The following is a 57,671-nucleotide window of genomic DNA, read 5'->3' on the forward strand; positions in this document are numbered from 1 at the left end:
GTTTCGGTGCCAGCGGAGCTGTACGTGGCCCGTTGCTCGCCGCCCGGCTCAAACGTGGGGGTTCCGTGCGCGTCGCCTCGGCCCCGGGGCGTGAAGATGTGCATCATTCGGCCCCCGGATGAACACGCAGCACACCCTGCATGAAGCGTTGCGCTCGGTGGGGAATGGTGAAAACAAAGACTATGTCTGCGTTAAGTGTTGCTAGAGGATTTGAGTCCAGCTGATTGCCGAGTTTTGCTGGTGCTTCTGGTTTCGCCCACCCGGGCGAGTCTCTTTTGGCAGTCGCCCCAAAAGAAACCAAAAGGGCTTGCCCCTCCATACGGGTCTGGCTGAAGCCAGACTTCCCTCGCTCCATCGTCGTTCCAGGGGCACGCCGCGAAGGGCCATCCCTGGCCCATCGCAGCTCTCGCGACATCCATGTCGCTCAACCCCTTACACGACGATTCGCTCGGCCTCCTGGGAATGGGCGTTTGGCGGCTGCTCCAACTTTCTTCGCTCGAATCCTCAACTTGATGTGCGCACCAACCCAGCACGTGGCGACGGCTTTCGTAGGATGGCGTAGAGCGAAGCGAAACCCATCGGCGGTGGTGCAGGGAATCCATAGGCATCCGGAAAGCACCGTGAAACCACAACAGCTAACGCAGACATAGCCAAAACAAAAGCCCCGGCACTCTGGCCGGGGCTTCTTTGGCGTTCTCGCCCTACCTCAGCGGGCCAGAACCGCCAGCACGATGACCAGCAATACGATGCCGCCGGCAATCACCAGGGCCTGGATGCCCGAGCGTTCCTTGCGGGCGCCCCGGGTCTTCTTCGGGTGATGGGTGCCCATGCCCGGCTTGAAGCCGGCGGCCCTGGGCCCTTTCAGTTTGTGCGATGCCATGACTCACTCCTTGTTGAAAGCCGACATGCCGAGAACCTAACACCCGCCCGCCGCCCACTCCAAGCCCCCGTTTGCCGCCATCGCGCCAGCCTGCATAATCCCGCCTCATGCCCCCAGCCAGGGAACCGCCCCGGATGCCCACCAAAGCCCCGATCACCCGTGCCTACTGCGTCCAGCTGGACGAGGTGCTGTCCATCGCCGAAGCGCGCCGGGCGTTCTTCTCCCTGCCCGAGCCGCGCAGCCGTTTCGACTTCCTCTGCTCCAGCGAGGCCTGCCGCACGTTGGGCACCAAGGTCACCGCGGCGAACTACGACAAGCAGCCGAACGAGACCTACAAGGCCGCGCACTTCCGCGAGAACCCGCACTCCAGCCACGCGCCCGACTGCGAATGGATGGCCGACGAGGAGGACGAGGAGGACGAGGACGCCGAAGGCAAGCTGCCCGGCGAGAGCGAGGCCGAAGCCCGGCAGCGCCACGCCCGGCGCAAGCTGCATGACTACATCGACGTGTTCGAGCCCCCGGTCGAACGGGCCAGGCCCAACGCCGACAAGCCCGACACGCCAGCCGCCCCCGCGCGCAAGCCCGCCGGCGCCCCCGAGGAAGCCTCCGCCCCGCGCAACGAGAAGAAATCGGTCAACCAGCGCACCAGCAGCCTGGAGCGCCTGGTGGAGTGCTACCGGCAAGCGCGGCTGGAGCTGGGCGACGACGAGTTCAAGGCCATGCGCCTGCGCGTGGTGGGCGAAGGCGAGATGCCCCTGGGTGCGTACTTCAAGGCGATCAAGTACGCCAAGCTGGGCACTGCCAACCGGGTGCTGCAGGGCGGCGCGCTGCTGGTGGACCGTTACGGCAGCGGCTTCAAGCTGAAGTTCTACGACCGCATCGATAACAAGCCGGTGTTTCTCTACATCTCCAAGGAGCAGATGGACGCCTACCGCTTCAAGGGCTACCTGGATGGCTTGCTGAGGGAAGAGGTCGACTACTTCCGGGTCTTCGCCATGGGTGAGCTGGCGCTGTCCCCCAGTGGCAAGAGCCTGGACCTCAAGGTCGCCGACCTGCGCCAGCTGGTGCTGATCCCGGGCATCAAGAAGGCCCCCGCGACGGAGGCCTGAAGCCACTCAGAATCCAGCCAGCACCCGGCCCAATGCCGGCAGCGCATTCAGCAGGTGGGCCTGCTGCGCATCGTCGAGGCGGATGTAGCGACGGAACGCCGGCATGCGGTTGACCACCTCGCTGGCGCCCATGTGTTCCAGCAGCACCCGCCAGTGGCCCTCTTCACGCTCGATGCGCAGGCGCTTGAAGTCCAGGGGCATCAGCGCGCCCCGCAAGGCCGGGTCACTCTCCAGCGCGGCGATCACGCCAGCCAGTTCGGCCGCCTCCCCGGCGCGTCGGGTGCACGCCAACCCCTGGCGGCGGATGGCACCGGTGTGGCGCAGCTCCAGCTTCGCCACGCCCTGCCCGCAGGACGGCACCTGCAGGCTGAACTCGGTGAGCACCAGGTGCATCAGCAGTTCCGACTGGGTGCGCTCGCGGGCCTCCACCTGCAGGCCGTCGTCCAGGGTAAAGCGCCCCTGGCCTGGCTCCAGCGCCTCGAAACCGAGGCCGCCGAGGTTGCGCCGCACCAGGGCCAGGGTCGCCCCCGGCCGGTAGCCGGAGGGCGTGCGGGTGTTGCCGAAGAACTCACGCAGTGCGGGAAGCATGGCCATAACTCTCGCTGGGGTGGATGCCCGGCTCATTGGCGAATTCCTTTTCCAGTACCTCTTCCACCGGCACCGGGCGGAACGGGTTGACCTTCTGCACCACCACCGTCCAGAACAGCGCGTAGGCGGCGGTCAGGCCGAGCATCACGGCGAAGGGGCCGTAGATGTCCTTGGGGTTCATGCCCGGCGGGGTGATGAACCACATGCCCAGCAGGATGCCGACGCTGGAGATGATCTGCGGCAGCGGGAAGAACGGCGACTTGTAGGCACGCGGCAGGTCCGGGCGGCGGATGCGCAGGATCACCACCGAGAGGGTCACCAGCAGGTAGGCGGTGCTCCAGGCGCAGACAGCGGCCAGCACCAGGTGGAAGATGTTGTCGGTGTTGCCACCCAGCCAGGCGGCGTGCAGGCAGGGGATCAGCACGGCCACGGCGATGCACAGCAGCGGCGTCTTGTAGCGCGGGTGGAGGTAGGCGAAGACCTTCGGCAGCGCGCCGTCCACGGCCATGCCGTACATGATGCGCGGCACGCCGGCCATCAGGGTGTTGATGGTGGCGGCGCCGGCGAAGAGGAAGCCGATGCCGAGCCAGATCGGGCCGATATCGCCCATCACCTGCTGGGCGAACTGCGGGATGGCCATGGGCGTATCCAGCAGGTGCACGCCGGTGGCCTCGTCGAGCAGCACGTTCTCCACCTGGCGCTTCATCGCCGCGCCGTAGATGAACATGCAGGAGGCCACGCCGAACAGCCCGAGCGCCATGGCGCGGGGCATGGTGCGCGCGGAGTTGCGCAGGTCCGGCGCCAGGGGCGTGACGAACTCGCAACCGACGAACATGAACATCGCCATGCCCACCAGGGAGAGGATGGTCACCAGGTCGGTGCCCACCATCGAAGTGCCGAACCAGCCGTCCAGCTGCACGGCGGGCGCGGCGATCAGGCCGGCCACGCCGAACACCATCAGCGTCGTCCACATGCCGAAGGTGAGGATCACCTCGGCCTTGCCGAACACGCTGACGCCGAAGCCGTTGAGGATGCCGAAGACGATGACGAAGCCCACCCCCAGCAGCCAGGAACCGCCGGCCGATTCGGCCAGGGTGTTGAGGTGCTCGAAGTTAACCAGGGCCATGACCCCGGCCAGGATGGTTTCCGCCGTGCCGGCGAACACATGCACGATCAGGTAGGCGGCGATGGTGCCGGTGATGGCGAAGAAGCGCCCCATGCCACAGGCGATGTAGTCGTAGACCGAGCCCGTGGTGGGCAGGATCGAGGCCGCCTCGGCGAAGGTGGTGGACTGCGCCAGCATCATCACCATGGCGATCAGCATGGCCACGGCGAAGGCGCTGCCGCCGATGCCGAAGCCCATGGTGGCGGTAAGGATCACCGGGCTGGCCATGATCAGGCCGATGGTGCTGGCCAGCGCGGTGGGGAACCCCACCGAGCCTCGATTCAGGTGTGCGGTGAGCTTGGCGTTGATCGACATCGTCAGGGCCCTCGAATGCATTGTTCTTGTTTATCGTTATCCGGCCGGGGTGGCCGGTGCGGTCGTAGCCGCAGGTTCCCCACCACTGTGCGCCCGCCCTCCCCGGGCGTCTTGCCCCTGCCTGCCGCTGCTCTTGTTGCAGCCTGACATCCCCGCGCCGCGCCGCTTCCAGCCTGGCCGCCGCGTGCAAACCGGCTGGCAGCCTCGAACAAGACTCGCCCCCACCACGCCCTCGTTAATAGCCGTCGCCGCGCCGGGCGCCTCCGCGCTCCCCCGGGCGGCATGCCAACTCACGGGGCCCAGCCCCGGACGTACAACACAGAAGAATACGAGGGAGAGAACCATGAGGAAAACGCTCCGCTTGCAGCCGCTGGCCAGTGCCGTCGCCCTGGGCACCGCGCTGCTGGCCGCCACCCCGACCGCCGGCGCCTACGAGCTCTACGCCGATGACGACAGCCACCTGAACGCAGACTTCCTCGCCGTCTACGGCTGGATGAACAGCCGCAAGAACTACGACGGCACCCCCGGCGGCTCCACCTGGACCGAAGGCTTCGTCAAATACGGCCTCAGCGGCGACCAGGGCCTGGCCGGCAACGGCACCGCCTACGGCGCGCTGAACTGGGTCAGCTCCGCCACCTGGCGCGATGGCGACCCGGGCGGCAACACCCTGGGCAACGAGCGCACCACCAAGATCGAAGAGGCCTACCTGGGCTGGCGCTCCGCCAACCTGTTCCCGGCCCTGGGCGAGGACGGTGTCGATGTCTCCTTCGGCCGCCAGGTGCTGAAGATCGGCACCGGTTTCCTCATCAACGACGACGGCCCCAACCTCGGCAACGGCCCGGCGGACGGCCACCTCAACCGTGGCGGTGCCTACTACAACGCCGCCCGCCACGCCTTCGACCGCACCGCCGTGCTGCGCCTGGGCGGCAAGGATGGCCTGCACGGCAGCGCCTTCTGGCTGAAGTCCGACAACCGCGCCCAGGCCGAAACCGAGCTGGCCGCCGGCACCCTGGAATACACCGCAGCCCCCGGCACCCTGGGGCTGACCTGGATCCACGGCCTCGACGTCACCGATGAATGGGCCAGCGACTTCCAGCAGCAGCGCGACGGCATGGACATCTACAGCCTGCGCGGCGAAGGCGATGCCGGCATCGAGAACGCCAGCTTCGGCTTCGAATACGCAGTGCAGGACAAGTACGCCGGCAACGAGCGCGCCTGGTACCTGGAAAGCGGCTACACCTTCGCCGACATCGCCTGGGCACCCAAGCTGACCTACCGCTACAGCCGCTATTCCGAAGGCTGGGACAGCCTCTTCAACGGCTTCGCCAGCGGCTACGGCACCTGGTTCCAGGGCGAGGTGGCCTCCAACTACGCCGGCCCCTTCAACAGCAACACCGGCATCCACCATGTCGGCCTCAAGGCCAAGCCGCTGGAGAACCTCACCCTCGGCGTCCTCTACTTCGACTTCAACACCCTGCAGCGCCGCGACGCCCTCAACCTCGACGCCCGCGAGCTGGACATCTACCTGGAATGGGCGGTGACCGAGCACCTGCTGGTCAGCCCGCTGGTGGGCCTCTACCAGCCCGACCGCGACGCCAGCAACGGCGGCAACCAGGTGGGCGGCGACGGTACCAACGTCTACAGCCAGGTGACCATGGCCCTGGCCTTCTGACCCACCCGCTTTGAAGGGCCGGCCCCGGCACGGATCGCCAGGCCGCCCTTCCTTTTCCACCCCCACACCCGCACACCACGCTCCCGCAGACCCGTAGGATGGCGTAGAGCGAAGCGAAACCCATCGACCCGAGGCCCCATCACACACCGTGATTATTGGCCGCCCCGGCAGCATGGGTTTCGCACAGCTCTACCCATCCTACGAACTGACCCACCCGCTTTGAAGGGCCGAACCGGGCACGGATCGCCAGGCCGCCCTTCCTTTTCCACCCCCACACCCCACGCTCTCGCACACCCGTGGGATGGCGTAGAGCGAAGCGAAACCCATCGATCCGAGGCCCCATCACACACCGTGATTATTGGCCGCCCCGGCAGCATGGGTTTCGCACAGCTCTACCCACCCTACCCAAGCCTTCCCACCAAATCGCAGGCAAAAAAAACCGCCGATGACCAGAACGGCGGTAAAGCGTGTAGCACGGAGCAATCAATAACCGACGCCCAGCAAAGACGACGGGATGACTATCCGCCCTTCCCCTTCTCACGGCTTGTCCGCTGCTGCCAGATCGTTGCGCCTGCGTGACAGGCCGCCTCACTGCACGCTGGGTCATGTTCGCGTGGCAGGCAGAGTCAAGCCCTGGCCAGGGCCCGACCCTAAGCTGGGGCACGCCCTACGCGGGCGAACCCTCCCGCTGCCCGAACCAGGAGCCGATCGTGTCCAATGCCCTGATCAACACCCTTCCCAGCGTCGACGCCTTCGTCGACCGCACCCACGCCTCGTTCATCGACGGCCAACAACACCAGCCCGCCCAGGGCACCCAGCGCGAGGTGCACAACCCCGCCAGCGGCGCGGCGCTCTCGCGCATCCTGCAGGCCGACGCGCCGCAGGTGGATGCCGTGGTCGCCTCCGCCCACCGCACCTTCCGCTCGGGCGTCTGGAGCGGCCTGGCCCCCGCCGAGCGCGAGCGTGTGCTGCTGCGCTTCGCCGACCTGGTGGAAGCCCACGGCGAGGAACTGGCGCAGCTGGAAACCCTCAACCAGGGCAAGTCCATCCACCTCGCCCGCGCGGTGGAGGTCGGCGCCTCGGTCAACTACATGCGCTACATGGCCGGCTGGGCCACCAAGATCGAAGGACAGACGCTGGACGTGTCCATCCCCGTACCGGCCCAGGCGCGCTTCAACGCCTATACCCGCCGCGAGCCGGCCGGGGTGATCGCCGGCATCGTGCCGTGGAACTTCCCGATGATGATCGCCCTGTGGAAGGTGATGCCGGCCCTGGCCTGCGGCTGCACCATCATCATCAAGCCGGCGGACGAAACCCCGCTCACCGCCCTGCGCCTGGCCGAGCTGGCGATCCAGGCCGGCATCCCGGCGGGCGCCTTCAACGTGCTGGTCGGCGGTGCCGATGCCGGTGCCGCGCTGGTGGCCCACCCGCAGGTGAACAAGGTGTCCTTCACCGGCTCCACCGCCGTGGGCAAGCAGGTGGGCCGTGCGGCGCTGGACAACATGACCCGCTTCACCCTGGAGCTGGGTGGCAAGAACCCCATGCTGGTGCTCGCCGATGCCGATATCGAGCAGGCCGTGGCCGGCGCCATCGGCGGTGGTCTGCTCAATCAGGGCCAGGTCTGCGCCGCTGCCTCGCGCCTCTACGTGCACGCCAGCCGCTACCAGGACTTCGTCGAAGCCCTGACCGCCCAGGTGGCACAACTGAAGGTCGGTGCCGGCATGGACCCGGACGCCCAGGTCAACGCCCTGGTCTCTCGCCGCCAGCAGGCCAGCGTACTGCGCTACCTGGCCATCGCTCGCGAGGAAGGCGCGCAGTTCTGCACCGGTGGCGGCCAGCCCGACCTGCCCGGCTACTTCGTGCAGCCCACGGTGCTGGGCAAGGTCACCCAGGGGATGACCTCGGTGCGCGAGGAAATCTTCGGCCCGGTGCTCTCGGTGTTGCCCTTCAACGATGTCGACCAGGCCGTGGACATGCTCAACGACAGCCGCTACGGGCTCACCGCGAGCATCTGGAGCAACGACCTGGGCCGGGTCATGGACCTGATCCCGCGCATCGAAGCCGGCACCGTCTGGGTCAACAACCACGTCCCGGTGGACCCCAACCTGCCCTTCGGCGGCTACAAGCAGTCCGGCATGGGCCGCGAGTTCGGCAAGGCCGCCATCGAAGGCTTCACCGAGCTGAAGTCGGTGTGCATCACCTACTGATGCACCGCGCCATCGCCCGGCCCGCCATGGGCGGGGCGATGCACCTCGCCTATCCCCGCAGCAACCAGAACAGCGCGAACACCCAGCGCTGCCAGCCAGCGTCGGCCGACTTCAGCACCCCCGTGGCAACGCCGTAACGCCAGGCCCAGTGCAGCGCGCGCTTGAGGTCGCGCAACGGGCTTTGCCGGTTGCGGTAGACGTCGATCGCCAGCAGCCCCATGGCATCGACGTTCCCCGCCTCGGCCGCGCGCACCAGGTGCAGCTCCGCCGCCTCCCAGTCGATGGGGTCGGTGCGCAGCGCCAGCTCGCCGCAGAAACCGTGCATGAACGCCAACACCCGCGGGTCGCCCTCCTCGGCGAAGCATTCCAGGTAGACCTCGGCGTGGTTCAACGCCTCCAGCCACAAGCGCTCCGCCGTTTCGGCATCCTCCTCGGCGTCGGCCTGCGCGGCCAGCAGCTCCACCAGCGCCTGAGTCGCCGGGCCATGGCCATCCGATGCCGCGGAGCGCCACGACACCCGCGCCGCCTCCGGGTCCGCCGGGCAGCCCAACCCATCGCGGCGGCAAATGCCCAGCAGGTGCAGCCCCTCGGTATGCACCGCCTGGTTGCGCCCGCTCAGGAGCAGCAGCCGCTCCAGCGCGGCGAAAGCCCGTGCACCGTCCACCGGCCCGGCGTCGGCATCCAGCCACAGGCGCGCCTGCAGCAACAGCAGCGCATAGACCTCGTCCAGCTGATGATCCAGCGCCTGCGCCCGCCCCACCCAGCCACGCGCCTGCAGCAGCTCGTCCGTGCTGCCGGCCCTCTCGAAAGCCAGCTGCGCCAGCTGCAACCAGGCCGCCGCCGTGGGCTCGGCGGCCCCCTCCAGGCCACAGGCGCGCCGCGCCCAGTCCATGGCCTGGGCCGGGTCATCGGCCAGACGGGACAACGCAAGCGCCGCCTCGGGGTCGCCCGCCTGGTAACGGCGCGCCCATTCCCCAGGGGAAACGGGCGGCGGCGCCGGCTCGTCCAGTTCCAGTTCGTGTTCCGGCTCGTGTTCAGGGCCGGGGTCGAGCGCGACGTCCTGCTCATCGAGCCCGACCGGCAGCGGCTCGGCTTCGGCAGGCGCCTCCAGTTCGGCAAAGGGCACCTGCAAGCCGGCGAAATCCTCGAGATGGGCCAGTGCCCGGAACCAGGGGTGGTCCAGCGTATCCAGGCCAAAGGCCCGCACCCACTCGTCGAGGTTCTCGTAATCCAGCACCAGGGTGACGTCATGCAGGTCGACCGTGCCCGCCTGCAACGCCTGCAGGCGCGTGTCGGCGTTCCACTTCCAGAAGCCGATGCGCGAGTCGGTGTTGGCGTCGAAGGGGCCGGAAACCGCATCCAGGTCGCCCTGCAGCCACAGCGTCTGCAAAGGCCCCTCGCTGGCTTCAGCGGCACGCTGCAGGAAGGCCGCCACCGCATCCAGGCAAAGCCCGATGGCGGGCACGCGATGGTGCTGGGGGTGACGGCGGATATAGGCGTCGAACTGCGCCCAGTTGTCCTGCGCCGTTTCCAGCGACAGGCGCAGGCCATTGCCGGGCGTCTGCACCTCCACCTGCGCCGGCGTGATCGCCGGCACCACCTCGGCACCCGCCAGCAGCAGGCACCAGAGCGGCGACACGTACGCATCCGTCGCCAGGCAACGGGGCTCGATGCCCTCGCCACCCAGGTAGAGCCAGGCGGAGGAAGGCCGTTCCGATTCCATGTGCATCGCACGTTCCCGGTACAGCGGGCCCGGCCGATCCATGGCCCGCACAAAGGGGCCAATCATGGCGTGAAGCACGGGTGCTCACCAGCCGTGGCACAGAAGAAATCGCCACGATGCGAAAGCGTCGAGCGTTCGCCTGCAGACGGCGATTCATTTTTCCCGCCACCTGCAATATCCTCCACGCCGTGGCTATGGGCGTCCTTCCTTCTACCTCTGAAACTAGGGTGCCCGCTTCCCACCCGCCCACCTCACGGTGGGCTTTTCATTTCAGGAGCAGATGTGAACGGAATCTTCCTGCGCCGCTGCCGCAAGTTCGCGGTCAGCCCCGGTGAAGGCGGCGCCAGCCTGGCCCAGGTGGCCATGGTGCAAAAGGAAACCGAGCAGCTCGGTTTCGTGCTCTCCGAGGCCCTCGCCGAGCGCCTGCTGACCCTCTCGCCGGAGCAGCTCGCCCGGGTGCTGCGCGACCTGCGCCGCCACCTGGCCCCGATGACCGGCGCACACCGTGAACACCGCCCGCTGTTCCCCGATTTCCCGGCCGGTAGCCTGGCCCCGGACGAGGCGCAGCTGTACCAGCGCGCCGTCTATCACTACCTCACCCTGCAACGCCTGCGCCTGCAGGACCCGAGCCTGCCGGCGCCCCTGCTGCACCACCGCCAGCCGCTGGAGATCGACCTCGGCACCCAGGAAGAATTCGAGCGCCTCTGCACCCGTCTGGCCGCCTCGCGCACCTCGCTGTCGGCGGACGACAAGGCCGACCTGCAGTGGTTCGTGCGCCAGTACCGCGACAAGGTGCTGGACCTGCTGCCGGAAGAAATCCCCTTCAAGGAAAACCTCGCGCTGATCGCCGCCTGGCTGCTGCGCTTCGTCCCCGGCGAGCGCGCCGAGCGCTTCGTCGACCAACGCATCGGCACCGCCACCGATGTGTTGCGCCTGGCCGTGGCGCTCTGCGATGGCGATGTCTCCCTGGCCGAGTCCTGCCGCTTCAAGGGCTTCAAGCGTCGCGAACGGCGCCGGCTGCTGGCGCTGCTGGAAGCCTGCGGCGACCCCACCGAAGACATGCGCCGCTGGCCCGAACGCTGGAAGCGCCTCGGCGAAGGCCTGCACCCCGGCGACTACCGCAGCCAATGCCCGCGTACCTGGCAAGCCTTCCAGGTGTTGCGCGAGGGCCTGCCGTTCAGCGGCTTCAATGGCCAGGTGGAGCGGGACCTGGAAACCGGCCGGGTCGAGGCCGCCAGCCAGCGCCTGACCACCCGCCCCGGCGAGATGGCCCGGCGCCTGGACCACCTGCTGCGCACCAGCCCGCAGCCGGATGCGGTGCTCAAGCAGTTCGCCGAGGTCGCCCAGCAGGTCGCCACGCCGGTGCTGTTGCAGGCCCTGGCGCAGTTCGAGCATCGCGGTCACGCGCCCCTGCGCACCTTCTTCCCCAAGGGCGATGCCGCCCGTGCCTGGACGCTCCCGGATCGGCGCGCGCCCATCGCCCCCGAGCACCTGGCCGACGCCATCGCCCTGATCCGCACCACCCTGGTGGCCCGCTTCGCCAGCCGCCCGCCGCTGGGCCGCTGCTACCTGGCGCCGGAGCTGGCCGACCGGGTGGTGCCCCTGGCCCAGCGCTCGGCCTCGCGCTCGCTGCGCACCCTGGTGCGCGGCAGCCGCATGCCGCTGCCCGAGTCGCGCTACATCCGCCTGTTCCTCTGGTGGACCAACGGCCACAGCCGCACCGACATCGACCTGTCGACCGCCTTCTTCGATGGCGACTTCGTCTATCGCGACCTGGTGGCCTACTACAACCTGCGCGGCTACGGCGGCCACCACAGCGGCGACATCGTTGACGCCCCGCAAGGCGCTGCCGAGTTCATCGACCTCGACCTGCAGCTGCTGCGCGACAAGGGCCTGCGCTTCGTGGTGCCCTGCGTCAACAGCTACACCAACCAGCCTTATTGCGACCTGCCGGAATGCTTCGCCGGCTGGATGGCCCGCAGCGACGTGGACTCCGGCGAAGCCTTCGAAGCCCGCACCGTGGAAGACCGCCTCGACCTCTCCGCCAACCAGCAGACCTGCCTGCCCTTCATCATCGACCTGGAGCAGCGCTGCATCCTCTGGACGGATATCGGCCTCGGCGGCTACCCGCGCTGGAACAACGTCGCCAACAACCTCAGCGGCATTTCGCTGATGCTACGCGCCATGACCAGCCTCGCCGCCCCGGACCTGCACACCCTGTTCGCGCTGCATGCCGAGGCGCGCGGCAGCCGGGTGGACAGGCCCGAGCAGGCCGATACGCTGTTCGGCCTGCGCGAGGGCATCACCCCGTTCGACACCGACCGCATCCGCGCCGAGTTCCTCTGAGCCCGGCGCGGTGCCGCGTCAACGCAACGACTCGAACTGCCCCGTGCCCTCGTCCCAGGCGAAGGCCACGCCCGCGCAGCGGTAGCGCTTGCCCACCCGCAACTGGGTGGCGCCCTGCTCCACCGCCAGTTGCACGGTTTCCACATCCTCGCTGCGGCAACCCGGCAGGCTCAGCGTCTGCACGCGCTTGCCGGTCTTCTTCGCATACACCTCGATGGCCGACGCCGGGCCGCCGTCCTTGGCCAGCGGCACCTGGAAGTAGAAGCGTTCGGTGGAGGCCGCCTGCAACACCGCCGTGGTCGCCCCCGGCCAGGCTTCGTCGGAGCGCAGCATGGCCACGTGCTTCATGTGGATGGGCAGGCGCTTGCCGGTGCGGTAGTCGGTCCAGGTGCCATTGAGGGTGGCATCGCGCTTGTAGTAGCCCGAGAAGAACACAAGGATGCGCGCAGCCGGCAGCCCGCCGGCGTCCAGTTCGTCCATGCCGATGCCGTTGTTGGGCTCGTTGTTGCTGAACACCGGCTTGAGGCGGATCGGCGTGCGGTAGCGGTCATAGAAATACACGCCGCGGATGACGCGGTTCTGCTGGAAGGTCACCAGGGTGATCGCCTGCTTGCCGAGGGCGCCCTGGTAGACGTCCACGGCGCCGGCCAGGCCGGGCCCACACAGGGCCAAGAGCAGCGCCAGGCGCAACCAGGAACGGAACAGTCGGCTCATTGGGCTGCCTCCCCGGCCGCTTCAGCCACCACCCGTTGCCCTGCGTCCAGGCGGTAGAAGCCTGCTTGGAAGGTGCCGGGCCGGAAGCGTTCGCCGCCTTCGGGGCGGTATTCGAAGCGCCCGCGCTGGTGGGCATCGGGGTACAGCGAGCCGCTGCCGGCCATCTCGGTCAGGCCCGCGTGCAGGGCGTAGCGGCCGGACGCCGGGTCGTAGAGGTAGTACTGCACCGTGCCGCTGGTCAGGGCCTGGTCGCTCTCGCGGATGCGCTTGGGCACGAAGGAGAAGTCGACGAAATCGTCATCGTCCAGGTAGGCCAACCGCAGCGTGTCGGTGCCATAGAAGTAGGCATCCAGCCCCTCGATCACCTGCCGCGTCGCGCCGCTCGCCTTATCGGTGATGGTGATGCGGTCGAAGACCGGCACCGCGTCGTTGGCCACCTTGCGCGCATGCACGCGGAAGCTCATACCCTGGCTGGTGCCCTGCTGCAGCAGATCGGCCTCGTAGACCGCCCGGGAGCCTTCGCGGAACACCTGCTTGCGCTCCAATTGCAGCACGCGCTCCTCGCGGGTGCGCAGGTCGATCCAGCGCCCGTGCAGCACCGGCTGGTCGAGGGCGAAGGGCTGCAGCTCGATCGCCGCCGGCGGCAGTGGCGTGCCGTCGCGCAGGTTGATCAGCAGCGGCTCACTGGGGTCATAGGGCGTCGTTTCCAGGGTCAGGTGATCGGCCGCCGCCGAGGTTTCGACGAACCCGGCCATGCCGTCCCAGGCGCTGTCGAACTGGAGGATGACCTCCAGCTGCATATCCCCCGCCGTGCCGCGGTACACCGTGCTGGGCAGGGTATGGGCGCTCGCCGTGGTGGCGACGAACAGGGCCGCCCACGAGGGCAGGTGCTTCCATGCTGAAAGGGCCACGCAGTGCTCCTTGCGAAAAAAGGAGCGCAGCCTAACAAAAAGCCCCCTCGGCGCGTCAGTGCGCGAGGGGGCGGGTGTGACGCCGCGCCATCAGCTCGCGCGGTTTTCCTCGATGGGCTGCGGCGCCTGGCCACGGGTCTTGTACAGCGACAGCAGCACGCCGCCGACCAGCAGGCCCAGGGTCACGCTGAGGGAGATCACCGCCGGGATCTTGCCGATGATGCCCACCAGGAAGATCTTCGTGCCGATGAACACCAGCACCAGGGCCAGGGCGTACTTCAGGTAGGCGAAGCGGTGGATCAGCGCCGCCAGGGCGAAGTACAGGGCGCGCAGGCCGAGGATGGCGAAGATGTTCGAGGTGTAGACGATGAAGGGATCCTGGGTGATGGCGAAGATCGCCGGCACGCTGTCAATGGCGAACACCAGGTCGGCGCACTCGATCATCACCAGGGCCAGGAACAGCGGCGTGGCCCAGAGCACGGTCTTGCCGGTGGCATCCGCCTGGCGCACGAAGAAGCGCTGCCCGTGCAGGCTATCGGTCACGCGCATGCGCCGGCGCAGGAACTTCACCAGCGCGTTGTTCTCCAGGTCCGGGTGGTCATCCACCTTGGAGAACAGCATCTTCACGCCGGTGATGGCCAGGAACACGCCGAACACGTAGAGGATCCAGCTGAACTCGTGGATCAGCGCCGCGCCCAGGCCGATCATCACGGCACGCAGCACGATCACCCCCATGATTCCCCAGAACAGCACCTTGTGCTGGTACTCCCGGGGGATGGCCAGGAAGCTGAAGATCATCGCCATGAGGAACACGTTGTCCATCGACAACGATTTTTCGATGAGGAAGCCGGTGAGGTAATCCATGCTGGCGTCGCCGCCCTTCTGGAAGAACACCCAGAGGCCGAACAGCAGGCCGGCGGTGATGTAACCGGCGGAGAGCAGCAGGCTTTCCTTGACGCCGATCTCGCGGTTATCGCGATGCAGCACACCCAGGTCGAAGGCCAGCAGGGCGAACACCACGGCGAAGAAGACCAGCCACAGCCAGGTGGCGGTGCCGAGGAAGTCGGAAAACAGGAACGTATCTAGGGCGGTCATTGGAGCCCCTCCTTGCAGTCGAAGTTGTACAGACTGTGATTCCGACATCGCGGTATTAACCGCCAGAGGGGCCCGGCTTCACGGCAGATAAATTACAGAATCCCGGGGCAGGCGCTCAACGAGCGGGCTTTTGCAAAGTGTTTCCTGCGGGGCTGGACCTGTACCGAGGAGCCAGGCCGCCACACCGACAAAATGATTGATTCGCCAATATTGAGAATATCGTCATTTTTATTTAGCCTGAGCGCTCCCCACTCCACGACAGGGGTGGGCCTCACGCATAGGGCTGACATGAACAACAAGAACGAAACCCGATCCCTGCCCGAGCAGGTGGACGTGCTGGTGGTGGGCAATGGCCCCGTGGGCGCGACCATGGCGGCCCTGCTGGGGCGCAGCGGCGTACGCACCCTGGTGGTGGACAAGAGCCGCGACATCCTGCTGATGCCCCGCGCCATCGCCCTGGACAACGAGGCGCTGCGCATCCTCCAGCAGGCCGGGCTGGACGAGGACGCCTTCGACAAGGTGGTGATCCCCGAGGTGAAGATGCACTGCCCGCTGGTGGGCGAGTTCGGTCGCGCCAACACCAGCGGCAACCTCGACGGCCACCCCAAGCTGGTGACCTTCTACCAGCCGGACCTGGAGCGGGCCATGCGCGCCCAGGCACGACGCTTCCCCTGTGTGGAAACCCGCAGCGCCATCGAACTGCTCGGCCTGGCCCAGGACGACAGCGGCGTGGTTGCGACCCTGCGCGATACCGAAGGCCACGAACACAGCCTGCGCGCCCGCTACCTGGTGGGCGCAGACGGTGCCAGCTCCAGGGTCCGCAGCCTCATCGGCCAGGATTTCCAGGGCAGCAGCTACACCGAGGACTGGCTCATCGTCGACGCCAACGGTCGCCAGCGCAGCGCCATCGACCATGTCGAGTTCATCTGCGATCACCGCCGGCCCACCCCGCACATGCCCGCCCCCGGCGGCCGCGAGCGCTGGGAATTCATGATGCGCAAGGGCGAGACCCGCGCGCAGATGGAAGACCCCGCGCGCATCGCCCAGCTGCTCTCGCCCTGGATCGCGCCGGAATCCCTGAGCATCGAACGCAAGGCCGTGTACCGCTTCCATGCGCGCTGCTGCCAGCGCTTCCAGGAAGGCCGCGTGTTCCTCGTCGGCGACGCCGCCCACATCACCCCGCCCTTCGTCGGCCAGGGCCTGGTGGCCGGCCTGCGTGACGCGGCCAACCTGGCCTGGAAGCTCGCCTGGGTGCTGCAGGGCCGCGCCGCACCCGAGGTGCTCGACAGCTACGACCAGGAGCGCCGCCCCCATGCGCGGGAGATGATCGCCCTGGCCAAGCTGATGGGCCGCCTGGTGATGCCGAGCAACGCTCTGTTGGCCCTGCTGGTGCACGGCTCGATGCGCCTGATGCGCTTCATCCCCCCAGCTCGCCGGCACCTGGAGGAGCTGAAGATCAAGCCGAAGAACCGCTTCCGCCGTGGCCTGTTCAAGCGCGCGCGGATCCGCCGCGGCGGCTGCGGCGGGCTGTTTCCCCAGGCCCTGGTGCGCGACGGGCAGAACCGCATCCGCCTCAGCGACGACCTGCTGGGGGATGGCCTCGCCCTGGTGGGGCTCGGTGTCGATCCACGCTCGACCCTGGACGCCGCGGCCCAACGGCGCTGGGAAGCCAGCGGCGGCACCTTCCTGCATCTGGGGCTGCGCGGCCAGCAAGGGCCGGACACGCCGTTCGCCGAGGACATCTGCGACCGCTTCCTGCCGGCCATGCCCCGGCGCTCGGTGGCGGTGGTGCGCCCCGACCGCATCCTCATGCACCAGGGCCCTGCGGAGCGCGCGCCGCAACTGGTGAACGAATGCCTGGGCCTGCTGGGTAACTGAGCCGACCTTCAATATTGAGAGGGCTTTAACTATGATCGGGGGCCTCGCCACCCAGAGGTCCCCCATGAGCAAGGCCGATCCAGCGCAAAGCCCCGTCACCCTCCCCCTGACCCGTGGCCACAAGAAGCGCGAACGCACCCGCCAGGGCCTGCTCGACGCCGCCCTGCGCCTGTATGCCCGCAAGGAGATCGGCGAGGTCGCGTTGCTGGAACTGGCCGAGGAAGCGGACGTCTCCAGCGGCACCATCTACAACTACTTCCGCACCCGCGACGAGGTGGTCGAAGCGGTGGGCATGGAGCTGGCCGCCGAGTTCTCCGAGACCATCTCCACCCGCAGCGCAGACGTCACCAGCGGCGCCCAGCGCCTGGCCATCGGCGTGCGCATGTTCGTGCAGCGCGCCAGCGAGGAACCGCAATGGGCCAGCGCAGTGATCCGCGTGGTGCATTTCGATCAGGCCATTCGCTCGCAGCTGGCGCTCTACGTGCTCGCCGACCTGCGCGGCGGCATGGAGGAAGGCGCCCTGGCCTATGCGGAGGAATCCATCGCCCTGGACCTGGTGGTGTCCTGCACCCTGGGTGCCATGCGCGCGTCGGTGGAAGGCCGTGCCGTCGCCGGCCAGGACGAGGTCGTCGCCGAGATGATCCTCAGGGCTCTGGGCGCGACGCCCGCGCGGGCCCGCAAGCTCGCGCAGAAGCCGCTCCCCGAACCGGCCTGAGCCTCAGCCTCCGTGCCAGCCTGCGAGCCGGGACACGCGTGAACGGCTCATCGCCGGTCAGTCCTTGAGGTGCTGCGCCAGGGCGCCTATGGGTTTCTTCAGGCTCCGTCCCAGCCACTGCAGGGAAGATTCGGATTCATTCACCGGCGCCGCGGCCACCGCCTCCCCGGCCGTGGCGAAGCGCGGGAACAGGCTCAGGGCATGGCCCCGGTCGATGCCCGCCTTCAGCTCGGCGGACCACAACTCCGAGTCGGCCAGTTGCCGAACCTGGGTGGCCACCAGCTCGGCCGAGGCCTGGGGGTAGTCGCTGCCGAAGAGGATGTGCGAGGGATCCACCAGCTCGCGTAGCACCGCCATGGGCGGGTTCGCCGCGGTCAGCGCGGTGTCGAAATAGAAGCGCCGCAGGTAGTTGAGCACCCCCTGGGGCGCGCTTTCGGCGAACTCCGGCAGGGCGTTGGCCAGGGACACGCGCCAGGCCACGTAGGGCAGGAAGCCGCCGCCATTGGCGAGAATCCAGTTAATGCGTGGGTAGCGCTCCAGGGTGCCGCCGAGGATCAGGTTCACCGCTGCCCGCGAGACGTCGCAGGCGAACTCCAACAGATACGACGGCGCCACCAGGCCCAAGCCCGTGCTGCTGGCGTGCAGGTTGGGGTGCACCAGCACGCGGGCGTGGCGCCGGTCCAGCTCGGCCATCAGCTCGTCGAAACGCGGGTCGCCGAGGAACTGCCCATCGACGCTGGCCAGCAGCATCACGCCATCCGCCTGCAAGGTGTCCAGCGCATGCACAGCCTCCCTGCAAGCCGCATCGGTGGCCGGTAGCGGCAAGGCGGCGAGCGAACCAAAGCGCCCGGGGTAACGGCTGGCCAGCTCGGCCGCCTGTTCGTTGCAGCGGCGCGCCAGGGTGGCGGCCGCGGCGACATCGCCGAAATAAACCCCGGGCGCGTTCAGCGACAGCAAGGCCGTCTGCACGCCCTGCCCGTCCATCAGCGCCAGGGAATCCTGGGCCGACCCGGGTGCCAGCGGCTGGCCGGCGAACACGCCCAGGCCCCGGCGCTGCAATGCCTGCGCGTGGGCAGGGGGCATGAAGTGGTGGTGCACGTCGATGCGCCCCGGAGCGGGCAGCGGTTGCAGCCTGGGCGTCTCGTCCTCCGATACGGATTCAGCGGCAGTGGCGAGCGGCGGCAACGGCGGCGCGCCAGTTGCCAGCAGCGAGGCACCGGCAAGCATGCCGGCCCCCGCGACGAATGTACGGCGATTCATATCGGCCTCTTGTTGTTCTGATGATGGGCGAGCGGCTCAGCGGTTGCGGATGCGTTCGGCCAGGGCGCCGACCGGCCGAGTGAGGCTGCGCTTCATCCGGTTGGCGAAGCTTTCCCCCTCGTAGATGGGCGCCGGCACCACCGTCTCGCTCTCCTGGCGGAACTGCGGGAACAGGCTCAGGGCATGGCCCCGGTTGATGCCGTAGAGCACCTCGTCCGGCCAGAAGGCCGATTCCTCCAGGGTCTGGCACTGCAGCGCGGTGGCCGGTGCCGGAGCGAAGGGGAAGTCGCTGCCGAAGAGGATGTGCGACGGCTCCACCAGCTCCTTCAGCGCCGCCATGCTGAAGCGCGACGGCGACAGCGCGGTGTCGAAGTAGAAGCGGCGCACGTAGCTGAGCACGCCCTGGGGCGCCTTCTCGCGGTATTCCGGCAAGGCATTGGCCAGGGACACGCGCCAGGCCACGTAGGGCAGGAAGCCACCGGCGTGGGCCAGGATCCAGCGGATGCGCGGGTACTTCTCCAGGGTGCCGGTGAGGATCAGGTTCACCGCCGCACGGGTGGTGTCGCAGAGGAACTCGATGAGAAAGCCCGGCGCCTGCAGGCCGATCTGCTCGCTGGTCGCATGCATGTTCGGATGCACGAAGACCACCGCCTGACGCCGATCCAGCTCGGCCATCAGCTCGTCGAAACGCGGGTCGCCAAGGAACACGCCATCGGTGCTGCCCAGCAGCACGATGCCTTCGGCGCCGAGCACGTCGAGGGCATGGGTCGCCTCGGCGCAGGCGGCCTCGGTGAAGGGCGTGGGCAGCACGGCGAAATTGCCGAAGCGCCCGGGGAAGTCGTCACGCATGCGCGCGGCGAACTCGTTGCAGCGCCGCGCCAGGTCGCGGGCCTGGCCGACGCCATCGCCGAAGTGCACGCCCGGTGCCGAGAGCGAGGTGATCGCCCGCTGGATGCCGTTCATGTCCATTACCTCGATGGACTTCTCCGGGCTCCAGTGCGGCAGCGGCGCCCCGGCGATCTTGTCCAGGCCCTTGCGCTGCAGGGTCTCGACGAACGCCGGCGGGATGATGTGGTGGTGCACGTCGATACGGCCTTGCTTGATGCTCATGGGCGGCGCCCCTGAGTGGCCGGCCGATTCGGGCCGCCGTACTGCAGGCACTTCCGCCCTGTCAGGTTGGCGAGTACGGCCCCGGTTGGGCCGAGGCCGACGATGATCACGTCGCAGTTTCTTGTTGTAGGTGCAGGCTCCATCACTCCCTCCGCAGGAGTAGACAATGACAATTCATATTGAACATTTGTGTTCAATATCGTCAATAGAAGATCACCTGTGAACGCAGAGAATCAGCGCCATGACGCGCGCCAGAGCGGCCCGGCAGGCCTGGAGGTACAAGGTGAAACCCAGGGATACCGCGGGAGCGGGCCGGACACCCCGCAAGAAAAAGGCGAATGCACCCCGTTGACTTAATTTGAACGCAAGTGTTCAATCGCCACAGATTCGATTGTCGGAGGTAATCGTGGAAGCTCTCAATCCGGTGCAGCGCCGCATCCACCAGGCGGCCCTGCGCCTCTTCGCCGAGAAGGGCGTGAGCCAGGTGAACGTCAGCGACCTGGCCCAGGAGGCCGGGGTGGCGCGCGGCACCATCTACAACAACATGGAATCGGTGGAGAACCTGTTCGAGAAGGTCGCCAGCCACCTCAGCGGGGAAATGCACCAGCGCGTGACCCGCAGCTTCGGCGACATCACCGACCCGGCCCAGCGCCTGGCCCACGGCATCCGCTTCTTCATCCGCCGCGCCCACGAGGAGCCCCACTGGGGCGCCTTCATCAACCGCTTCGCGCTGAACAACTCGTCACTGCGCGAGATGTGGTACGGCCCGCCTACGGTGGACGTGCTCCACGGCATGACCAGTGGCCGCTACGACTTCCGCCAGGAGCAGCTAGCCACGGTGATCTCGATGATCGCCGGCAGCGTGCTGGGCTCCATGTTCCTGGTGCTCGAAGGCCACAAGACCTGGCGCGACGCCGGCACCGACACCGCCGAACTGGTGCTCCGCGCCCTCGGCATCCCCGGTGAAGAGGCCCGCGCACTAGCCAACGCCGAGTTGCCGGCCCTGGCCACCCTGGACTGATCCACCGCTGACCTGACACGCACAACGACCCCGCGATCCGGGGTCGATGGCCGGGCTTTGCCCGGAGAAAGCCCCGGAGAACGACACGATGACCGTTTCCACCGCCCTGCCCCTCCTCGCCACACCGCAACCGGCGCGCCACCCGAACCCGACGGTGAAGGCCCAGCGCCTCGCCCACCTGGTCTTCGAGCGTCCGGACCTGGAGCAGGCCGAGCGCTTCCTCACCGACTTCGGCCTGGTGGTCAGCCAGCGCAACGACGACACCCTCTACCTGCGCGGCACCGGCCCGGCCGCCTACTGCTACCGCGTGCACCGCGGCGAGAAGGCGCGCTTCGTCGGTTTCGGCCTGGCCCTCACCACCCATGCCGACCTGCAAAAGCTGGCGCGCTTGCCCGGCGCCTCCGCCATCGAGCACACCGGCATGCCCGGCGGCGGCGAGCGGGTGCGCCTGGTCGACCCGTCCGGCTTCCTGGTGGAAGCCGTGTTCGGCCAGACCGCCGCACCGGCACTGCAGCATCGTGCGCCACTGCCCCTGAACCTGGCCGACGAGGCGCCACGGATCAACGCCACCCAGCGCCCACCCATCGCCCCGCCGGAGGTGCTCAAGCTCGGCCACGTGGTGCTGGAGGTGGCCGACTACCAGGCCACTTGCGCCTGGTACACCGAGCATTTCGGGATGATCCCCAGCGACATCCAGGTGCTGCCGGATGGCTCGCCCGCCGTGGCCTTCATGCGCCTGGACCTGGGCGACACCCCGGCCGACCACCACACCCTGGCGCTGGCCCAGGGCTTTATGCCCGCCTACAGCCACAGTGCCTTCGAGGTGGTGGACGCCGACGCCGTGGGCATGGGCCAGCGGGTGCTGCACGAGCGCGGCTGGACCCACGCCTGGGGCATCGGCCGGCACATCCTCGGCAGCCAGATATTCGATTACTGGCAGGACCCCTGGAAGGACAAGCACGAGCACTACTGCGACGGCGACCTGTTCACCGCCGAGCGCCCCACCGGGCTGCACGCGGTGAGCCCCGAAGCGATGGCGCAATGGGGCCAGCGCATGCCCAGGAGCTTCACCAAGCCGAAGATGGACCTGGCCGCCATCCGCGCCCTGCTGCACAACCTGCGGCACAGCCCGGACCTGACCCTGCGCAAGCTGATCACCCTGGCGCGGCTGTTCGCCTGAGCCCATGGAACGCCAACCGGCGCAGCTCAAGCGCCGCACCCTGATCAAGGCCGGCGGCCTGGTCCTGTGCAGCCCCTGGCTGCCGGCCGACGCCGCGCCCAACGAAGAACAACAACCCCCTGATGCCCGCGAGCATCAGTCGATCGACGCCCCAGGAGCCCCTGCCATGGCCGTGCACGTAGTCCGCTTCGAACATCAGAACCGCATCCAGTGGGGGGTGATCCGCAAGGGCCGCATTTCCCTGATTCCGGGAAGCCATGCCAGCACCGGCGAGCTGATCCGCAATACCCGCCTCGACGACCTCGCCCGCCTGCAGGACGGCGAGCTGCGCCTGGACGAGGTGACGCTGCTGTCGCCGGTGACCCGCGACCAGCAGTTCGTCTGCCAGGGCGCCAACTACCGGCAGCACATGATCGAGTCGGGGATGGACCCGGACGCCAAGCACTACAACATGATCTTCACCAAGGCCACGAGCTGCCTGGTCGCCGCCGACAGCGAGCTGATCAAACCGCGCCACGTGCGCTTCCTCGACTACGAGATCGAGCTGGGCCTGGTGCTGCGCCGCGACATCACCGCGCACACCCGGGTCACCGACGCCAACCTCCACGAATTCGTCGCCGGGGTGGTCATCGTCAACGACTACTCGGCGCGGGACATCCAGATCCCGCAGATGCAGTTCTACAAGGGCAAGAGCTACCGCACCTTCGGCCCGGTGGGGCCCTTCCTCTGCCTGCTGGACGCGGCGGACATGCAGTACCTCAAGGACCTGCGCCTGCGCCTGACGGTGAACGGCCAGGTTCGCCAGGACGACAGCACCGCCAACCTGGTGTTCGGCCCGGCGGAAACCCTCACCGAGCTTTCCGGCGTGCAGGACTTCGCCGCCGGCGACCTGATCGCCACCGGCACCCCGGCCGGCTGCGCGCTGTCCATCCCCTCGCCCGCCAAGCAGCGCATCGGCGCCCTGCTGCCTGAAGCGCTGAAATGGAAGGCCTTCATGAAGGCCCAGGAAGGCCGCAACCAGTACCTCAAGGCCGGTGACGTGGTGGAGGCCAGCATCCGCAGCAGCGACGGCGTGATCGACCTCGGCACCCAGCGCAACCTCGTGGTGGAGCAAGCCTGATGGCCGTGCAGACCCTGGCCGACATCCAGGCCATCGAACGTACGCCCCTGGCCCAGCAGGGGCTGGCCGCCAGCACCTACGAGGCCCTCGGGCGCTGCTCGCGGGAGTTCCCCGACGACCCGGCGCTGAGCTTCTTCCTCGACGCCGCGAACTTCCGTCGCACCCACGACTGGAGCTACGCCGAGCTGTTCGCCGACATCACCCGCGCGGCCAACGTCTTCCATGACCTGGGCATCGGCCCGGACGACGTGGTCGCCTTCATCCTGCCCAACCTGCCGGAAACCCACTTCACCATCTGGGGTGGCGAGGCCGCCGGCATCGTCATGGCCATCAACCCGTTGCTGGAAGCCGCGCAAATGGGCGAGCTGCTGCGCGCCGCCAACGCACGCCTGGTGGTGACCCTGGCCCCCACGCCCGGCACCGACCTGTGGCCCAAGCTGGCCAGCCAGCTGGATGCCCTGCCCAGCGTGCGCCAGGTGCTCTGGGTGAGCATGGCGCCCTATGTCGGCGGCCTGAAGGGCCTGGCCCTGCGCTGGATGGCTCGGCGCGAAAAATCCGCCCAGCGACGCGTGCCCATCGCCGACCTGCGCAGCCTGATGCGCCGCCAGCCCCACACCCACCTGAAGAGCGGCCGGCAGATCCGCGCCGAGCAGCGCTCCTCCTACTTCTGCACCGGCGGCACCACCGGGCTGCCGAAGATCGCCACGCGCACCCACGGCTCCGAGGTGTTCAACGCCTGGGCCATGGCCACCAACATGCAGCCGCGCCAGCGCGGCCAGGTGATCTTCTGCGGCCTGCCGCTGTTCCATGTGAACGGCCAGCTGGTGACCGGGCTGATGCCCTGGACCCACGGCGACCACGTGATCCTCGGCACGCCCCAGGGCTATCGCGGCAACGGCGTGATCGCCAACTTCTGGGCCCTGGTCGAGCACTTCGGCATCAACTTCTTCTCCGGCGTGCCCACGGTCTACTCCGCCCTGCTGCAGCAACCGGTGGAGGGCCGCGACCTCTCCAGCCTCGGCTACGCCCTGTGCGGCGCGGCACCCATGCCGGTGGAGCTGTTCCGCGACTTCGAGCAGCGCATCGGCGTGCGCATCCTCGAAGGCTACGGCCTCACCGAAGGCGCCTGCGTGTCGTCCTCCAACCCGCCCGAGGGTGAGCGCCGGGTCGGCTCCATCGGCCTGCGCCTGGCCTACCAGGGCATGCGTGCGGTGATCCTCGACGAGGCCGGCGCCTACCTGCGCGACGCCGCTACCGACGAAGTGGGCGCCATCGCCATCCACGGCCCCAACGTCTTCGCCGGCTACCTGGACGCCAGCCACGACAAGGGCCTGTGGATCGACATCCACGGCCAGCGCTGGCTCAACACCGGCGACCTCGGCCGGGAGGACGCCGAGGGCTACTTCTGGCTCACCGGGCGCAAGAAGGAGCTGATCATCCGCGGCGGCCACAACATCGACCCGAAGCAGATCGAGGAAGCCCTGCAGGCGCACCCGGCCGTGGCCCTGGTGGCCGCCGTCGGCTGCCCCGACGCCCACGCCGGCGAGGTGCCGGTGGCCTATGTGCAGCTGCTGCCCGGCAGCCAGGCCGGCGCGGACGAGCTGCTGGCCTTCGCCAGCGAGGCCATCGCCGAGCGGGCCGCCGTGCCCAAGCGCATCGAGGTGCTGGATGCCCTGCCGGTAACGCCCGTGGGCAAGATCTTCAAGCCCGCCCTGCAGCAACGCGAGATCGCCCGCGTGGTGCGCCAGGAGGCCGCCGGGCTGGGGCTCGCCGAACTCTCCGTCGAGGTGGTGCAGGACGCCCGCCGCGGCCTGGTGGCGCGTATCGCCGCCGGCCTGCAGCGCGAGGCCCTGGCCCCGGTGCTCGGCCGCTACAGCTTCCAGATCGACTGGCTGAACTGAACCACGACCCACAACAAGAACGACAAGGGGACGAACCATGCGACACCTGTGGAAACTGGCGGCACTGACCCTGCTCGCCACCACCCTCGCCGGCTGCGAACGCCTGCAGAACGCCTACCTCGACGCCGAGGTGCAGGACCGCACCGACCACTCCCTGGTGGAAGACCGCTCGGGCATCCGCGTGATCCTCTGCGGCACCGGCACGCCCCAGGTCAACGCCCCGCGCGGCCAGGCCTGCACCCTGGTGGCCGCCGGCGGCCGGCTGTTCCTCTTCGACGCCGGCGAGAACGCCATGCGCAACCTGGAGAACAACCGGGTGCCGCTGCCGGACCTCACCCGGGTGTTCATCACCCACTGGCACTCGGACCACTTCAACGGCCTCGGCGGCCTGATCAACCACACCTGGATCAATGGCCGCAAGACGCCCTTCGAGGTCTACGGCCCCAGTGGCGTCGAGCAGGTGGTCCAGGGGCTGGCCCAGGCCTATGACGAGGACGTGCGTTTCCGCCACCAGCACGCCCTGCCGCCGGTGGCCAGCGAACTGGCCTTCGCCACCGCCCACGAGGTGCGCACCGCACCCGGCGAGGAATCGGTGCGGGTGTACGAGCAGGACGGCGTCACCATCGACGCCTACCGCGTCGACCACCAGCCGGTGGACCCGGCCTACGGCTACGTGCTGCGCTACGCCGGCAAGAAGCTGTTCATCAGCGGCGACACCCGCGTCTCCGAGCGCTACCTGGAGGCCCTGCAGGACGCCGACATGGTGGTGCACGAAGCCATCAACGGCGCCCTGATCCACAAGGCCGCCGACGCCCTGCGCCGCACCGGGCAACCAGGCCGCGCCGAGCAGGCCGAACGGGTACTCGACTACCACGCCGACACCCTGGAGCTGGCGCGCCTGGCGCAGAAGGCCGGCGTGCGCCACCTGGTGCTCACCCACCTGCTCCCGAGCCCCACCAACTTCCTCAGCCGCCGGCTGTTCCTCAGCGGCATGGCCGACCTCTATTCGGGTGACCTGACCCTGGGCGAAGACGCCATGGAACTCAGGCTCTAACCCCCCGACACCGCCGCCCCCGTCCCACCTGGCCGCCGCCCCGGCGCTGGCCACGGGCCGGGTCGCGCCCGGAAAACCGCATTCGCGTAACGCACCACACCACAACAACAAGAGGTAGTAACGCAATGACCCGTAGACAACCGCCCTGGCGCCAGGCTCGCCTTGCCCTCGCCATCGGCCTCGCCACCCTCGCCAGCCAACCGGCATCCGCCATCACCTTCGCCATCGGCGACATCGAGGGGCAGTTCGATTCCTCCCTCTCCATGGGCGCCAGCTGGGCCCTGCGCAACCCCGACAGCGAGCTGCTCGGCAGCCGCAGCGCCGACGACGGCCGGCGCAACTTCGAGAAGGGCAAGACCTTCTCCAAGGTGTTCAAGGGCATCCACGACCTCGAGCTCAAGTACGGCGACAGCGGCCTCTTCGTTCGCGGCAAGTACTGGTACGACTTCGAGCTCAAGGACGAAAGCCGCCCGTTCAAGGCCATCGACGACCACAACCGCAAGGAGGGCGCGCAATCCTCCGGCGCCGAGCTGCTGGACGCCTTCCTCTACCACAACTACCTGATCGGCGATCTGCCCGGCACCGTGCGCCTGGGCAGGCAGGTGGTCAGCTGGGGCGAGAGCACCTTCATCGGCGGCGGCATCAACGCCATCAACCCCATCGACGTCGCCGCCTTCCGCCGCCCGGGCTCGGAGATCAAGGAAGGCCTGATCCCGGTGAACATGTTCTACCTGTCGCAGAACCTCACCGAGAACCTCTCCGCCGAAGGCTTCTACCAGCTGGAATGGGACCAGACCGTCATCGACAACTGTGGCACCTTCTTCTCCCAGACCGACGTCATCGCCGACGGCTGCGGCGGCCTGCCGGCAGGCCCCGCGCTCGACCAGAACGCCGCCGCCCAGGCCGCCCTGGCGCCCTTCGGCATCAACCTCACCAGCGAGGGCATCGAGATCCCCCGGGACGGCGACCGCGATGCCCGCGACAGCGGCCAGTGGGGCGCGGCCCTGCGCTGGTTCGCACCGCAACTGGACAGCGAATTCGCCGCCTATTTCATCAACTACCACAGCCGCCAGCCCTATATCGGCGCCACGGCCAGCCCCAACATCGCCGACTTCGGCTTCGCACCGGCGCTGTGCGGCAACCTCGGCATCCCCCTGGCCGGCTGCAACGCCTTCCTCGCCGGCGCCACCGGCCAGACCCTGGTCCAGGGCTACCGCCTGGGCACCTCGCGCTATCACGTCGACTACCCCGAGGACATTCAGCTCTACGGCCTGAGCTTCAGCACCAGCCTGCCCACCGGCACCACCCTGGCGGGAGAGATCAGCTACCGGCCCAACCTGCCGGTGCAGATCAACCCCGTGGACCTGATCACCGCCGGCATCGGCGTGCCGGCGCTCACCCCGGTGCTCTCCTCCGGCGCCGAGACCCTGGCCAACGGCGCCGACATCAGCGGCTACCGGCGCAAGGAAGTGACCCAGGCCCAGGTCACCGCCACACACTTCTTCGACCAGGTGATGGGCGCCGAACGTCTGACCCTGATCGGCGAGGCCGGCATCACCCATATCGGCGGCCTGGAGGGCAAGGGTGGCCTGCGCTATGGCCGCGGCACCGCCTACGGCCAGGGCGCGCTGTACCCGGACAACAGCCTGTGCACCGCCGTCACCAACGCCCAGAGCCCCTCCAACTGCAACGACGACGGCTTCGCCACGCGCAACTCCTGGGGCTACCGCGTGCGCGCCATCTGGGAATACAGCGACCTGATCCCCGGCGTGCAGCTGCGGCCCAACCTCGCCTGGTCCCATGACGTCAGCGGCTACGGCCCCGAGCCGGGCTTCAACGAGGGCTCCAAGGCCATCAGCCTCGGGCTCGACGCCAGCTATCTCAACACCTACAGCGCCAGCCTGGCGTACACCGACTATTTCGGCGGCGACTACAACGTCAACGTCGATCGCGACTTCGTGGCCCTGAGCTTCGGCGTTTCGTTCTGAGTGGAGGCAAGACCATGACAACAACAAAAATGCTGCTGGGCACCCTCGCCCTGTCCATCACCCTGCACAGCGCCCAGGCCGCCGTCAGCCCCGAGCAGGCCGCCAAACTCGGCCAGCGCCTGACCCCCATCGGCGCCGAGCGCGCCGGCAATGCCGACGGCAGCATCCCCGCCTGGGACGGCGGCCTGCCCACCGACGCCGGCAGCGCGCAGCCGGGCGGCTGGCTCAGCGACCCCTTCGCCGCCGAGCAGCCGCTGTTCACCATCACCGCGCAGAACATGGAGCAATACCGCGAGCGCCTCAGCCCCGGCCAGCAGGCCCTGTTCAAGCGCTACCCGAGCAGCTACCGCATGCCGGTCTACCCCAGCCACCGCAGCGCCAGCCTGCCGGAGCCGGTGTACCAGGCAATCGCCCGCAACGCGGTGAAAGCGCAACTGGTGGCCGGCGGCAACGGCCTGCAGGACTTCGAAACCGCCACGCCCTTCCCCATCCCGCAGAACGGCCTGGAAGCGGTGTGGAACCACATCACCCGCTACCGTGGCGGCAGTGCCCGGCGCACCCATGTGCAGGCCACGCCGCTGGCCAACGGCACCTTCTCGCCGGTGTACTTCAAGCAGCAGTTCACCTACCGCGACCAGCTCAAGGACTTCGACCCGCAGAACCCGGGCAACGTGCTCTTCTACTACAAGCAGCTGGTGACCGCCCCGGCGCGCCTGGCCGGCGACGTGGTGCTGGTCCACGAGACCCTGGACCAGGTGAAGGAGCCGCGCATGGCGTGGATCTACAACGCCGGCCAGCGCCGCGTGCGCCGCGCCCCGCAGATCGCCTACGACGGCCCCTACCCGGCCTCCGAAGGCCAGCGCGTGGCGGACAACCTGGACATGTTCAACGGCGCCCCGGACCGCTACGACTGGAAGCTGGTGGGCAAGCGCGAGCTGTACATCCCCTACAACAGCTTCCGCCTGGAATCGCCGCAGCTGCAGTACGAGGACGTGGTCAAGCCGGGGCACCTCAACGCCGACGTCACCCGCTACGAGCTGCACCGTGTGTGGGTGGTGGAGGCGACCCTCAAGCCCGGCGAGCGCCACGTGTACGCCAAGCGCGTGATGTACCTCGACGAAGACAGCTGGCATATCGCCCTGGCCGACCACTACGACGCGCGCAATACCCTGTGGCGCGTGGCCGAAGGCTTCATGACCCCGCTCTACGACAAGCGCATCCCCTGGCTCGGCGTGGAGACGCTGTACGACCTGATCAACGGCCGCTACATCGTCTCGGGCATGCGTAACCAGGAGAAGGACGCCCTGGAGATCGGCTTCAAGGCCCTCGCCGCCGACTACACCCCGACCGCCCTGCGCAACGCCGGCGTGCGCTGAAGGAGCGCCGTGCAGTCGACGGCCCCGGGCCGGAGACCCTGGCCGCCCTTGGGGGCGGCTTTTTTTAGCCCCGTTGCCCCCCAACCGTAGCCCGGGCTTCAGCCCGGGAAAGCACCGGCCAAGACACCCGCGACGCAACGCCCCGCGTTTGACAGCCCCCTGACGCTGGCTAACCTGAACGGCCTCCGCCGTTGCCCCCTTCAGCCAGCAGGTATCCCTGTCCCGCATTCGAAAGGGCCCTCGAGCACGCAACGAACGCCACCCCATGAACAAGGAAGTGTCATGACTATCAAACGCCACAAGGTCAGCCAGTCCACCGCCCTCGCCTACACCGGGAACGATGCCCGTGGCGTATGCCTCGAAGCCTGCCGCCGCTGGGTCAGGGCCGTTCTGGCGGGCCATCTGACGCCCGGTGAAAGCATCTACGACATCATCGGCCCAGAGACCATCCAGGAACTGCTGGAGAGCCACAGGCAACGCAACAAGAAAAGCGACAACAGCATGGAGGGATTCGGCCTGACGGTGACCAAGCGGGAAGGCGGCGGCCCCTTCAAGAAATTCACCGGGCTGCGCACGCGCCAGGATGTGATCGACCATGTACTGGCGGTCCCGGGCGCCTACATCTACGTGGTGGATGGCGCCGATGGCGGGCATGCCTTGGCGTTCAGCAGCCTCGACAGGGACCATGTGCTGTTCCTCGATCCCAATATGGGCGAGTGGGAACTCATCAATGAAGACCAGGCATCGATCCGCAGCTGGTGGAAGGACTTCTGGGCAGGCAAGGGGGCCGAATTCGAAGGCCTGGTCAGCTACAAGAGGGAGTACCACAAGGGCGGCCGCGAACTCTGGCAGTACAAGGTCGTGACCCGTTGAACCCCTGAAGCGGATCCCATCACCCGCCCCCCTCCCCGTGCTAGATTCCGCCACCATTGCAGTGATGCCCAGGGAGGCGGCGATGACCACGGATATCCATCAGGGCGGTTGCCTGTGCGGCCAGGTGCGCTTCGAGGTGCAGGGCCCACTCGAAAACCCGCACACCTGCTCGTGTGAGTTCTGCCAGCGGCACAGCGGCGCGCTGACGGTGGCCTGGGTGGAAGTGCCGCGCGAACGGCTGCGCTGGACCGGCCCCGCCGGTGCCCCGGCGACCTACCGCTCCTCCGACTATTCCAGCCGGGCCTTCTGCGTCCACTGCGGCAGCTCCCTGGGCGCCATCGACGACGAGCCGACCATCGCCCTGCTGGTGGGCTGCCTCGACCACAAGGATTCCCCCGCGCTGATGCCCACCTATGAATCCTTCGAGGATGGGCGCCCCGCCTGGTGGCACGCGGGTGCGCGGCATGGCTGAAGGTGCCGCGAACCCGGAGAGCCTCGCCTCGCTGATCTGGTTCTGGTACGGCGAAGAGGAATACCGCCGGCTGATCCTCCTCGGTGAACTGGGCCCGGCGCTGCAGTTCCTCGCCGGGAGCGCCGATTGGCAGCTGGCGAACATCGGCTGCTGCGCCGACTGCGATCTCTGGTCCTCCTACCTCGATCACCTCGAGGCCTTCGTCGAAGGCTTCCCGCCACGGCTCCAGCCACGGGCACATGGGCAGCTGCAGGCGCTGCTGGCCGCCTGCATGACCCTGAGCCACGGCGCCTACGTCAACCTGGAAGGCAACAACTTCGAACACCCGGAATGGGCGCCGCTGCGCACCGCGGCGCAGGAGGCCCTGGCGCTGCTGGGCTGGCAGGAAATCGAGGCCGACATGCCGGCGCTGGTGGAGGATTGCCGTGCGGCCTTGGAGAAATGGCGGTCCTAGCGCCTCTCAAGCCTCTCCATTCGGCCCACGGGATACCGAGCACAGGCGCACCGAGTCGGCCAGCACGTCGATGGCGCGCGGCCTGGGGAAGCTGGCGCGCCAGGCGATGGCCACCTGGCGGAACGGCACCGGCGCGCTGAAGGGGCGGATGGCCACGGAGCCCGGCGAGTAGTGGTGGCCGCTCACTGCCGAATGGGGCAGCACCGAGACGCCGAGCCCGGAGGCGACCATATGGCGGATGGTTTCCAGGGAGCTGGATTCCACGCTGGCTCGCTGGGTGGCCGGGCACACCTCCAGCACCCGCTCGCGGAAGCAGTGGCCCTCCCCCAGGATCAGCAGTTCGGCATCCTCCAGCGCCTCGGCAGAAAGGCGCTGCTCGGCCGCCAGCGGGTGATCGGCGGGCAGCAGCACACAGAGGGCTTCGTCGTAGAGCACCTTGGTCAGCACATCGGGTTCGGAGAACGGCAAGGCGATGATGATGGCGTCCAGCTCGCCTTCCCGCAGCCGCTCGCGCAGCACGTGGGTGAAGTTCTCCTCGATGTACAGCGGCATCTGCGGGGCCACGGTGTGCAGCTGGGGGATCAGGTGCGGGAGCAGGTAGGGCCCGATGGTGTAGATGGCGCCGACCCGCAGCGGCGAGGACAGCTGGTTGCGCCCGGCGTGGGCCATTTCCAGCACGGCGTTGGCCTCGGCCAGCACCTTCTGCGCCTGCTCGATGATGCTTTCGCCGATGGGGGTGAGGTAGACGGCGCCCTTGCTGCGCTCGAAGAGCAGCACGCCGAGGTAGTCCTCCAGGCGCTTCATGCCCACGGAAAGGGTCGGTTGGCTGACGTGGCAACGCTCGGCGGCGCGGCCGAAATGCTGTTCCTGCGCCAGGGCAACGGCGTAGCGCAATTCGGTAAGGGTCATGGGTCGTCCTGCGTGCGAGCCGCTTGCGCGGCCTCCTGGTGAAGTCGGGGTGGGGCTTGTACCCGAGAACTCTAAGCAGGCGGCGCGCGTAGGACCTTTAATATTTCCTAATCGCCAGGCTGACCAAATCCTATTATCCGTCCCCTCCCGCGCTCCCTATGGTTCAGGCCGCAACACCCGAACCAGAGACATCAGGAGACGCAAATGTCCAGATTCCAACGCACCGCCCCCGGCCTGCTGGCGGCGGCATGCCTGTTCAATCTTTCCATGGCTGTGGGTGCACCACTGACCCGTGACAACGGCGCCCCCGTAGGCGACAACCAGAACTCTCAGACAGCCGGGCCGAATGGTTCCGTGCTGCTGCAGGACGTGCAGTTGATCCAGAAGCTGCAGCGCTTCGACCGCGAACGCATCCCCGAACGGGTGGTGCATGCCCGGGGCACCGGCGCCCACGGCGAGTTCGTCGCCTCGGCGGACATCGCCGACCTGACCATCGCCAAGGTCTTCCGCAACGGCGAGCGCACTCCGGTGTTCGTGCGCTTCTCCTCGGTGGTGCACGGCAACCACTCTCCGGAAACCCTGCGTGACCCGCGCGGCTTCGCCACCAAGTTCTATACCGCCGACGGCAACTGGGATCTGGTGGGCAACAACTTCCCCACCTTCTTCATCCGCGACGCCATCAAGTTCCCGGACATGGTCCACGCCTTCAAGCCGGACCCGCGCACCAACCTGGACGACGACTCGCGCCGCTTCGACTTCTTCTCCCACGTGCCGGAGTCCATCCGCACCCTCACCCTGCTCTACTCCAACGAAGGCACCCCGGCCGGCTACCGCTTCATGGACGGCAACGGCGTGCACGCCTACAAGCTGGTCAACGCCAAGGGTGAGACGCACTACGTGAAGTTCCACTGGAAGACCCTGCAGGGCATCCGCAACCTCGACCCGAAGGAAGTCGAGGTCGTCCAGGGCAAGGACTACAGCCACATGACCACCGACCTGGTGAACGCCATCGCCAAGGGTGACTACCCGAAGTGGGACCTGTACATCCAGGTGCTCGAGCCCAAGGACCTGGCGCGCTTCGAGTTCGACCCGCTGGACGCCACCAAGGTCTGGCCCGACGTGCCCGAGCGCAAGATCGGCCAGATGGTGCTGAACCGTAACGTCGACAACTTCTTCCAGGAAACCGAGCAGGTCGCCCTAGCGCCCTCCAACCTGGTGCCGGGCATCGAGCCCTCCGAAGACCGCCTGCTGCAGGGCCGCGTGTTCGCCTACGCCGACACCCAGCTCTACCGCGTGGGCACCAACGGCCTGTCGCTGCCGGTGAACAAGCACCGTGGTGCGGTGAACAACGGCAACCAGGACGGCAGCATGAACGTCGGCCACACCAGCAGCGGCGTGAACTACGAGCCGAGCCGCCTGCAGCCCCGCGAAGCCACCGCCAGCGCCCGTTACGTCGAGACGCCCCTGCAGGGCAGCACCCAGCAGCGCGGCATCCAGCGCGAGCAGAACTTCAAGCAGGCCGGTGACCTGTACCGCTCCTACGGCAAGAAGGACCAACAGGACCTGGTCAACAGCTTCGGCCAGTCCCTCGCCGGCACCGACAGCGAGAGCAAGCACATCATGCTGTCCTTCCTCTACAAGGCCGATGCCGACTACGGCACCCGTGTCACCAAGGTGGCCGGTGGCGACCTGGCCAAGGTGAAAGCCCTGGCCGCCAAGCTCACCGACTGACCCACCCAACGCCGGCCCGCACACGCGGGCCGGCTTACGGAGGCCCGAGATGAAATACACACTTCTCACCCTGCTGCTCTGGGTCGGCCTGGCCCAGGCCGACCCATCACCCGACCCGGCCACCATCAAAGCCGAACTGGCCCAACGCTATTTCGACGCCGCGCGCGAAGGCCGCCTGGATGTGCTCCAGGCCTTCATCGACGCCGGCTACGACCTGAACACGCAAGACACCAAGGGCTACAGCGCCCTTATCCTCACCGCTTACCACGGCCACGCCGAAGCGGTGGACGCCCTGCTCGCCGCCGGCGCCGATCCCTGCCTGCAGGACGCCCGCGGCAACACCGCGCTGATGGGCGCCATCTTCAAGGCCGAGCTGGGCATCGCCCGCCGCCTGATGAACGCCGCCTGCCCCACCGACCAGCGCAACGCCGCCGGGCAGACCGCCGCCATGTACGCCGCGCTGTTCCAGCGCACCCAACTGCTGAATCAGTTGCGCGAGCAAGGCGCCGACATGCAATTGAAGGACGCCCTCGGCAACGATGCCGAAAGCCTCGCGCGGGGGGAGATCCGTACCCGCTGACAGCGGTCCGGAGCGCGCGCCGTTAAGCAGGTAAACATCCACGCCCTGGTGCAACCAGACCTCGGGGCATACAGCCGCCACTCACTTCGGACGTAGGGTGTGCTGCGCGCACCTGGAGCTCGCCGGAAACACCGAGCGGCGGTGCGCACGGTGTTTAGCCGGGATACATGGGTAACGCTTGTCGGGGGACATGGGTAACGGGTTGCTGGTCGTTACTTCTTCTCTCTCAGGTCGAACTGGCGGATTGTCTTATGGATGAAAATCACATCGTAGACACCATCCACACCGGTGGGGCGTATTGCGATTCGCTCGCCCAATAACCCACCACCGACGAACCGGCTTTTCCCTTTGAATTGCACCTGTCCGGTTCCCCCTACCTTGAGCACCTTGTCCTCCGGCTCGTACTCGATTTCCGGCAATTGCTCCGTGTACGCCCTTAGGCTTGGCTGATAGCGCGATATCGGTGGTAACTGGCCCAGCGCCTCATGAGGTCGTTGTTGGTTGTACTGATCTCGCCATTGGTCCATCACGCGCTGGCAGTGCTCCATGTCACTGAAGCTGCGATGCAGCAGCTCACGCTTGAGGGTTTGATGGAAACGCTCGAGCTTGCCTTGCGTCTGCGGGTGATAAGGGCGGCTATGACTGACATCGATACCCAGGCGCATCAGCCAGACTTCCAGGGCGGATAGGCCGCCCTCGATGTTTGAGCCCCAGGGCGGGCCGTTGTCGGCCGTTATCCGGCATGGCAGCCCATAGCGACGGAAAACCGCGGCCAGCTTGGGGCGAACCAGTTCCAGGCGCTCCCCTTCACAGCCCTGCAGGCAGAGCGCAAAGCGTGAATGGTCATCGAGCACCGTCAGCGGGTGACAACGTGGCGAGTTACGGTCCGAAAGATGGAAGTTGCCCTTGAAGTCGATCTGCCAGAGCTCGTTGGGTTGCTTGTGCTCGAAGCGTTGGGTGGCCGGTGCCTGGGCGTCTTCGGCGTGATAGCGCACCTGGCAGCCATGGCGCCGAAGAATCGCATCGAGGGTGCTGTGATGAGGGCGATCCATGGCCTTTGGCAACAGATGGAGCAGCTTGCGAGCGCCCCAATAAGGGAATTGGTGATGCAGGCGCACCACCTCTCGCTCCAGCTCGGCGCTGCTGCGTCCAGGACTCGTCAGCGGACGACGGGATTGGTCCTGCAGAGCGGAATCACCCAGTTCTTGATATCGCTCCAGCCATTTGTAAGCCGTCTTGGGGCTGATGCCGTAGCGTCGACAGAGCTCCCGGATGTTGCTCTGCGGGTGTTGGGCCAACAATACGAATTCACGTCGTATCGACATGGTGGTGCACTCCTGCCACGGCATCGCTCGAACTCCTCTTCGAAGGATTCCGTAAGCCTAAATGCGTTACCTATGTCTCCCGACACCTGTCACCTATGTCCCCCGGCTGAACACACGGCACACCCTACGGCACGCGTTTGTCCTGATGGGTTCGGAACTCCGGCCCTCACCAGCAGCGCCGATAGCTCGGCAATACTCCTAGGACGCGATGCCTGAAGACCGAATGAAAAACGGCCCCATCAGGGGCCGTTTCGTTTTGCTGCGCCGGTACACCCGCTCGATCAGAAGTCCTGCACGGTCGGGCGCAGCACCACTTCGCTGATATCCACCTCGGCCGGCTGCTCCACCGCGTAGGCAATGGCCCGGGCGACGGATTCGGCGGGGATCGCCAGCTTGTAGAACTCGCCCAGGGCCTGGCGGCTTTCTTCGTGGGAGCTGCCCAGCTTCAATTCCGAATCCACCGCGCCGGGGGAGATGACGGTGACGCGGATGTCGCCGCCCACTTCATGGCGCAGGCCGTCGCTGATGGCCCGTACGGCGAACTTGGTGCCGCTGTACACCGTGCCGCCCGGGCTGAACACCTTGTGGCCGGCCACCGAGGCGACGTTGATGAACTGGCCGCTGCGCTGCTGCTGGAACACCGGCAGCGCCGCCGCGATGCCGTAGAGCACGCCCTTGATGTTGATGTCGATCATGCGGTCCCACTCCTCCACCGGGGTTTCGGCGAGCGGCGCGATGGCCATCAGGCCGGCGTTGTTGACCAGCACGTCGATGCGGCCGAAGGCGTCGATGCCGCCCTGGACCAGGGCGCGGACCTGGGCCGCATCGGTGACGTCGGTGGCGAAGGCCACGGCCTTGCCGCCGGCGGCGGTGATTTCGCTGACCAGCGCGTCGAGACGGTCGACGCGGCGGGCGCCGAGCACCACCGAGGCGCCCAGGGCGGCCAGGTGGCGGGCGGTGGCTTCGCCGAGGCCGCTGCTGGCGCCGGTGATGACGATGACTTTGCCGTTGATATTGGTGCTCATGTCGGGTTCCTCAGGTTGGCTGCCGGCAGGAGGTGTTCCTGCTGTTGGGGGCCAGTATGGGAAGCCGATGACGACCAGGGAATGGAAGTATTAGGATTGCGGAATTCCACGAATCGGAACAATCTAAAGGTCATCCGCCATGCTCAATCGAATGGAGATGCTGCGCATCTTCTGCATCGCCGCCGAGTCCGCCAGCTTCCGCGAGGCAGCCACGCGCCTGAGCGCTTCCCCGCAGACCGTGACCCGGGCCATCAAGGAGCTGGAGCAACTGGTGGGCGAGCCGCTGTTCCACCGCAGCACGCGGCAGGTGCAGATCACCGCCTATGGCGAGCAGCTGGCGACCCAGGCGCGGGAGACCCTGGGCAGCTTCGACCAGCTGTTCCAACGCCACGCCCGCCGGGGCCAGGACGGCATGGCCGGGCGCGTGGGCATCACCGCGCCCCGCTCCATCGGCCGCCGCTACGTGCTGCCGCTGCTGGCGGAACTGCAACGCGAGCACCCGGAAATCGTCCTGGACATGCGCTTGTCGGACCAGATGACCGACTCCGTCGACGAGCAGATCGATATCGGCGTGCGCATGGGCTTCATCCGTGACCGCCGCTACATCGCCCGCGCCACGGCGCGCGTGCCCCTCTATGTGGTGGGGTCGCCGGAGCTGCTGGAGCGCGTCGGTGCGCCCGAGGACATCGATGCGCTGAACCGTGTGCCGACCACCGCGCTGATCGACGGCAACACCGGGCGCCTGTGGCCCTGGACCTTCGCCGAGGGCCGGCAGATGCAGCCGCAGCGCGCCGCCTTCACCACCGACGACCAGGAATGCGAATGCGCGGCGGTGCTGGCCGGCACCGGCTTCGGCCAGCTGCCCAGCTACCTGGTGACGCCGCATATCCGCAGCGGCCAACTGGTGAGAGTGCTCAGCGACAACGAGTCGCCGGCCTGGGAGATGTTCGCCTACCGCCCCCAGCGCGGCCCGGTATCACCCCGGGTGCGCCTGGTGTTCGATCGGCTGGTGGAGCGGCTTTCCGATCCGGCCTGGGTTCCGCTGGAGCCCTGAATTCCCGATAAGCCGTGAGCGGGAAATCGCGGGTTGCACCCGCCCTACGAGTCGAACTTCGGCACCCGTAGGATGGTGTAGAGCGCAGCGAAACCCATCGATCCGAGCCCGGAACACCGCGATCATCGGCGACCCCATCAATGCCGCTGTTCGGGGTTTATTCGGCGATATCGATAACGACCTTGCCGAAGGCGGTGCCTTGCTCCACCGCATCGTGGGCGTCGTGGGCGGTGGCCAGGGTGAAATGACGCGGGTCGAGCACCGGCTTGAGCTTGCCGGCTTCCACCAGGCGCGTGGCGTCGGCGAGGACTTCGCCGTGGTGGGCACGGCCTTCGCCGGTAAGCATGGGCAGCAGCACGAAGACGCCGTTCAGGGTCGCCGCACGCAGGGACGACGGCGCCAGGCTGTGGTTGCCGAAGGCGGCACAGCTGACCACATGGCCACGGATGCGCACCGATTCCAGGGCGTCGTCGAGGGAGCTGCCGCCCACGGTGTCGTAGACCACATCGAAGCCCTTGCCACCGGTGAAGGCCGCCACGTAATCGGCCGCCTTGGTGGTGTGGTAGTCGATGGGCGTGGCACCCAGGCCACGCACCATCTCGTGCTTGGCCGGCGAGGCGGTGGCGAACACCTCGGCGCCGAACGCCTTGGCGATCTGCACGGCGATATGGCCGACGCCGCCAGAACCGCCGGTCACCAGTACCGTCTGCCCGGAATGCAGGCGCGCGCTGTCCACCAGGCCTTCCCAGGCAGTGAGGAACACCAGCGGCAGCGCCGCGGCTTCACGCATGCTCAGGTTCTTCGGCTTCAGCGCCAACAGGCGCCAGTCCGCCGCGACGAACTCCGCCAGGGTGCCCTGCAGGCCGCGCACGCCGCCGACCAGGCCGTAGACCTCGTCACCGGCCTTGAAGCGCGTAACGCCCGCGCCCACCGCTTCCACCACGCCCGCCAGTTCGGTGCCCAGCACCGCCGGCAGCACCGGGTCGGCGTAGGGCGCACGGCCGGTACGGATCTTGTAGTCGATGGGGTTCACCCCGCTGGCCTTGATGCGCACCAGCACCTGGCCTTCGCCGGCGACCGGGCGGGCGATCTCCTGCTGGGTGAAGCGGCCGCTCTGGTAATCCTCGAGCACGAGGGCGCGCATGGTGACGGGGTTCGACATGGGATTCACTCCTTGGCAATCAGCTTCGCCGGGGCCTGGCCCGGCATCCGGCGCCCACTATAGAGCCGCCGCGAGGGCGAGGAAACAGGGACGCTGCCGCACCAGGGCGTCAGCGCAACGGCAAGCATCGACACCACTGATACTGACCATCAGCCCCTTTCAATTCTCCGATTGCCAGCGGACCGGCAAGATTCGCTCATCGGCCTTGTGCCCCATGAACCGAGACGACCGCCATGACCGCTCACTCGAAATTCGTCGACAGCAGCTACCTGGTCACCCATGTGACCCTGGATGAATTCCACCTGCACTTCGAGACCGAAGTCGCCATCTGCCAGGAAGACGGCACCTTCGAGATGCTCCAGGCCCCGACGCCCATCGCCGAGCGCCGCGCCCTGCGCCAGTTGATCCGCAACCAGGCCGCCTGATAACAGCGGCCCGGTCGCGCCGCCTCAGGCCTTGACCTGGGCGGGGAACGGCAGGGTCCGCAGGCGTACGCCAACCGCCGCGTGCAAGGCATTGGCCAGCGCCGGTGCCAGGGGCGGAACGCCAGGCTCACCCACGCCCGTGGGCTGTTCGGTGGACGGCAGGATGTGCACCTCCACCACAGGCATCTCGTTCATCCGCAACACCTGGAAGTCGTGGAAGTTGGATTGCTCCACGGCACCATCCTTCAGCGTCACCGCACTGTGCAACGCCGCCGCCAGGCCGAAGCCGATGCCGCCCTCCATCTGCGCGCGGATCACGTCCGGGTTGATCGGCACGCCGCAATCCACGGCGCAGACCACGCGATCCACCTTGTAGCTGCCGTCGGCCTTCACCGTCACTTCCACCACCTGGGCCACGTAGCTGCCGAAGGATTCGTGCACGGCGATGCCACGGCCACGCTTCTCACCTTCACCGCCAGCCTTGAGCGGCTGCTTCCAGCCGGCCTTGCTCGCCACCAATTCCAGCACGCCCCGATGGCGCGGGTGTTTCTCCAGCAGTGCATGGCGGTAGTCATAGGGGTCCTTGCCGGCGGTGGTGGCGGCTTCGTCGATCAGCACCTCGGCGGCGAAGCCGGTGTGGGTGTGGCCCACCGAGCGCCACCATTGCACCGGCACCAGGATGTCGTCGGGGGTGGCCAGTTCCACCTGCAGGTTGGGCACGGCGTAGGAGAGGTTCGCCAGCCCTTCCACCGAGGTGTTGTCGATGCCGTCCTTGATCAGGAAGGCCTCCATGCCGGTGCCCTTGATGATGGATTGGCCGACGATGCGGTGGTGCCAGGCCAGCAGCTTGCCCTCGGCATCCAGCGCCAGGCGCGCACGGTGCAGGTAGGCCGGGCGGTAGTAGCCGCCACGGGTGTCGTCCTCGCGGGTCCAGACCAGCTTCACCGGCGCCTTGATGCCCTGGTCCCGTGCGGCCTTGGCCACCGCCACGGCTTCCAGCGGGTAGTCCGACACCGGGTTGGCGCGGCGGCCGAAGCTGCCGCCGGCGTAGAGCTGGGTGATGGCGACCTTGTCCACCGGGATGCCCAGGTACTTGGCCACGGCCACCTGGTCGCCGGTCTGCCACTGCTCGCCGTTCCAGATTTCGCAGGCGCCGTCGCCGAGCTTGACCAGGCAGTTCATCGGCTCCATCGCCGCGTGGGCCAGGTAGGGGAATTCGAACTCCGCCTCGATCAGCTTCGCCGGCTTGGCCAGCGCGGCGTCCACGTCGCCGCTGCGCGCGGCCATCAGCCCGGGCTTCCCGGCGCTCTCGCGGTACTTGGCGAAGATCTCGGCGCTGCCCAGCTTGAAGGCCTTGCTCTCGTCCCATTCGATAATCAGCGCATCGCGGCCCTGGCGCGCGGCCCAGGTGTTCTTCGCCAGCACGGCGACCCCGGCGCGGCCATGGGGCAGGTCACGGAATTCGACCACGGCCACCACGTTGGCGATGGCCTTGGCCTTGCTCGCGTCCACCTTCCCGGGCACGCCACCGAAGCGCGGCGGGTAGGCGACCATGGCCACCAGCATGTCCGGCAGCTTGAAGTCCTGGGTGAATACGGCGGTGCCGTTGGTCTTGTCGTGGCTGTCCTTGCGCTTGGCGGTCAGCTGGCCGATGAGCTTGAAGTCCTTCGGCTGCTTGAGCTTCACCTCGGTGGGCACCGACTCCTGCGCGGCCGCCTCGGCCAGGTCGCCGAAGCCCGCCTTGTTGCCGGAGGCGGCATGGGCCACCACGCCCTCGCTGACGGTGATGGCCTCGGCCGGCACCTTCCATTGCTTCGCGGCGGCGGCCACCAGCATGGCCCGGGCGCTGGCCCCGGCCTTGCGCATCTGCTCGAAGGAGTTGGCCATGGCACTGCTGCCACCGGTGCCCTGCAGGGTGCCGAAGGCCAGGTTGTTGTAGACGGCGGCGTTGGCCGGCGCGCCCTCGACCACCACGCGGTTCCAGTCGGCGTCCAACTCCTCGGCCACCAGGGTGGCGAGGCCGGTGTAGGCGCCCTGGCCCATTTCCACGTGCTTGGCGACCACGGTCACGGTGCCGTCGCGGGCGATGCGCACAAAGGCGTTGGGTTCGAAGCGCGCGTCGGCGGCGAACATCTCGGCGGCGTCCAGCAGCGGCGCGAAGAGCACGCCCAGGGCCAGCCCGCCGCTGCCCTGGAGGAAGGTGCGGCGGCTGATGTTGAGGATGCCGTTGCCCGGCGCGGTCTGGGTTTCGATCTTGCCCATGTCGGTGCTCCTCAGGCCAGTTGGCCGGCTGCTTCGTGGATGGCCGCGCGGATGCGCACGTAGGTGGCGCAGCGGCAGATATTGCCGCTCATGGCCGCATCGATATCGGCGTCGCTGGGCTTGCGGTTGCCCGCCAGCAGCGCGGTGGCCGCCATGATCTGCCCCGACTGGCAGTAGCCGCACTGGACCACGTCGAGCTTGCGCCAGGCCTCCTGCACCACCTTGCCCACCGCGTCATCGCCCACCGCCTCGATGGTGGTGATCTTCTTGCCCACCAGCATCGACACCGGGGTGATGCAGGCCCGCGTCGGCTGCCCGTCCACGTGCACGGTGCAGGCACCGCACAGGGCCATGCCGCAGCCGTACTTGGTGCCGGTCATCTCGGCGACGTCGCGCAATGCCCAGAGCAACGGCATATCGGGGGCGATATCGAGTTCCTTGTCTTGGCCATTCAGGTTCAGGGTGATCATCTGCTTCTCCACCTCTACGGGTATGGATTCATGGTTCACCGGCCACGGGAGGGCCGGTTCAGGGCACGGTTGTTTCAGGGTAGAAGCTGCCTGGTCGTCCCAGCGCCGTTGCGGCGGCGGGACGACCAGCGGAGCGGTATCAGGCGCTCTGGCGCAGGCGCGCGATGTCGCGCTGCGGCGGCTCGCCGAACAGACGGCTGTATTCGCGGCTGAATTGCGAGGGGCTCTCGTAGCCCACACGGCTGCCGGCGGTGGCGGCGTCCAGCGCCTCGGCGAGCATCAGCCGGCGCGCCTCCTGCAGGCGCAGCTGCTTCTGGAACTGCAGCGGGCTCATGGCGGTGACCGACTTGAAGTGGTGGTGCAGTGCCGAGGTGCTCATGTTCACCTCGCCGGCCAGGGAGCCGATCTGCAGCGGCCGGTGGTAGTTGTTCTTCAGCCAGCTCACGGCCTTGGCGATGCGCTGGGTGTGGCTGCCGACGCAGGCGATCTGGCGCAGCTGCGCGCTGCGCTCGCCCAGCAGCAGGCGGTAGAGGATCTCGCGCTCCACCAGGGGCGCCAGCACGGCGATGTCGTCGGGGGTATCGAGCAGGCTCACCAGGCGGATCACCGCGTCCTGCAGGGGCTCGTCCAGGCTGCACACCGAGATGCCGCGCGCGGAGCTGGTCACCGCCGGCGGCCTGTCCATTTCCAGCAACAGCTCGCTGATGCGCGCCGGGTCCAGGTCCAGGCGCATGCTGAGGAAGGGCACTTCGGGGGTGGCGTCCAGCACCTGGCCGATCACCGGCAGGTCGAGGGACACGATCAGGTACTGGGACTGGCCGTAGATGTAGGTCTCATCATTGAGCATCGCCTGCTTGCAGCCCTGCACGACGATGCCCAGGGCGGGCTCGTAGAGGCAGTGGATGGGCTCGGTGGCAGCGGTGGCGCGGAACAGTGACAGGCGTGGGATAGGCGTGTGATTGACGCCCTCCTCCCGGGCGAATCGTTCAATCAGGCGCGCGAGCCTGGCTTGCGGCCCCAGGGGTGCGCTGCGCCCCTGTTCTTCGAGGGTTGCGGGTGTGGTCATGGTTTCAGCCCCTCCGGATCAGGCGACAACTCTACTTGCGCGCGCGGGGCGCGTCTTGGGCGGGAAACCACTTAGGCAGGATCAGGCAAGAATCCTGCAGAATCCTGCTACCGAAGCGGCGACCCGTGATCACACACTGGCGCCCCTTCGAGCCTGGCCGACTCCGTGCATCGATGAACGCCGTTGCGACGATCGGCACCCAGCCGGCGAAAACGAAAACCGGCGCACATGGCGCCGGATTCGGTGAAGCCCATTGCAAGGGCGGGTCAGTCGGCGACGTGGATCACCACGCGGCCACCGGCCGGGCAGGTTTCCATGTAGCGGCTCGCTTCGACGAAGTCGGCGAACTCGAAGACCCGGTCGATGACCGGCTTGAGCAAGCGGTCGCCGGTCATCTGGTTGATATGCGCGAGCGCTCGCTGCACGGCAGCGTCATCACGCTCCAGGCCGGTTTCCGGGTCACCGGTGAAATCCATCACGCAATGGCGGAAGAACTGCAGGTGCTTCTTGAAGGCAGCGCAGGCCGGGAAGGCTGCATCGTTGCCACCGTTGATGCCATAGAGGATCAGCTTGCCGCGCGGGGACGCGACGTCGCCCAGCAGCTTCATCTGCGGGCCGGCGCATTGGTCCAGCACCACTTCCACGCCCTTGCCGGCGGTGAAGCGCTCGACTTCCAGGACCAGGTCCTGCTCCTCGGTGACGATGACCTTGTCGGCGCCCAGCTCCTTAAGGAACGGGCGGCTCTCCGGGTAGCTGGTGGAGGCGATGACGATCGCGCCCAGCGCCTTGGCCAGCTGCACCGACTGCGGCGCCAGGCAATGGCCGGCCTCGGTGATCAACACATGCTGGCCGGGCTTGACCTTGGCCAGTTCCACCAGGGCGAAGTAACCCAGCAGCAGCGGCGTGTAGTGCACGGCGGCTTCGACCGGGGTCAGCACCTCGGGATAGCGGGTCAGGGCACGGCGCGGCATCAATACGATGTCGCCCCAGGCCGGATAGGTATTCGGGGTGGCGGACGGGAAGCTGGCCACGGCCATGCCGGGCTGCAGGTCATCGACACCTTCGCCAACGGCCTCTACCACGCCGGCCAGCTCGAAGCCGAGCCCGGCAGGCAGACGGGCCTGTTCGGAAGCCAGATTCTGCCGCCAGAGCACGTCTTTCCAACTGACGCCCAGCGCCTGGGTGCGCACCAGAACTTCGCCAAACCCCGGTTTCGGGGTGGGCAGCTCTTCCAGCTTGAGCACATCGGCCTCGCCGAATTGATGAAAACGGATCATGCGGGACATCACACACCTCGCCTGTGACTCTGTCATGGCCATGGACTCTATCCGGGCTTTATCCCTAAAACCACCCGCGCGCATCAATAGTTGTCATAAACACGGATGATGTGAGCCTTGACGACCGCGCTGCAGAGCCTCATTTTTCACACACTTATTTCGGAAGTAGCCCTGCATGAACAGGAACGACCTACGTAGAGTTGACCTCAATCTACTGATCGTGTTCGAGACGCTCATGCATGAGCGCAGCGTGACACGGGCGGCGGAGAAGCTCTTCCTCGGCCAGCCCGCCATCAGTGCCGCCCTGGCGCGGCTGCGTACCCTTTTCGACGACCCGCTGTTCGTGCGCACCGGCCGCAGCATGGAGCCTTCGGCGCGGGCGGTGGAAATCTTCGCCCTGCTCTCCCCGGCGCTGGACTCCATCTCCACCGCCGTGAGCCGTGCCGCCGACTTCGACCCGGCCACCAGCAACGCAGTGTTCCGCATCGGCCTGTCCGATGACGTCGAGTTCGGCCTGCTGCCCGCCCTGCTCCGCCGCCTGCGCGCCGAGGCACCCGGCGTGGTGCTGGTGGTGCGCCGTACCAACTACCTGCTGATGCCCAACCTGCTGGCGTCCGGGGAAATCTCCGTGGGCGTCAGCTACACCGACGAGCTGCCGGCCAACGCCAAGCGCAAGACCATCCGCCGTTCCAAGTCCAAGCTGCTGCGCGCCGATGCGATACCCGGCGCGCTGAGCCTGGAGGATTACTGCGAACGCCCCCACGCCTTGGTGTCCTACGCGGGCGACCTCTCCGGCTTCGTTGACGAGGAACTGGAAAAGCTCGGCCGCAAGCGCCGCGTGGTGCTTGCCGTGCCTCAGTTCAACGGCCTCGGCGCGCTGCTCGCCGGCACCGACATCGTCGCCGTGGTGCCCGACTACACCGCCGCCGCCCTCACCGCCGCCGGCGGCCTGCGCGCGGAAGACCCGCCCTACGGCGGCCGCTCCTTCGAGCTGTCCATGGCCTGGCGCGGCGCCCAGGACAACGACCCGGCAGAACGCTGGCTGCGCTCGCGCATCCAGATGTACTGCGGCGACCCGGATAGCCTCGAATAGCGTGTAGGCCGGGTGAAACCCGACGCCCCCAGCCACTCCCACCGCGGGTTTCACCCGCCCTACGGCGATGCCGCGCACCGCTTGGCGACTGAAGTCGCCCCTACAGGGAGCAGCGCTCCGTCACAACGTCGGGGTCTTGTCGGGGGCACGACTGTAGGGTGGATGACGCTTTTTTCATCCACCAGGCCTGTGGGTAGGGTGGGTTTCAGCCCACCGAGTACTCACGGCACAGAAGTCCGCCATGGCATTGATGGGACCGGTTTCAACCGCGAAAGGCTTCGCGAATGAATTCGCTCCTACGGGTACGCGCCGGTCCGAATCGATGAAAAGCAACAGCCATTCGCTTCTATCGATAGAACCGCCCCGATCTGCCGTTGCAAGCAATCCCGTGAATGCCCCGAAACCATGCAATGAATCGCCGAAAGCCCCATTCCAGGGCGGTTTCGCAGGGCAAGCCACCTACTATCAATGGAAAAAAGTGATTTATCACTGACGGTGATATTTATCTTCGTGGTGTTCGATTCGTCCGCGAACGAGCCAGCCAGCAGACTCCGCCCCATCTACAAATCCAAATGGCGGAGCTACACATGGAACAGTCCACTCAATCCACCTGGCGTACCGGCCTCACCCTCGCATCCCTGCTGGTGCTGGTGGCGTGCGGTAAGGCCCCGGAAGCCACGCTTGCACCCGCTGCCGCCAAGGTCAGCGTGGCCGAGGTGCTGCAACAGCCGATCAACGAATGGGACGAATTCACCGGCCGCCTCGAAGCGCCTGAATCCGTCGAGATCCGTCCGCGCGTCTCCGGCTACATCGATCACGTGTCCTTCCGCGAAGGCAGCCTGATCAAGAAAGGCGACCTGCTGTTCCAGATCGACCCGCGCCCCTTCCAGGCCGAGGTGAAACGCCTCGAAGCCCAGCTGCAACAGGCCCGTGCCAGCCAGACCCGCGCCCTCAACGAGGCCCGTCGAGGTGATCGTCTGCGCCAGAGCAACGCCATCTCCGCCGAGCTGGCCGATGCCCGCAGCAGTGCCGCCCAGGAAGCCCAGGCCGCTGTCGCCGCCACCCAGGCCGAGCTGGACAACGCCAAGCTCAACCTCAGCTTCACCCGCGTCACCTCGCCCATCGATGGCCGCGTCAGCCGTGCCGAAATCACCGAAGGCAACCTGGTCAACGCCGGCCAGTCGCTGCTCACCTCCGTGGTCTCCACCGACAAGGTCTACGCCTACTTCGATGCCGATGAGCGCGTCTTCCTCAAGTACGTCGAACTGGCCCGCAAGGCCGGCGGCGACGCCCGTGGCGCCAGCCCCGTGTACCTGGGCCTGACCAGCGAGACCGGCAACCCACACCTGGGCCAGCTGGACTTCCTCGACAACCAGGTCAACCCGCGCACCGGCACCATCCGTGGCCGCGCCGTGTTCGACAACAAGGACGGCCGCTTCACCCCCGGCCTCTATGCCCGCATCAAGCTGGTCGGCAGCGACACCTACCCCGCCGCGCTGATCAAGGACGATGCCATCGGCACCGACCTGGGCAAGAAGTTCGTCCTGGTCCTGGGCGAGAACAACACCGTGGCCTACCGCTCCATCGAGCTCGGCCCGAAGGTCCAGGGCCTGCGCATCATCCGCACCGGCCTGGCCAAGGGCGAGAAGATCGTGGTCAACGGCCTGCAGCACACCATGCCCGGCGCCACCGTCGACCCGCAGTCCGTGCCCATGGCCGACGAGAACACCCTCGCCGAGCTGGCCCGCCTGCGCCAAAGCGTGGAAGGCCGTGACGCACCGCGTGTCGCCGAACAGAACGCCAAACCTGCCGTCGCTCCGCGCGGTTGAGGTAGTACGACATGAATTTTTCCCAGTTCTTCATCCTGCGGCCGATCTTCGCCGCCGTGCTGTCGCTGCTGATCCTGATCGGCGGCGCCATCTCGCTGTTCCAGTTGCCCATCAGCGAATACCCCGAAGTGGTTCCGCCCACCGTGGTCGTACGCGCCAACTTCCCCGGCGCCAACCCCAAGGTGATCGGTGAGACCGTGGCCTCGCCTCTGGAGCAGGCCATCGTCGGTGTGGAAGGCATGCTCTACATGTCGTCCCAGTCCACCAACGACGGCAAGCTGACCCTGACCATCACCTTCGCCCTGGGTACCGACCTGGACAACGCCCAGGTGCAGGTGCAGAACCGCGTCACCCGGACCATGCCCACCCTGCCCACCGAAGTGCAGCGGCTCGGCGTGACCGTGGACAAGGCCTCCCCGGACCTGACCATGGTGGTGCACCTGACCTCGCCGGATAACCGCTACGACATGCTCTACCTGTCCAACTACGCCGCGCTCAACGTGAAAGACGAGCTGGCGCGCCTGGACGGTGTGGGCGACGTGCAGCTGTTCGGCATGGGCAACTACTCCCTGCGCGTCTGGCTGGACCCGAACAAGGTGGCCTCGCGCAACCTCACCGCCACAGACGTGGTCAACGCCATCCGTGAGCAGAACCGCCAGGTGGCGGCCGGTGCGCTGGGTGCGCCTCCGTCCGACGCGGGCAACAGCTTCCAGCTCTCGATCAACACCCAGGGCCGCCTGGTCACCGAGGAAGAGTTCGAGAACATCATCATCCGTGCCGGCGACGACGGCGAGATCACCCGCCTGCGTGACGTGGCGCGCATCGAACTGGGCTCCAGCCAGTACGCCCTGCGCTCGCTGCTGAACAACCAGCCGGCCGTGGCCATCCCGGTGTTCCAGCGCCCCGGCTCCAACGCCATCGAGATCTCCGACTCCGTGCGGGGCCGCATGGCCGAGCTGAAGAAGAGCTTCCCCCAGGGCATGGACTACGAAATCGTCTATGACCCGACCATCTTCGTGCGCGGCTCCATCGAGGCGGTGGTCCACACCCTGCTCGAAGCCATCGTGCTCGTGGTCCTGGTGGTGATCCTGTTCCTGCAGACCTGGCGCGCCTCGATCATCCCGCTGGTGGCCGTACCGGTCTCGCTGATCGGCACCTTCGCGGTCATGCACCTGTTCGGCTTCTCCCTCAACGCCCTGTCGCTGTTCGGCCTGGTGCTGGCCATCGGCATCGTGGTGGACGACGCCATCGTGGTGGTGGAGAACGTCGAGCGGAACATCGGCCTCGGCAAATCACCGGTGGACGCCACCCGCCAGGCCATGAAGGAAGTGACCGGCCCCATCGTCGCCACCGCTCTCGTGCTGTGCGCCGTGTTCGTGCCCACCGCCTTCATCTCCGGCCTCACCGGGCAGTTCTACCAGCAGTTCGCGCTGACCATCGCCATCTCCACCGTGATCTCGGCCTTCAACTCGCTGACCCTGTCCCCGGCGCTGGCCGCCGTGCTGCTGAAGGACCACCACGCACCCAAGGACCGCTTCTCGCGCATCCTCGACAAGCTCTTCGGTGGCTGGCTGTTCGGCCCGTTCAACCGCGTCTTCGAGCGTGCCGGCAACGGCTACGTCGGCACCGTACGCCGCGTGCTGCGTGGCAGCTCGGTGGCCCTGCTGGTCTACGGCGGCATCCTGGTGCTCGGCTACCTGGGCTTCTCCAGCACCCCGGCCGGCTTCGTGCCGCAACAGGACAAGCAATACCTGGTGGCCTTCGCCCAACTGCCCGACGCCGCGACCCTGGATCGCACCGAAGCGGTGATCAAGCGCATGTCCGAGATCGCCTCCAAGCACCCGGGCGTGGAAAACACCGTGGCCTTCCCCGGCCTGTCCATCAACGGCTTCACCAACAGCCCCAACAGCGGCATCGTGTTCACCCCGCTCAAGCCCTTCGATGAGCGCAAGGACCCGTCCATGTCCGCCGGCGCCATCGCCGCCGAGCTGAACAAGGAATTCGCCGGTATCCAGGACGCCTACATCGCCATCTTCCCGCCGCCGCCCGTACAAGGCCTCGGCACCATCGGCGGCTTCCGCCTGCAGGTGGAGGATCGCGGCAACCTGGGCTACGAGGAGCTGTACAAGCAGACCCAGAACATCATCAACAAGGCGCGCCAGCTCCCCGAGCTGAACCCCATGTCGGTGTTCACCAGCTACCAGGTCAACGTCCCGCAGGTGGATGCCAACATCGACCGCGAAAAGGCCAAGACCCACGGCGTCGCCATCAGCGACATCTTCGACACCATGCAGGTCTACCTCGGCTCGCTGTATGCGAACGACTTCAACCGCTTCGGCCGTACCTACCAGGTCAACGTCCAGGCCGACCAGCCGTTCCGCCTCGAACCCGAGCAGATCGGCCAGCTGAAGGTGCGCAACAACCGTGGCGAGATGATCCCGCTGTCCACCTTCGTCAAGGTCGACAACGCCTCCGGCCCGGACCGCGTGATGCACTACAACGGCTTCATCACCGCCGAGATCAACGGTGCCGCCGCCCCGGGCTACAGCTCCGGCCAGGCCGAGGAAGCGATCGCCAAGCTGCTCAAGGAAGAACTGCCCAACGGCATGACCTACGAATGGACGGACCTGACCTACCAGCAGATCCTCGCCGGCAACACCGCGATCTTCATCTTCCCGCTCTGCGTACTGCTGGCCTTCCTGGTGCTGGCCGCCCAGTACGAAAGCTGGAGCCTGCCGCTGGCGGTGATCCTGATCGTGCCGACCGTGCTGTTCTCGGCCATCGTCGGGGTGATGCTCGCCGGTAGCGACAACAACATCTTCACCCAGATCGGCTTGATCGTCCTGGTGGGCCTGGCGTGCAAGAACGCCATCCTCATCGTCGAATTCGCCAAGGAGAAACAGGAAGAAGGCCTCGACCGCCTGGCCGCGGTACTGGAAGCCTGCCGCCTGCGTCTGCGCCCGATCCTGATGACCTCCATCGCCTTCATCATGGGCGTGGTACCCCTGGTGCTCTCCTCCGGCGCCGGCGCCGAAATGCGCCACGCCATGGGTGTAGCGGTGTTCAGCGGGATGATCGGCGTGACCTTCTTCGGCCTGCTGCTGACCCCGGTGTTCTATGTGCTGATCCGTGGCTTCGTCGAGAAAGGCGAAGCCCGCAAGGCGGCCAAGGCCCAGAAACTCAAGGAACTGCACGCATGATCAACAAGGCTTTCGCCCCTGCCCTGCTGGCCCTCGCTTTGAGCGCCTGCGCCGTGGGCCCGGACTACAAGGCCCCCGACAGCGAGCCCGCGCGGCTCGCTGCCGCGGACGCCGGCCACTACGACCGCGCCCGCTTCGAAACCCTCTGGTGGCAACAGTTCGACGACCCGACCCTGAACCAGCTGGTGCAGCAGTCCCTCGAACAGAACCGCGAGCTGCGCGTGGCCTTCGCCCGCCTGCGCGCCGCTCGTGCCATCCGTGACGACGTCGGCAACGACCAGCTGCCGACCATCACCAGCCGCGCCAGTGCCGAAGTCGGCAAGGGCCAGCAGCCCGGCCAGACCGAACAGCGCGTCAACGCCGAGCGCTACGACCTGGGCCTGGACATGGCCTGGGAGCTGGACCTGTTCGGCCGCATCCAGCGCCAGATCGAAGCCAGCGACGCCGAAATCGGCGTCGCCCAAGCCGAGCTGCAACAGCTGCAGGTCAGCCTGATCGCCGAGCTGGTGGACGCCTACGGCAACCTGCGTGGCGCCCAGCTGCGTGAACGCATCGCCCGCGAAAACCTGAAGAACCAGCAGGAGTCCCGCGGCCTCACCGAGCAACTGCGTGACGCCGGCGTCGGCAACGAGCTGGACGTGCTGCGCGCCGACGGCCGCCTGGCCGCCACCGAAGCCACCCTGCCGCAACTGCAAGCCCTCGAAGTGCGTTCGCGCAACCGCATCGCCACCCTGCTCGGTCAGCGCCCGGAACAGCTGAGCGTCGATCTTTCGGCCAAGCCGCTGCCGGTGATCGCCAAGGAACTGCCCATCGGCGACCCCGCCGAGCTGCTGCGCCGCCGCCCCGACGTCGCCGCCGCCGAACGCCAGCTGGCCGCCGCCACCGCCAATGTCGGCGTGGCCACCGCGGACCTGTTCCCCCGCGTCAGCCTCTCCGGCTTCCTCGGCTTCACCGCCGGGCGCGGCTCGCAGATCGGCTCCTCCGCCGCCCGTGCCTGGGGCGTGGCACCGACCATCAGTTGGGCCGCCTTCGACCTCGGCAGCGTGCGGGCCCGCCTGCGTGGCGCCGAAGCCGAAGCCGACGGCGCCCTGGCCGGTTACGAGCAGCAGGTGCTGCTGGCCCTGGAAGAGTCCGAGAACGCCTTCAGCGACTACGCCAAGCGCCAGCAACGGCTGATCTCCCTGGTCCGCCAGTCGGAGGCCACCCGCGCCGCCGCCGAACAGGCCGCCGTACGCTACCGCGAAGGCACCGTGGACTTCCTCGTGCTGCTGGACGCCGAACGCGAACGCCTGGCCGCCGAAGACGCCCAGGCCCAGGCCGAGGTGGAGCTCTACAGCGGCATCGTCGCCATCTACAAGGCCCTCGGCGGCGGCTGGCAGCCCCAGGCCTGAAACCTCTCCTCCTGGCTCGGCCGCCCCCCGGCCGACCTCTCGCCCCGCGACGGTGCCCCTGTCGCGGGGCTTTTTTTGCCTGACGAAATCCAGCCGGCGCGCTGCCCCATCGTGGGAGCGAATTCATTCGCGATGGAGCATCCGACCACTCGCGGCCCAGTGCCGGCGGCAGGTCTTTCGCGGCTGAAGCCGCTCCCACAGGGATTGCCGCAGCGAGGCCATGCATCGCTGCGTTGGGCCTCGCTGCGCTCGGCGCCAACCTACGCACCGTGCCACCGTAGGTCGGGTGCAACCCGACTCCTGCGGTGCAAGACTTTCGCGGGTTTCACCCGCCCTACGAAGCTGAACGCTGTGTAGGGTGGATGACGCTCTTTTCATCCACCAGGCGATGTATCAACCCCACACCGCAGCCCACCCGGTAGGGGCGAATTCATTCGCCCAGCGGTGCGCAGCACCGCCAACCCCTCACCGCAACGGCGAGAAACGCGCCGGCAGGCACGCGGTGGAGTGCATGTCGCGCAGCTGCGGGCCGGAGTTTTCCGGCGGCCACACGCCATCGGCCACCGCGCGGGTGCGCACGTCGAGGCGTTGCTCCAGGCTGGCGTAGGGCCAGATGTGCAGGTAGCGCGGAGTGCGGCCATCGGTGGCGTAGAAGGCCGCATAGACCTGTGAATAGCCCTCGCCGGTGCGCGGGCCGACGGCCTTCTTCCAGCCTTCCAGGGTCGGCGCCAGGCCGGAGGGGATCAGGTCGTACACCCGCAGCTCGTAGAAAGGCCCATGGGCGCCCGGCGCCAGGGGTTCGAGGAAGGGAAACAGCGTGTAGTTTTCCACCTTCATGTCGGTCATGAAGCATTCGATGCCGAAGGCGTCCCGTGCCAGCAGGTAGCGCTCGCGCTCGGCCTGGCGAGCCTGCTCGTCGGTGAAGCCGCGCAGCACGATGACCTGATTCAACGGGCCGATCTCCGAGGCCCAGCAGCCCATCAGGGTGCAGCCGGGGCCGCTGCTGGCCAGGGTTTCTTCCAGGCGCGCCAGGGCATCGGCCGTGGTGCGCACGCGCAGGGTGAAGGTGATCAGTTCGAACAGGCGCATCGTTACCTCGTGGTCCGTGGTTCATCTAGATACGGCGGCGGGCACTGTGCCCGCCGCCCGGCAACCGGGGCCGCGAGGGACGTGCTCACGCCTGCCTCAAAGCCCCGTTGAAACGCGGGGCGAGCCCCATCAGGTCGAGCTTGCGGGTGAATTCGCCGAGGCGGCGCAGCTTGTAGGCCTCCACGTCCACACCTGCGTAGTCATAGAAGCCCTGCCCCTCGCGCAGGCCGTTGCGGCCCTCGTGCATGTTGTCGGCGATCACCTGGGGCGAGGCGAAGCGCGGGTCGATGGCCCCGGCCAGGTAGCGCGAGGCGTAATAGAGGATGTCGCCGCCGCCCCAGTCGATGAACTCCAGCAGGCCCAGTACCGAGAAGCGCAGGCCGAAGCCGACGCGGATCGCCGTGTCGATATCCTCGGCGCTGGCCACGCCCTCCTCCACCATGCGCGCGGCCTCGTTCATCGCCAGGGCCTGGATGCGCGGCACGATGTAGCCCGCCGCCGGGGCGCAGAGCACCGGCACCTTGCCCACCTGGCGCAGCAGCGCCAGCAGGCGCTCGACCACATCGCTGCGGGTAGTGTCGCTGCGACTCACCTCCACCAGCGGGATCAGGTAGGCCGGGTTGAGCCAATGGGCGTTGACGAAACGCCCGGGGTGGCTGACCAACCCGGCCAGCTCGGTGACCAGGAAGGTGGAGGTGGTCGAGGCGATGATGCAGTCGCCGCTGCAATGCAGGCTCAGCCAGGCGAAGCACTCGCGCTTGACCTCCAGCACCTCGGGTACCGCCTCGAACACCAGCTCGGCGCAGGCCAGGTCGGCCAGCGCCTGCTCGCGGTCGCACAGGCGCACCCGGCCCAATGCTTCGTCCGCCTGCCCGGGTTCGAGCACGCCGAGGCGTACCAGGGTCTGCAGCTCGCCGGCGAGGCTGGCGCGCACCTTGTCGAAATACCCCCGCTGCTGCTCGGCATCACGGGCCTTGATGTCGATGAGGGTCACCGGCAGCCCGGCGTGCATGAAGGCCAGGGCGATGCCTTCGCCCATGCGCCCGGCGCCGACCACGGCGATGCGCGCGGCCATCAGTGGATGCCCTCGCGCAGCAGCTCGACCATTTCGGCGCGGCTCAACCCGGCCAGGCCGAGGCGCTCCAGGGTGCGGCCCTCGGCATAGAGATCGAAACCGGCCACCGCCGAGGCGATGCTCAGCAGGCCCTGGGCGACGGGCATGGGCACGCCGGCCCAGCGCCCCACCGAAACCAGGAAGGACAGCCCCAGGCGGGTGTCCTCGAGCATGTAGCGGTGGCGCTGCAGGTCTATGTCCTCGCGCCAGTCGCCGCTGTCGGTGAGCTTGCCGTGGGCACCGCGGCCGTACATCCACTCATCGCCCTCGGTGGTGTTGTAGTGGTCGGCCAGGGGGAAATGTGGCGCCGGGTAGCCCAGCGCCTCGCGCAGGGCCATGCGCTCGGCGTCCAGCGCGGTGGTGACGCGGCGGATGGCCGGCTGGGTGCCTTCATTGTGGATGTCCCAGGTCTCGAAGTGCTCCAGGGGGCCGGCGTTCATCATGATCAGCGGCGGGTGGATGATCGGCCCGGCGTTCATCAGCGCGCCGCTGAGGCCGTCCTCGATGGGTTCGACACTCGGGTAGGCCCGGCGCAGCAGGGCGAAAGCCGGCTCGGCCAGGCGGCAGGGGAACACGCCGGTGGGCAGGCGTGTGGCATAGCCGCTGATCACCACGTTGGCCGCACCGTGCTTGCGGGCCAGGTAGGGCAAGGTGCCGGTCTCGGCGAAGGCCACCTCGGCGTCGTTGCCGGCCTCGTGCATGGCCTTGGCGAACAGGTAGCTGCCGAAGGTGCCTGGCGGCAGGAACAGCACCTGGCCGTCGCGCAGCAGCGGCGCCATTTCCCGCGCCAGGCTCTCATGGGTGGTGGATGGCAGCGGCACCACCAGCAGCTCGGCGAAGGCCACGGCTTCGGCCAGGTCGTCGCTCAGGCTGAGGCTGGCGCCCTCGCCGCCCACGGCCACCTGGCGGGTGCCGCGGTAGTCCTTGACGGTCAGGCTGCCGATGGCCGCCAGTTCCTTGAGCGCCGCGCCGTCACGGCGCCACAGGCACACGCGGTGTCCCTTCTCCGCCAGCTCGATGGCTGCCGCGTAGCAACCGTGTCCACCGCCGATAACGCTGATATTCATGGGCCAAGCTCCTCGTTCAAGAGCCTCGATCCTAGGGGCCCGACCCGTACCCGGCTGCGCCGAATGCGCAACGAGGATTCGGAATGTGCAAGGGATTGGTGCCGGCTCGGCAATCGATCCCGTAGGGGCGAATTCATTCGCCCAAGGGCCGCGCAGCGGCCCGCATGCCCCCTCCCCACCCAAGCCGTATATCGCCGCACGCCACAACACCGCTGGTGGATGAAAAGAGCGTCATCCACCCTACGGCCCGGTGATCGTCGTTGATCGGAAAAGACACGGTGCTGCGGCGCTCTGTGGGAGCGGCTTCAGCCGCGAAAGGCCCACGGCCGGCACAAAAAAACCACGCCGGCATGACCACCGGCGTGGTTGAAAACAGCGGGGAAAATCGGGTGATTCCCCGCCGGGACTACGGGCCTCAGGCTTCCAGGGCGCGGACGCGGTCGCGGCGCTCTTCTTCCTTGGGCTTGGCGGCGGCTTGCAGCTGGAAGTCGAAGTCGATCTCGGCGAAGCGGCCTTCGATGCCATGGGCGTCGGCGGCAGCGGCGTCTTCGATGAAGCGCACCTCGGCCACCAGGCCTTCGCGGGTGGCGTAGGCGAAGTCGTCCCACAGGTACTGGTCGCCCGAGAGGTTGATCTGGGTGGTCAGGTGGCGATGGCCGGGGGCGGAGATGAAGAAGTGGATGTGCGCCGGGCGGTTGCCGTGGCGGCCCAGGCTGTTGAGCAGCTCCTGGGTGGGGCCGTCCGGCGGGCAGCCGTAGCCGGAGGGCACGATGCTGCGGGCGCGGTAGCGGCCTTCGCTGTCGGTGATGATGCGCCGGCGCAGGTTGAACTCGGACTGGGTGCTGTCGAAGTAGGAATAGGTGCCGTTGGTGTTGGCGTGCCAGACGTCGACCGTGGCGCCGGCCAGGGGCTTGCCGTCGGTGTCCAGCACCTGGCCCTGGAGGAACATCACGGTGCCCGGGTCGGTGCCGTCGTCCATGCGTGCCTCGCCCTCGGACAGCGGCGCACCGGCCACGTAGAGCGGGCCCTCGATGGTGCGCGGGGTACCGCCGCTGAAGCCGGCGGCTTCGTCCTGGGCATCCAGCAGCAGGTCGAGGTAGTGCTCGACGCCCAGGCCGGCGACCAGCAGGCCGGCCTCCTGGCGGCTGCCCAGGCGGTTGAGGTAATCCACTGCCTTCCAGAATTCCTCGGTGGTCACGTCCAGGTCCTCGATGATCTTCACGGTGTCGAGGAGGATGCGGTTCACCAGCGCCTTCATGCGCGGGCTGCCCTGGTCGTTGGTGAAGCCGCTGGCTTCCTTGAAGAACTGCTGGACGCTATCGGTCTGGGAGAGTTTGACAGTCATGGTTGGAACCTCATCTTGTAGTTATTGGCCGGGCTTAGCTGGGACGGTGCGGCGATCAGCGATCGTCCTGGTGGATCGACGAAGGGTGGCGGCAGAGCCCGTCGACCTCGATCTCCATGTACGGGAACAGCGGCAGCTGCATCAGCGTGTCGTGCAGCTCCTCGACGCTGGCCAGGTCGAACACGCTGTAGTTGGCGTAGTGGCCGGCGATGCGCCACAGGTGGCGCCACTTGCCCTCGCGCTGCAGGCGCTGGGCCAGTTCCTTCTCGTCGGCCTTGAGCTTGGCGGCCTTGGCCGGGTCCATGTCGAGCGGCAGCTTCACGGTCATCTTCACGTGGAACAGCATGGAAGCATCTCCTTCTTCAGGCGAGGGTTCAGGTACGGCGGAAGCGCACCAGGCGCTCCTCGTCGAGGGTCAGGCCGAGGCCGGGCAGGCGCGGCACGTGCAGCTGGAAGTCCTGGTAGCGCGGCGGCTCGGTGACGATCTCCTCGGTCAGCAGCAGCGGGCCGAACAGTTCGGTGTCCCAGGCCAGTTCGGCCAGGGTGATGAAGGCGTGTGCCGAGGCCAGGGTGCCGACGCTGCCTTCGAGCATGGTGCCGCCGTAGAGGCCGATGCCGGCCGCCTCGGCGATGGCGGCAGTGCGCAGCACGGCGCGCGGGCCACCGTTCTTGGCGATCTTCAGGGCGAACACCGGGGCGGCGCCTTCGCGGGCCAGGTTGAAGGCGTCCTCGACGCATTCGATGGACTCGTCCGCCATGATCGGCGCCGGGCTGCGCAGGGCGAGGCGCGCCTGGCCGGCGCGGTTGTTGCGCGAGATGGGCTGCTCGATCAGGTCGATGCCGTTGTCGCCCAATACCTGGCAGGCGCGCAGGGCCACGGCTTCATCCCAGTACTGGTTGACGTCGACGCGCACGCTGGCGCGATCGCCCAGGGCCTTCTTGATGGCGATGACGTGGCGCAGGTCCTGGTTCACTTCGTTGGCGCCGATCTTCAGCTTGAAGATGCGATGGCGGCGCACCTCCAGCATGTGCTCACCCTCGGCGATATCGCGGGCGGTGTCGCCGCTGGCCAGGGTCCAGGCCACTTCCAGGCTGTCGCGCACACGGCCACCGAGCAGCTCGCTCACCGG

General features: G+C 67.6%; 47 protein-coding genes (1 of these 47 only partly in view). 24 read left to right on the forward strand and 23 right to left on the reverse strand.

Annotation, left to right across the window (positions count from 1 at the left end):
• Positions 1–706: 706 nt before the first annotated feature.
• Positions 707–880: a hypothetical protein gene (locus tag ACXI0U_RS28235; RefSeq protein WP_021221106.1), complete on the reverse strand. Its 174-nt coding sequence runs from the start codon at positions 878–880 to the stop codon at positions 707–709.
• Positions 881–1,014: 134 nt separating this feature from the next.
• Here ACXI0U_RS28235 and ACXI0U_RS28240 point away from each other — a divergent pair, with 134 nt between their 5' ends.
• Positions 1,015–1,989 carry an ATPase gene (locus ACXI0U_RS28240; protein ID WP_479551151.1) on the forward strand — a complete coding sequence of 325 codons (975 nt, stop codon included), beginning with the start codon at positions 1,015–1,017 and terminating at the stop codon, positions 1,987–1,989.
• A gap of 6 nt (positions 1,990–1,995) precedes the next feature.
• Here ACXI0U_RS28240 and ACXI0U_RS28245 read toward each other — a convergent pair whose 3' ends face one another.
• A complete protein-coding gene (locus ACXI0U_RS28245) occupies positions 1,996–2,577 on the reverse strand; it encodes a DUF3156 family protein (RefSeq protein WP_479551152.1) in 582 nt (193 codons plus the stop codon).
• Positions 2,558–4,057, reverse strand: coding sequence for an APC family permease (locus ACXI0U_RS28250; RefSeq protein ID WP_021221109.1), 1,500 nt, complete (start codon positions 4,055–4,057; stop codon positions 2,558–2,560). Before ACXI0U_RS28250 ends, ACXI0U_RS28245 begins: the two co-directional genes overlap by 20 nt.
• Before the next feature lie 343 nt (positions 4,058–4,400).
• Between ACXI0U_RS28250 and ACXI0U_RS28255 the strand changes: the two genes are divergently transcribed.
• Positions 4,401–5,729, forward strand: a complete 1,329-nt coding sequence (locus ACXI0U_RS28255; RefSeq protein ID WP_479551153.1) for an alginate export family protein — start codon at positions 4,401–4,403, stop codon at positions 5,727–5,729.
• Between the two features lie 710 nt (positions 5,730–6,439).
• Positions 6,440–7,936, forward strand: a complete 1,497-nt coding sequence (locus ACXI0U_RS28260; RefSeq protein ID WP_374980814.1) for an aldehyde dehydrogenase family protein — start codon at positions 6,440–6,442, stop codon at positions 7,934–7,936.
• A 49-nt stretch (positions 7,937–7,985) separates the two neighbouring features.
• On the opposite strand, the gene ACXI0U_RS28265 is transcribed toward ACXI0U_RS28260, so the two are convergent.
• The gene (locus ACXI0U_RS28265) at positions 7,986–9,665 is read right to left on the reverse strand and encodes an SEL1-like repeat protein (RefSeq protein ID WP_374980813.1); all 1,680 of its coding nucleotides are present in this window, start codon (positions 9,663–9,665) and stop codon (positions 7,986–7,988) included.
• Between the two features lie 276 nt (positions 9,666–9,941).
• Here ACXI0U_RS28265 and ACXI0U_RS28270 point away from each other — a divergent pair, with 276 nt between their 5' ends.
• Complete coding sequence (locus ACXI0U_RS28270) at positions 9,942–12,005, forward strand: TerD family protein (protein WP_479551154.1); 2,064 nt, start codon at positions 9,942–9,944, stop codon at positions 12,003–12,005.
• A gap of 18 nt (positions 12,006–12,023) precedes the next feature.
• Here ACXI0U_RS28270 and ACXI0U_RS28275 read toward each other — a convergent pair whose 3' ends face one another.
• The 3 genes from ACXI0U_RS28275 to ACXI0U_RS28285 form a co-directional block, all read right to left on the reverse strand.
• Positions 12,024–12,719, reverse strand: a complete 696-nt coding sequence (locus tag ACXI0U_RS28275; protein ID WP_479551155.1) for a hypothetical protein — start codon at positions 12,717–12,719, stop codon at positions 12,024–12,026.
• Positions 12,716–13,630 carry a hypothetical protein gene (locus ACXI0U_RS28280; RefSeq protein ID WP_479551156.1) on the reverse strand — a complete coding sequence of 305 codons (915 nt, stop codon included), beginning with the start codon at positions 13,628–13,630 and terminating at the stop codon, positions 12,716–12,718. Before ACXI0U_RS28280 ends, ACXI0U_RS28275 begins: the two co-directional genes overlap by 4 nt.
• 90 nt (positions 13,631–13,720) lie before the next feature.
• The gene (locus ACXI0U_RS28285; protein WP_021221116.1) at positions 13,721–14,725 is read right to left on the reverse strand and encodes a TerC family protein; all 1,005 of its coding nucleotides are present in this window, start codon (positions 14,723–14,725) and stop codon (positions 13,721–13,723) included.
• A gap of 288 nt (positions 14,726–15,013) precedes the next feature.
• On the opposite strand from ACXI0U_RS28285, the gene mhpA reads away from it, so the two are divergent.
• Together mhpA and ACXI0U_RS28295 are read left to right on the forward strand one after the other, a co-directional pair.
• On the forward strand, positions 15,014–16,603 hold the full coding sequence (mhpA, locus tag ACXI0U_RS28290; protein ID WP_374980809.1) for a bifunctional 3-(3-hydroxy-phenyl)propionate/3-hydroxycinnamic acid hydroxylase MhpA: 1,590 nt from the start codon (positions 15,014–15,016) through the stop codon (positions 16,601–16,603).
• 64 nt (positions 16,604–16,667) lie between these two features.
• Positions 16,668–17,318 (forward strand): TetR/AcrR family transcriptional regulator, encoded by a 651-nt coding sequence (locus ACXI0U_RS28295; protein ID WP_479551157.1) that lies wholly within the window; start codon positions 16,668–16,670, stop codon positions 17,316–17,318.
• A 57-nt stretch (positions 17,319–17,375) separates the two neighbouring features.
• Here ACXI0U_RS28295 and ACXI0U_RS28300 read toward each other — a convergent pair whose 3' ends face one another.
• Positions 17,376–18,578, reverse strand: a complete 1,203-nt coding sequence (locus ACXI0U_RS28300) for an amidohydrolase family protein (RefSeq protein WP_479551158.1) — start codon at positions 18,576–18,578, stop codon at positions 17,376–17,378.
• 36 nt (positions 18,579–18,614) lie between these two features.
• Entirely contained in the window at positions 18,615–19,688 is a 1,074-nt protein-coding gene (locus tag ACXI0U_RS28305; RefSeq protein ID WP_479551159.1) for an amidohydrolase family protein, read from the reverse strand.
• A 406-nt stretch (positions 19,689–20,094) separates the two neighbouring features.
• Between ACXI0U_RS28305 and ACXI0U_RS28310 the strand changes: the two genes are divergently transcribed.
• From ACXI0U_RS28310 to ACXI0U_RS28355, 10 genes are all read left to right on the forward strand, one after another.
• Positions 20,095–20,709 (forward strand): TetR/AcrR family transcriptional regulator, encoded by a 615-nt coding sequence (locus ACXI0U_RS28310; protein WP_374980804.1) that lies wholly within the window; start codon positions 20,095–20,097, stop codon positions 20,707–20,709.
• A gap of 88 nt (positions 20,710–20,797) precedes the next feature.
• On the forward strand, positions 20,798–21,889 hold the full coding sequence (locus tag ACXI0U_RS28315) for a VOC family protein (RefSeq protein ID WP_374980803.1): 1,092 nt from the start codon (positions 20,798–20,800) through the stop codon (positions 21,887–21,889).
• 166 nt (positions 21,890–22,055) lie between these two features.
• Positions 22,056–23,009 (forward strand): fumarylacetoacetate hydrolase family protein, encoded by a 954-nt coding sequence (locus ACXI0U_RS28320; RefSeq protein WP_374981905.1) that lies wholly within the window; start codon positions 22,056–22,058, stop codon positions 23,007–23,009.
• Positions 23,009–24,910, forward strand: a complete 1,902-nt coding sequence (locus ACXI0U_RS28325; protein WP_479551160.1) for an acyl-CoA synthetase — start codon at positions 23,009–23,011, stop codon at positions 24,908–24,910. The genes ACXI0U_RS28320 and ACXI0U_RS28325 overlap by 1 nt, the downstream gene beginning before the upstream one ends.
• Positions 24,911–24,947: 37 nt before the next feature.
• Complete coding sequence (locus ACXI0U_RS28330) at positions 24,948–25,964, forward strand: MBL fold metallo-hydrolase (RefSeq protein ID WP_479551161.1); 1,017 nt, start codon at positions 24,948–24,950, stop codon at positions 25,962–25,964.
• 125 nt (positions 25,965–26,089) lie between these two features.
• Positions 26,090–27,952 (forward strand): DUF1302 domain-containing protein, encoded by a 1,863-nt coding sequence (locus ACXI0U_RS28335; protein WP_479551162.1) that lies wholly within the window; start codon positions 26,090–26,092, stop codon positions 27,950–27,952.
• A gap of 14 nt (positions 27,953–27,966) precedes the next feature.
• A complete protein-coding gene (locus tag ACXI0U_RS28340) occupies positions 27,967–29,328 on the forward strand; it encodes a DUF1329 domain-containing protein (RefSeq protein ID WP_479551163.1) in 1,362 nt (453 codons plus the stop codon).
• Positions 29,329–29,610: 282 nt separating this feature from the next.
• Positions 29,611–30,201, forward strand: coding sequence for a hypothetical protein (locus ACXI0U_RS28345; RefSeq protein WP_374980798.1), 591 nt, complete (start codon positions 29,611–29,613; stop codon positions 30,199–30,201).
• Between the two features lie 82 nt (positions 30,202–30,283).
• Positions 30,284–30,673, forward strand: a complete 390-nt coding sequence (locus tag ACXI0U_RS28350) for a GFA family protein (protein WP_479551164.1) — start codon at positions 30,284–30,286, stop codon at positions 30,671–30,673.
• Positions 30,666–31,127, forward strand: coding sequence for a hypothetical protein (locus tag ACXI0U_RS28355; protein WP_479551165.1), 462 nt, complete (start codon positions 30,666–30,668; stop codon positions 31,125–31,127). Before ACXI0U_RS28350 ends, ACXI0U_RS28355 begins: the two co-directional genes overlap by 8 nt.
• 6 nt (positions 31,128–31,133) lie before the next feature.
• On the opposite strand, the gene ACXI0U_RS28360 is transcribed toward ACXI0U_RS28355, so the two are convergent.
• On the reverse strand, positions 31,134–32,036 hold the full coding sequence (locus tag ACXI0U_RS28360) for a hydrogen peroxide-inducible genes activator (protein ID WP_271657867.1): 903 nt from the start codon (positions 32,034–32,036) through the stop codon (positions 31,134–31,136).
• A 267-nt stretch (positions 32,037–32,303) separates the two neighbouring features.
• Between ACXI0U_RS28360 and katB the strand changes: the two genes are divergently transcribed.
• Together katB and ACXI0U_RS28370 are read left to right on the forward strand one after the other, a co-directional pair.
• Positions 32,304–33,767, forward strand: coding sequence for a catalase KatB (katB, locus tag ACXI0U_RS28365; RefSeq protein ID WP_479551303.1), 1,464 nt, complete (start codon positions 32,304–32,306; stop codon positions 33,765–33,767).
• A 49-nt stretch (positions 33,768–33,816) separates the two neighbouring features.
• Positions 33,817–34,347, forward strand: coding sequence for an ankyrin repeat domain-containing protein (locus ACXI0U_RS28370; protein WP_479551166.1), 531 nt, complete (start codon positions 33,817–33,819; stop codon positions 34,345–34,347).
• A 212-nt stretch (positions 34,348–34,559) separates the two neighbouring features.
• On the opposite strand, the gene ACXI0U_RS28375 is transcribed toward ACXI0U_RS28370, so the two are convergent.
• Together ACXI0U_RS28375 and ACXI0U_RS28380 are read right to left on the reverse strand one after the other, a co-directional pair.
• A complete protein-coding gene (locus ACXI0U_RS28375) occupies positions 34,560–35,696 on the reverse strand; it encodes an IS481 family transposase (protein ID WP_479551167.1) in 1,137 nt (378 codons plus the stop codon).
• 257 nt (positions 35,697–35,953) lie between these two features.
• A complete protein-coding gene (locus ACXI0U_RS28380) occupies positions 35,954–36,697 on the reverse strand; it encodes an SDR family oxidoreductase (protein WP_021217302.1) in 744 nt (247 codons plus the stop codon).
• Between the two features lie 139 nt (positions 36,698–36,836).
• Between ACXI0U_RS28380 and ACXI0U_RS28385 the strand changes: the two genes are divergently transcribed.
• The gene (locus tag ACXI0U_RS28385) at positions 36,837–37,751 is read left to right on the forward strand and encodes a LysR family transcriptional regulator (protein ID WP_479551168.1); all 915 of its coding nucleotides are present in this window, start codon (positions 36,837–36,839) and stop codon (positions 37,749–37,751) included.
• 157 nt (positions 37,752–37,908) lie between these two features.
• Here ACXI0U_RS28385 and ACXI0U_RS28390 read toward each other — a convergent pair whose 3' ends face one another.
• The gene (locus tag ACXI0U_RS28390; RefSeq protein WP_479551169.1) at positions 37,909–38,913 is read right to left on the reverse strand and encodes a zinc-dependent alcohol dehydrogenase family protein; all 1,005 of its coding nucleotides are present in this window, start codon (positions 38,911–38,913) and stop codon (positions 37,909–37,911) included.
• A gap of 233 nt (positions 38,914–39,146) precedes the next feature.
• Between ACXI0U_RS28390 and ptrC the strand changes: the two genes are divergently transcribed.
• Positions 39,147–39,338 carry a type III secretion system co-regulatory protein PtrC gene (gene ptrC / locus ACXI0U_RS28395; RefSeq protein WP_021217305.1) on the forward strand — a complete coding sequence of 64 codons (192 nt, stop codon included), beginning with the start codon at positions 39,147–39,149 and terminating at the stop codon, positions 39,336–39,338.
• 24 nt (positions 39,339–39,362) lie between these two features.
• Here the strand turns inward: ptrC and ACXI0U_RS28400 are convergent, their stop codons facing one another.
• The 4 genes from ACXI0U_RS28400 to ACXI0U_RS28415 form a co-directional block, all read right to left on the reverse strand.
• A complete protein-coding gene (locus ACXI0U_RS28400; RefSeq protein WP_479551170.1) occupies positions 39,363–41,600 on the reverse strand; it encodes a xanthine dehydrogenase family protein molybdopterin-binding subunit in 2,238 nt (745 codons plus the stop codon).
• An 11-nt stretch (positions 41,601–41,611) separates the two neighbouring features.
• The gene (locus ACXI0U_RS28405; protein WP_043244769.1) at positions 41,612–42,070 is read right to left on the reverse strand and encodes a (2Fe-2S)-binding protein; all 459 of its coding nucleotides are present in this window, start codon (positions 42,068–42,070) and stop codon (positions 41,612–41,614) included.
• A 139-nt stretch (positions 42,071–42,209) separates the two neighbouring features.
• Positions 42,210–43,136, reverse strand: a complete 927-nt coding sequence (locus ACXI0U_RS28410; RefSeq protein ID WP_021217308.1) for an AraC family transcriptional regulator — start codon at positions 43,134–43,136, stop codon at positions 42,210–42,212.
• Positions 43,137–43,402: 266 nt separating this feature from the next.
• Positions 43,403–44,422 (reverse strand): zinc-dependent alcohol dehydrogenase family protein, encoded by a 1,020-nt coding sequence (locus tag ACXI0U_RS28415; protein WP_021217309.1) that lies wholly within the window; start codon positions 44,420–44,422, stop codon positions 43,403–43,405.
• Positions 44,423–44,588: 166 nt separating this feature from the next.
• Between ACXI0U_RS28415 and ACXI0U_RS28420 the strand changes: the two genes are divergently transcribed.
• The 4 genes from ACXI0U_RS28420 (at position 44,589) to ACXI0U_RS28435 (ending at position 51,926) form a co-directional block, all read left to right on the forward strand.
• Positions 44,589–45,506, forward strand: coding sequence for a LysR family transcriptional regulator (locus ACXI0U_RS28420; protein ID WP_031286975.1), 918 nt, complete (start codon positions 44,589–44,591; stop codon positions 45,504–45,506).
• Between the two features lie 587 nt (positions 45,507–46,093).
• Complete coding sequence (gene mexE, locus ACXI0U_RS28425; protein ID WP_021217311.1) at positions 46,094–47,335, forward strand: multidrug efflux RND transporter periplasmic adaptor subunit MexE; 1,242 nt, start codon at positions 46,094–46,096, stop codon at positions 47,333–47,335.
• An 11-nt stretch (positions 47,336–47,346) separates the two neighbouring features.
• The gene (locus ACXI0U_RS28430; protein WP_263403987.1) at positions 47,347–50,535 is read left to right on the forward strand and encodes an efflux RND transporter permease subunit; all 3,189 of its coding nucleotides are present in this window, start codon (positions 47,347–47,349) and stop codon (positions 50,533–50,535) included.
• Positions 50,532–51,926, forward strand: a complete 1,395-nt coding sequence (locus tag ACXI0U_RS28435) for an efflux transporter outer membrane subunit (protein WP_265168492.1) — start codon at positions 50,532–50,534, stop codon at positions 51,924–51,926. Before ACXI0U_RS28430 ends, ACXI0U_RS28435 begins: the two co-directional genes overlap by 4 nt.
• Positions 51,927–52,391: 465 nt before the next feature.
• Here the strand turns inward: ACXI0U_RS28435 and ACXI0U_RS28440 are convergent, their stop codons facing one another.
• The 6 genes from ACXI0U_RS28440 to ACXI0U_RS28465 all read right to left on the reverse strand — a co-directional run.
• Complete coding sequence (locus tag ACXI0U_RS28440; protein WP_021217314.1) at positions 52,392–53,015, reverse strand: NIPSNAP family protein; 624 nt, start codon at positions 53,013–53,015, stop codon at positions 52,392–52,394.
• An 85-nt stretch (positions 53,016–53,100) separates the two neighbouring features.
• A complete protein-coding gene (locus tag ACXI0U_RS28445) occupies positions 53,101–54,090 on the reverse strand; it encodes a 3-hydroxybutyryl-CoA dehydrogenase (protein WP_431484564.1) in 990 nt (329 codons plus the stop codon).
• The gene (locus ACXI0U_RS28450; RefSeq protein WP_431484565.1) at positions 54,090–55,196 is read right to left on the reverse strand and encodes an NAD/NADP octopine/nopaline dehydrogenase family protein; all 1,107 of its coding nucleotides are present in this window, start codon (positions 55,194–55,196) and stop codon (positions 54,090–54,092) included. The genes ACXI0U_RS28445 and ACXI0U_RS28450 overlap by 1 nt, the downstream gene beginning before the upstream one ends.
• Before the next feature lie 415 nt (positions 55,197–55,611).
• Positions 55,612–56,541, reverse strand: a complete 930-nt coding sequence (catA, locus tag ACXI0U_RS28455) for a catechol 1,2-dioxygenase (protein ID WP_021217317.1) — start codon at positions 56,539–56,541, stop codon at positions 55,612–55,614.
• A 55-nt stretch (positions 56,542–56,596) separates the two neighbouring features.
• Positions 56,597–56,887, reverse strand: coding sequence for a muconolactone Delta-isomerase (catC, locus tag ACXI0U_RS28460; RefSeq protein ID WP_184489119.1), 291 nt, complete (start codon positions 56,885–56,887; stop codon positions 56,597–56,599).
• A gap of 28 nt (positions 56,888–56,915) precedes the next feature.
• Positions 56,916–57,671 carry the 3' portion of a muconate cycloisomerase family protein gene (locus ACXI0U_RS28465; RefSeq protein ID WP_431484566.1) on the reverse strand. The gene runs 366 nt beyond the window's last position, so 756 of the gene's 1,122 nt are visible here — the last part of the coding sequence; the start codon falls outside the window, past its right edge — the gene reads right to left on this strand; it ends in the stop codon at positions 56,916–56,918.

It is taken from the genome of Pseudomonas sp. C9D1, assembly GCF_056491235.1.

Coding starts and splice junctions, on each gene's coding strand:
- ACXI0U_RS28305 (WP_479551159.1), bottom strand. CDS start 19,688: ATGAGCATCAAGCAAGGCCGTATCGACGTGCACCACCACATCATCCCG.
- ACXI0U_RS28330 (WP_479551161.1), top strand. CDS start 24,948: ATGCGACACCTGTGGAAACTGGCGGCACTGACCCTGCTCGCCACCACC.
- ACXI0U_RS28435 (WP_265168492.1), top strand. CDS start 50,532: ATGATCAACAAGGCTTTCGCCCCTGCCCTGCTGGCCCTCGCTTTGAGC.
- ACXI0U_RS28335 (WP_479551162.1), top strand. CDS start 26,090: ATGACCCGTAGACAACCGCCCTGGCGCCAGGCTCGCCTTGCCCTCGCC.
- ACXI0U_RS28390 (WP_479551169.1), bottom strand. CDS start 38,913: ATGTCGAACCCCGTCACCATGCGCGCCCTCGTGCTCGAGGATTACCAG.
- ptrC (WP_021217305.1), top strand. CDS start 39,147: ATGACCGCTCACTCGAAATTCGTCGACAGCAGCTACCTGGTCACCCAT.
- mexE (WP_021217311.1), top strand. CDS start 46,094: ATGGAACAGTCCACTCAATCCACCTGGCGTACCGGCCTCACCCTCGCA.
- ACXI0U_RS28360 (WP_271657867.1), bottom strand. CDS start 32,036: ATGACCCTTACCGAATTGCGCTACGCCGTTGCCCTGGCGCAGGAACAG.
- ACXI0U_RS28345 (WP_374980798.1), top strand. CDS start 29,611: ATGACTATCAAACGCCACAAGGTCAGCCAGTCCACCGCCCTCGCCTAC.
- ACXI0U_RS28265 (WP_374980813.1), bottom strand. CDS start 9,665: ATGCACATGGAATCGGAACGGCCTTCCTCCGCCTGGCTCTACCTGGGT.
- catC (WP_184489119.1), bottom strand. CDS start 56,887: ATGCTGTTCCACGTGAAGATGACCGTGAAGCTGCCGCTCGACATGGAC.
- ACXI0U_RS28245 (WP_479551152.1), bottom strand. CDS start 2,577: ATGCTTCCCGCACTGCGTGAGTTCTTCGGCAACACCCGCACGCCCTCC.
- ACXI0U_RS28320 (WP_374981905.1), top strand. CDS start 22,056: ATGGCCGTGCACGTAGTCCGCTTCGAACATCAGAACCGCATCCAGTGG.
- ACXI0U_RS28410 (WP_021217308.1), bottom strand. CDS start 43,136: ATGACCACACCCGCAACCCTCGAAGAACAGGGGCGCAGCGCACCCCTG.
- ACXI0U_RS28240 (WP_479551151.1), top strand. CDS start 1,015: ATGCCCACCAAAGCCCCGATCACCCGTGCCTACTGCGTCCAGCTGGAC.
- ACXI0U_RS28300 (WP_479551158.1), bottom strand. CDS start 18,578: ATGAATCGCCGTACATTCGTCGCGGGGGCCGGCATGCTTGCCGGTGCC.
- ACXI0U_RS28440 (WP_021217314.1), bottom strand. CDS start 53,015: ATGCGCCTGTTCGAACTGATCACCTTCACCCTGCGCGTGCGCACCACG.
- ACXI0U_RS28400 (WP_479551170.1), bottom strand. CDS start 41,600: ATGGGCAAGATCGAAACCCAGACCGCGCCGGGCAACGGCATCCTCAAC.
- ACXI0U_RS28350 (WP_479551164.1), top strand. CDS start 30,284: ATGACCACGGATATCCATCAGGGCGGTTGCCTGTGCGGCCAGGTGCGC.
- ACXI0U_RS28340 (WP_479551163.1), top strand. CDS start 27,967: ATGACAACAACAAAAATGCTGCTGGGCACCCTCGCCCTGTCCATCACC.
- ACXI0U_RS28445 (WP_431484564.1), bottom strand. CDS start 54,090: ATGGCCGCGCGCATCGCCGTGGTCGGCGCCGGGCGCATGGGCGAAGGC.
- ACXI0U_RS28355 (WP_479551165.1), top strand. CDS start 30,666: ATGGCTGAAGGTGCCGCGAACCCGGAGAGCCTCGCCTCGCTGATCTGG.
- ACXI0U_RS28450 (WP_431484565.1), bottom strand. CDS start 55,196: ATGAATATCAGCGTTATCGGCGGTGGACACGGTTGCTACGCGGCAGCC.
- ACXI0U_RS28250 (WP_021221109.1), bottom strand. CDS start 4,057: ATGTCGATCAACGCCAAGCTCACCGCACACCTGAATCGAGGCTCGGTG.
- ACXI0U_RS28255 (WP_479551153.1), top strand. CDS start 4,401: ATGAGGAAAACGCTCCGCTTGCAGCCGCTGGCCAGTGCCGTCGCCCTG.
- ACXI0U_RS28375 (WP_479551167.1), bottom strand. CDS start 35,696: ATGCCGTGGCAGGAGTGCACCACCATGTCGATACGACGTGAATTCGTA.
- ACXI0U_RS28275 (WP_479551155.1), bottom strand. CDS start 12,719: ATGAGCCGACTGTTCCGTTCCTGGTTGCGCCTGGCGCTGCTCTTGGCC.
- ACXI0U_RS28415 (WP_021217309.1), bottom strand. CDS start 44,422: ATGTCCCGCATGATCCGTTTTCATCAATTCGGCGAGGCCGATGTGCTC.
- mhpA (WP_374980809.1), top strand. CDS start 15,014: ATGAACAACAAGAACGAAACCCGATCCCTGCCCGAGCAGGTGGACGTG.
- ACXI0U_RS28235 (WP_021221106.1), bottom strand. CDS start 880: ATGGCATCGCACAAACTGAAAGGGCCCAGGGCCGCCGGCTTCAAGCCG.
- ACXI0U_RS28380 (WP_021217302.1), bottom strand. CDS start 36,697: ATGAGCACCAATATCAACGGCAAAGTCATCGTCATCACCGGCGCCAGC.
- ACXI0U_RS28315 (WP_374980803.1), top strand. CDS start 20,798: ATGACCGTTTCCACCGCCCTGCCCCTCCTCGCCACACCGCAACCGGCG.
- ACXI0U_RS28325 (WP_479551160.1), top strand. CDS start 23,009: ATGGCCGTGCAGACCCTGGCCGACATCCAGGCCATCGAACGTACGCCC.
- ACXI0U_RS28405 (WP_043244769.1), bottom strand. CDS start 42,070: ATGATCACCCTGAACCTGAATGGCCAAGACAAGGAACTCGATATCGCC.
- catA (WP_021217317.1), bottom strand. CDS start 56,541: ATGACTGTCAAACTCTCCCAGACCGATAGCGTCCAGCAGTTCTTCAAG.
- katB (WP_479551303.1), top strand. CDS start 32,304: ATGGCTGTGGGTGCACCACTGACCCGTGACAACGGCGCCCCCGTAGGC.
- ACXI0U_RS28295 (WP_479551157.1), top strand. CDS start 16,668: ATGAGCAAGGCCGATCCAGCGCAAAGCCCCGTCACCCTCCCCCTGACC.
- ACXI0U_RS28420 (WP_031286975.1), top strand. CDS start 44,589: ATGAACAGGAACGACCTACGTAGAGTTGACCTCAATCTACTGATCGTG.
- ACXI0U_RS28285 (WP_021221116.1), bottom strand. CDS start 14,725: ATGACCGCCCTAGATACGTTCCTGTTTTCCGACTTCCTCGGCACCGCC.
- ACXI0U_RS28430 (WP_263403987.1), top strand. CDS start 47,347: ATGAATTTTTCCCAGTTCTTCATCCTGCGGCCGATCTTCGCCGCCGTG.
- ACXI0U_RS28370 (WP_479551166.1), top strand. CDS start 33,817: ATGAAATACACACTTCTCACCCTGCTGCTCTGGGTCGGCCTGGCCCAG.
- ACXI0U_RS28385 (WP_479551168.1), top strand. CDS start 36,837: ATGCTCAATCGAATGGAGATGCTGCGCATCTTCTGCATCGCCGCCGAG.